We start from the raw sequence: 57,671 nt of genomic DNA, 5'->3' as shown, positions 1-57,671 counted from the left end.
ATATGTCTTATACTGAGGTAGTAAATATTATTACAGAACGTTTAAATTCAAGTGGGATATCTAAACTTAAATTCTCATTTAGTATGATATGATATTGAATTCTAAAATATGCTAGAAAAATCAAACTTATAAGTATTCAGCTATAGCATTCGTTCATACATTTTTAATTTCTCCATTTGCTTGAGGAATAGGAGTTAATATAATATTACTTTCATAATTAGGGTTATATTCTTTAATTGATTCTAATATATATTCTGGTTCATTTTCTACATAACATTGATTTAAGTTATTTAAAGAAAAACTTTCCCAATTTTCTCTTTCTTCTGTATTATTGTCTTCTGGTAGAATCGGAATAATAAATACTTTTGTTCCTTCTGGAATAGATACAGAATCGAGTAATTCTATTTTCCCATCTTTAACAATTGCTAAATATCCTGATGTCATTATTTTTATCTCCTTTCAATTTATATTAGGTATATGTTGAAAAAATCAAACTTGTTTTTCCCAAAAATTCCCAAATTTACTTATCAACCTCAAAGCCCAGACACAGATATAAACGCTGATATTTATTTCTTTCAAAAATGGCGACAATTATCATTAAAACAACGCATAGCAAGATTCATTAGCCATGAACGAGGAGTTAAAAAACTATGTCTGATAGGAATTAAATCTCGACATCGGAATTTAAGTATACAAGAAATTCGTGATCTATTTATCCGTGCTGTATTAGGAGAAAAATTTACTCCTGATTTTCAACCAAAAGGTATTAATGAAAATATGTGGATTCAAGATTCAATTTCTTTAGCAGGAGAACTGCATCAACTTTTTGAATCAATTAATATTGATTACTATGTTAATCGAGGTGTTGCTAGTTCTATTCATGGAGAACCACGTTCTACTCGTGATTTAGATTTGGTGATAGAAGTTAAACCAAATCAAATAGATTTGCTGGTAAAAAATTTAGAAGCATCTGGATATTATTGTCCAGCAAGTGCGGTAGAAGATTTGCAACGTGACTGTGGAAATATGTTAAATATTACCCATACAGAAACTATTGCGAATGCTGATATATATATCACGGATAATTCACCTTATAGTATATCACAAATGAATCGGAGAATATTAATTAATGTAGATGGAATTCCTGTTTTTTGGATAGCTTCAGCAGAAGATATTATTTTACAAAAACTGCGCTGGGGAAAGGGAAGTAAATCAGAAAAACAATGGCGTGATGTTTTGGGGATAATTAAGTTACAAGCAGAAAATTTAGATTATAGTTATTTAACGGAATGGGCAGAAAATTTAGATTTAGTTGCTGATTTAAGTGAAGTATTAACTCAAGCTGGGATATGAAATAAACTAAATTCCCAATAATCTCTTCACAGAAATAGCAAGATCAGGAAAAGCTAAAGAACGAATTTCACCATGTTGTAAAATGGTTTTAGATTGATAAACCGTATCAATCAGAACTCGAAATATAATTAATTCCATAGTCTGTAAATTAATTACCCAATATTCAGGAATACCTGCGGCTGCATAAACTTTAGTTTTAACTTCCAAATCTTTAGTTAAACTAGAATTAGAATATTCAATTACCCAAAATATATTTTCAGGATAAGGATGATGTTTCTGATAATCTATTCCTAACCGTTGAACAATAGCAATATCTGGTTCTGGTTCTGAACTAGTTTGGGGTATGGTAATTGGTTTAGCTTGGCGAACTTTTGCCTTGTCTCCAAGTAAATAAATTAGATATTCTCCCGCTTCATCACTACAGTAAGCATGATATTCTCCCTCTGGAGGCATTTCTAATATTTCTCCATTAATTAATTCAACTTTTCGCTCTGTTAAGATGCCAGTAGCAATTATTTGATGATAGTCTTCAATAGTCCATTTAGCAGTAGTTATAGTCATAGCAGTTCTCCATCTGCTTTATCTTTATAATAAGCTAATTTACGATAATCTCTCATACTCAGATCCTCAATTTCTCTAAGAAATCAAGAATCTTATGTTGATCATCCCCATAATTTGCTAAACTTCAAAAATTGGCAAAGCAAACAAAAATCTGAGTATCCGGTATTGGGGGAGGTTCGCAGAGTGGTGGAAAGTGAAGACATAGGAGAAATTCATCCCCAAGATTTTTTATGGCGGTTTTGGCCTGTTGTGCCAATTTACCCTTATGGTAAACGTCGCACTATCCGTAAAGAAGTTCTTAAAGATACAATCTGGACTTTTGATCAATTACAGGGAATTTTCTATGTAATTGTGCCAATTCGCATGACTGTGATTAAGTTAGAAAAAGGCGGTTTGCTGGTTTATGCACCTGTCGCACCGACTGGAGAATGTGTTCGTTTGGTAAATGAGTTGGTAGCAGAACACGGTGATATTAAGTATATTATTTTGCCAACAATATCGGGAATAGAACATAAAGTATTTGTTGGTCCCTTTGCGCGATGCTTTCCCAATGCACAGATATTTGTTGCCCCTGAACAATGGAGTTTTCCGCTAAATCTGCCTTTGAGTTGGTTGGGTTTACCAGGTAAACGCACTCGGATATTGCCTGAGAATAGCCAGGAAGCCCCTTTTGCTGAGGATTTTGATTATGCAATCCTGGGATCTATTGATTTAGGTTTGGGTAAGTTTGCAGAGGTGGCTTTTTTCCACAAGCGATCGCATACTCTCTTACTTACAGATACCATAGTTTCAGTACCAGCAGACCCACCAGCGATCGTTCAACTTGACCCCTACCCCTTGCTGTACCACGCCAAAGACAAAGCCTCTAACATCGTTGCAGATACCCAAGCAAACCGCCGTAAAGGATGGCAACGGGTAACATTATTTGCCTTGTATTTTCAACCGAGTGTATTAAATGTACCCTCATGGAAAGATATATTTACAGATGCCCAGAAAGCCCCAGAACGTTCTAGAAAAGCTTATTTTGGGTTTTTTCCCTTCCAATGGCAAGAAAATTGGCAACGTTCCTTTGATATTTTGCAAGGAAATGGGCGTTTATTTGTTGCCCCAATTTTACAAAGTTTGATTTTAAATCGCGCACCGGGCGAAACAATAAATTGGGCTGATAAAGTTGCCAGTTGGGATTTTCAATGGATTATTCCCTGTCATTTCGATGCCCCAATTAAAGCCGAACCAAAACAATTTCGCCAAGCATTTTCGTTTTTAGAAAAACAGCCAATTAGGGGTTTAGTTAGTAGTAATAGTTATCCTTTACCGGAGGATGATTTTAAGTTATTGAGAGATATTGATACAGGATTAAATAAGTTTGGTATTGTGCCACCAGCTAGGGATAAGGTGTAAGTAGGTGAACGGAAAAAAACCAACATATATAACGAAAAGTAAAATCGCCTAAAACCTCTTATCTGTTCGCTGTTCCCTACCCTCACAGACAAATTTTATAGCTTCAGCTATCAGCAAGCCCTATGTAGATTTTTTACAACAACGCTATAATTTTTACTCAAAAACAATAAAAAAATCCCCTGAAAAGATTTAAAAACAATCCTTTCAGAGGAAATTCATCAAGAACTTACGCCGGGTAAATTCTTAATCGGCGATTGGGTTCTTCGCCAAAACTATCGGATTTGAGACGATAATGTTCCACCAACTCATGCTGCATTTTTCGCACTTGGGAAGAACGGGGTAGTAACTCCACAGGCTGACCTTTAGGGATCACAATTTGCTCTACAGCAAGTCGAGCTTCCTCCAAAGCGTCCATTTCATCATCACTACCGTTGTGTAATAACAGTTGTAATTCGCGGTCGTCGCCAAGTTCTGGATCATCAATATTCAGTAATCGGCGGAGACTGCGAGTAATTTGAGGGATTGTACTAGACTTGATCACATGAATAGGTACATGACGGGCTTTAGCCATCTGTCTTAACTTAGCGTGGTTCTTGACGTGCGATCGCAAAGCCAAAATAGCATCAGCACTATCTAAGTCTTTTGTCAAGATCACAGGCAAACTTAACACATTAATCACCTGTTCCAGTTGGTGACGACTCACCCCATAGGGGTAAATGTGCAATGGTAAATCTTCCCCATTTGGTCCTGCTTGTTTGCGGCTGGTAAAATCAATACTTTCTGAGTAATTGAAAGATTCATCTAACAACCGGTCAAATTCACTGCGTCCAGTTGGTCTTTCCCGATCTAAAGACAAAGGCGGTAAAGCCACCATTTGTCCAGAAGAACGCCAACCATTAGGTTTAGCAGCTAAAAACGATTCTTCCACATTAGCAAGATGTCCATTGCCACCATTGACCACAGCCAACTGTCTAACAATACCAACTTTGCCGTTTTCATCAACCGTCCTAGTTTGTGGATTAGCTTGACGACCCCGTAACAAAGTATCAACCGTATCCGCTACACATTCATGAACTACCCAGCGTTGCCGTTCCAGCATTTCCACAGCAATCTCAAAAGTCGGTGGAGCTTTGCGTTCTAAAACCGTCTTTTGCGAACCACGTCGTCTAGCTTCATCATCTCCTAGCGTCACAGCCTGAATACCACCTACCAAATCAGACAGAGTGGGATTTTTAATCAGGTTTTCAATCTGATTACCATGAGCAGTTCCTACCAATTGCACCCCCCTTTCGGCAATGGTACGAGCCGCTAAAGCTTCCAGTTCTGTCCCAATTTCATCAATGACTATGACTTCTGGCATATGGTTTTCCACAGCCTCAATCATGACTTGATGTTGTAATTCTGGTTTAGAAACTTGCATCCGTCTAGCACGACCAATGGCTGGGTGAGCAACATCACCATCTCCAGCTATTTCGTTAGATGTGTCAATAATTACCACTCGCTTATTTAAGTCATCCGCTAACACACGGGCAATTTCCCTTAAAGCCGTGGTTTTACCAACACCAGGACGACCTAGCATGAGAATTGATTTACCAGTTTCCACCAAATCGCGGATCATGCCAATAGTTCCGAATACCGCCCTGCCGACACGACAAGTTAAGCCAATAATCTTACCACTACGGTTGCGGATAGCACTAATCCGATGCAAAGTTTGCTCAATTCCGGCCCGATTATCCCCCCCAAAATTTCCAACTCGTTGAATGCAATCATCTATCTGGGCTTGAGTAACAGGTGTTTCGCTCAAATACTCCGCTGCATGGGGAAACCGAGCTTCTGGACGACGGCCTAAATCCAATACCACTTCAACTAAATTATCTCGTTTAGGATGATTCTCTAGTTTTTGTTGGAGGTCTTGGGGCAAAATGTCTAACAACTTTTGGAGATCTTCTGTAATCGTCATGCTTTCTATGGGTGACTGACGTTTTTAGAGATAAGGTTGGCGCGATTAGCGTTACCGCTGAGATTTAATCTGGGAAACGAGAGAATGGGCAAGTTTTACAGCTTCCCAGAGTAATTCCGGTTCTGTTTCCAAGCGGATGTTGTTTTTACTATCAGTGTTAATCACCTCCTTATTTTCCAACTGGTCAAGAATGGGTGACAGCAATACACGGGCGTAGCTACCATAGGCAACCCCGGAGATAAAAGCTGGGGACTCTTTCCCCTCTGCTCCCCTGCTCCCCTGCTCCCCTGCCTCTTGGAGAAGTCCCATCCCCTTCAATTTAGGGATGGTGTAACTATTAGTGCCGCCTGCTAACTGCACATATCCCGGTAGATTTGCTGCCAAAACTTTTTGTCCTAATTTCACTGTGGCGATAGTAGTACCATCACCAATATCACCACTCATAGAACGGCCATCAGTTTGCCAAATTAAAAACTGTGGACGGGGGACAATCAAATCATAAATTGCTTTGAGGTAATCAATTAGTCCTTCACCATCGTTACAACTAATGGCTACTAACTTTAATTTATCTGCCCAAGGTGTAATTGCCTGCCATAACTGTTGAAATTCTGGCAACCGCCCTATTTGAGTATGAATTTCTACGGCATCTATTCCCGTTGATGCGATACCTGTGGAGAGAGCGATCGCTCCCGGCTTTGACACATAAGATTTTGTATAAATTATCCCATAGGGACAGATGGGCAAGCAACGGCCACAGCCATAACATTTTTCAGAAATTACTCCGGAAATATCATCTTTGGTATTGTTAAATAAAATTGCTTGGGCTGGACAAATTTTCTCACATGGTCTAGGACAATCACTAGGACAGTCGTGAGCATTAAACTCAGCTTTTCTAAAATGGGAATCTTCTCCATCATTGAGGCTGACCATTAATAAAGGCAAATCACCTGTAAAGGCAAAGCCTCGCTCTTGGGCTTCCTTAGCCAAACTTTGGGCTACTAGTAAAGCTTCTTGAGTAGCGGCAATAACTGCCGAATCGGCTGCTACATCTATACAGTCAGCACCAGCCAAGGTGTAGGCTAATGTTAAACTTCTGACCGCAGGAAGATGTTGGTAACTAGCTCCGCAAATCAACTTGAACCAGTTACCTTGTTTTAGGGATTGTAAAGGGGCGAATAAATCAGTCACATTTCCATTATGCGTTTATTCCACTGGAAATTGCAGCCTGTCATCAGGAAAATTTAGATTTTTTTTGTTACTAATTTTTTATATAGGAATCCGGTTTGGTTTCTAAATTTACTCGTAGAGCTAGGGAACAGGGAACAGGGAACAGGGAACAGGGAACAGGGAACAGGGAACAATAAATCAAGGTATACGGAGTTTTATTCAAAAATCAAATAGGAGTCCTATTGTTAAATTTCAATCTTACTGCCTAGTGTAATCATTTTTCCCGCTTCTGTAACGGGAACTCTCGTATTTATACCCAATCTATAAAAGTGATTAAATTGGGCTGTATTTACCCATATTGGCATAGTTGCTTGGCGTTTTTGCCCAAATATTTTCTGAAAATTTGGATAAACTTCCCCTGAATAAGAATCCCTTGTAGGAACTACACAACGTTGACATGGGTTGATTCCCAAAAACTTCACGTCTCCCACAGTGAAGGCTACTGGTTCACTACCAGCAGCAAATAACCTATCTTCCCAAAAAGCGGGAACGCCATCTATTTCCAGATTGGCACGAATTCGCCGCCGCATTTCATCAACACTGATACCAGAGAACCAGGACGCAACTTCTGTTAAAGTCGCTGTACTAATGATGGTTGCTCCTGGTGAATCTGTATCATCAGGAAAACCCATAGCGGTATTTTGCTGTAATTGCACAGGAAAACCCAAAAAATCGCTGACAGTTGCGGCTATTGCTGAGTGTTCTTCATCTAAATGAAAAACCTGTTCTGAATTTTTCCCAGGAAACTTCAGCTTTACCAACCTTTGTTCTAGGAAAAACTCTGAACGTAACATCAGGATTTGCGGATAACGCTTACCGTTCACAAATCTATTTTGTGCGTCAACAAATGCAAACTCACGATCATGCCTAAGTGCGCTGCTGGAAAGAATAGTGGACTTTTCCACTTCTACACCATCCAATGACTTAATTGGATAGAGCAAAATTTTTGCTAAATATGCCATGAATTCATGGCTGTACAGGTGGGTGGACAGGGGATTTATCAAGAGCGCCAACTTTATTAAGTGGCCAGAAACGAACTACAGCCCGACCAATAATATTATTGCGGGGAACAACACCCCAGCAGCGTCCATCATAACTGCTGCCACGATTGTCGCCTAATACCAAATATGAATTTGGCGGAATGGTTTCTGCTTGAGCTAGAAAAGGAGGCTGGGGACCGGAGGTACAAACATTAACTAAGGTGCTTTCAGGAGAGGAAACATATTTGTCCTCTGCTAGTGGTTGATTATTGATGTAAACTTTACCCTCTTTAAGTTCTATTTTCTCGCCGGGTAAACCAACAATCCGCTTAATAAAGGCTTCGTTGTATTGTTCTTTTCGTAACTGCTCTGTAGGTGAAAATACAACTATATCTCCCCGTTGTGGGTTAGCAAATTTATACTTTAACTTATCAACAATAATCTTATCTGCTTCCCACTGGTTTTGTGTACCATGGAGGGTTGGTTCCATAGAACCGGTAGGAATCCAACGGGCTTCAGCTACGAAAGTCCGAATTCCAAAAGCCAGGAAGACGCTCAAAATAATGGTTTTACCTAGCTCTATGAACCAGGAATTATCGGGTTGTTGGCTAGAGTTGTTATCAGACACTTGATTTTGCATGAAATTACTGAAGTAATTGTAAGAGATTAGTACGCAACGGAGTCAGTCAACCAACCATTAAAAATTTGTAAAAGGCTTGTGTAGTCTGCTTTGTAAATTTTTAATTATTAATTTTTAATTCCACCCTGTTGTACTAGTTTAGACTTAAACAAAAAGACTTGATATCATTAAACACGAGAGTTCTTGGTTTGCTTGACCATAACCCTTTTTTAACACAAAACCAAAATTGATGATTTTTTTGTGCAATTTAAGTTTACCTTGATGCAGAATTTATCTATCAACCATCAAGAGTTCCTTTATACTTACAACTTTTAAATCCATGTCAACTCCACAAAGTTTACTGATTCGCCATGCTGAAATTATTTTACCTAATGGTGAGTTAATGGTTGGGGATGTATTAACATCTAATGGCCAAATAGTCAAAGTTGGCAGTGAAATTGATTCTGCTGGAGTTACTCAAGAAATTGACGCGCAAGGATTAACTTTGTTGCCTGGTGTCATTGACCCCCAAGTACATTTCCGTGAACCTGGTCTAGAACATAAGGAAGACCTGTTTACGGCTAGTTGTGCCTGTGCTAAGGGTGGAGTCACTTCCTTTCTAGAAATGCCCAATACAAGACCTTTAACCATTAGCCAGTCAGCTTTAGATGACAAGTTACAACGGGCTGCCAATAAGTGTTTAGTTAATTATGGCTTTTTTATTGGAGCTACGGCCGATAATTTACCAGATTTACTTTCCGCCCAGCCCACACCGGGAATTAAGATTTTTATGGGGTCAATGCACGGACAGTTGTTGGTGAACCAGGAAGAGGCATTAGAGGCGATTTTTGCTCAGGGAAACCGTTTAATTGCTGTTCATGCAGAAGACCAAGCCAGAATTAATCAACGAAAACAGGAGTTTGCGGGTATTGAAGATATTGCTATTCATTCCCAAATTCAAGATAACCAAGCTGCATTGTTAGCCACCCAATTGGCATTAAAGCTTTCTAAAAAATATCAAAGACGGTTACATATTTTACATATGTCAACGGCAGAGGAAGCGGAGTTGCTGCGTCAGGATAAACCTAGTTGGGTGACAGCGGAGGTGACACCACAGCATTTACTTTTGAATACTAGTGCGTATGAAACAATTGGTACTTTAGCACAGATGAATCCACCATTGCGATCGCCCCATGATAATGAAGTTCTCTGGCAAGCTTTACGTGATGGTATCATTGATTTTATTGCTACTGACCACGCCCCCCACACCTTAGCAGAAAAAGCCCAAACTTACCCGAACACTCCTTCCGGAATGCCCGGTGTAGAAACTTCTTTACCTTTAATGTTAACCGCTGCTATGGATGGAAAATGTACTGTTGCCCAAGTTGTGCAATGGATGTCTAAGGCAGTAGCTGTAGCTTATGGTATTGCTAACAAGGGAGAAATTACTCCTGGTTATGATGCTGATTTAGTCTTGGTAGATTTAAAAAATTACCGTGAAGTTAAACGGGAAGAAGTTTTAAGTAAGTGCGGTTGGAGTTCCTTTGAAGGTTGGAATTTAACAGGTTGGCCTGTGACAACAATTGTCGGCGGTGAAATTGTTTATGATCAAGGACAGCTAAATACCCAAATTCGCGGACAAGCTTTAACTTTTTCAAAATCGTAGTCAGTTGTCAATTATCAATTATCAATTGTCAATTGTTCGTTGTTACAGCGGTAATTTCGGCTTGGCGATCGCCATCTTCACCATAGTTTAAACATATCTTTAAATAACTATCTGGTAAATATGGCATTCGTTGGGCCCATTCAATAGCAACAATTCCTGGTGCTACTTCTATCCCTTCCCAGTAACTTTCTAAATTCAAACCTGTAACTTCTTGAGGTTCTAAGCGGTATAAATCCAAGTGATAAAGGGGGATACGTCCTTCTGTATACTCATTAATGAGAGTAAAAGTAGGACTAACAATAGAGTCAATTATCCCCAAACCTTTACCAATGCCTTGCACCAAGGTAGTTTTACCAGCCCCTAAATCACCTTCTAGTAAAATCACACTACCAGCAGCCAAAGTTTCCCCAAGGGTAACTCCTAATTGCTGTGTTGCTTCTATGTCTGGAAGGAAAATTTTAGTCATTGGTCAGTTGTTAGTTGTCAATTATCAATTGTCAATTGTCAATTATTCTTACTTTCCGTGATGCGCCCCACTGTACCATTTTAATAAAACCTTAGCTAGTTTTTGCGGATCATGGCGAACAGCACCATTATCATCTTCATATAAAATATTAGCAGGAACTAATCGCCGTCCTAATTGGGTAACAGCTTCTCTATCCAAGAAAACTGGATGGGCATTTTGTTGAGCATAACGGATCAGGGCTTGGGCTGAGGGTGTTTTTTTATGAACTAATACGGCATCAAATAACCTTCTGTCACCACAAGCATGATCTATGGCTTGAATATGTTCAGCAACACTATATCCATCAGTTTCTCCTGGTTGAGTCATGATATTGCAGATATAAATGCGGGGTACACTGACCGCAGCGATCGCATCAGCAATTTCTTGAACTAACAAATTAGGAATTAAGCTAGTGTAAAGACTACCTGGACCAATAATAATGTAATCAGCTTCTTTAATTGCCTTAATAGCTGCGGGCAATGCAGGGGGATTTTCAGGAATGCAGCCAATTTTGACAATTTTTCCCCCAGCTTTAGGAATATTAGACTCACCCTCAATGCGGCGGCCATCTGTCAATTCTGCCCAGAGACGGACATCACTAAGCGTAGCGGGTAAAACCTGTCCTCTCACTGCCAATACCTTAGAACTAGCAGCAACAGCCTGTTCCAAATCGCCAGTAATATCAGTCATGGCAGTTAAAAACAAATTACCAAAACTGTGACCTGTTAAACCATCCCCCGCCCGAAAGCGATATTGAAATAATTCTGTCAGTAATTTTTCTTCATCTGCTAGTGCTGCTAAACAGTTGCGGATATCTCCAGGTGGTAAAACGCCAAATTCTTCGCGCAGTCTGCCAGAAGAACCACCATCATCTGCTACGGTGACAATAGCGGTAATATTAGCACTGTAGGTTTTTAAGCCTCTGAGTAAAGTTGAAAGTCCAGTCCCACCACCAATGACCACGATTTTTGGTCCCCGGTATAAACGACGATGGGTTAAGAGAACATCTATCAAATCCTCCTCATTAACTCCTGGTCTTAACACTTCGGTAATTGAACCGACAGTGCGGGATTGCCCCCACAGCACTAATAGGACACCACAGAGCAGGAGTAAGGGACCGCTGATATAGTTGGGTAAAATATTGGCGAAGAATCCGAGAAGACCTCTAAGTAACTCTATCATCCAGAAAATTGGAGTTAGCTTCACCCAAATAGCTAAACCCAAACTGGCCAACACAACACCCCCAACAGTTATAAACAACCAGCGTTTCACAAACAACCCAGGGGATAACCATTTGAACCATTGGTTAACCCGATGAGAAGTACGACTGTGCGACTGTAGTTGTAGCGAATGAATGGCTTGTTTCAGAAAACCGATGAACATACCTAATAGGGAACGTTGGTACAAACAATATCTAACAGAAACTTTACATCACTGGCTTTCAAGACTAGAGGAGAAACTATAAGAATTATTAATTCCTTTATAATTTCGGGAATTAAAAGCATATTTATCTTTATTTTTGCCTGTTGCCTTTTACCCGGTTATTTTACAGAGAATTTCATGAAAAAACGCATTTTAGGAATAGATCCAGGATTGGCAACTATCGGATTTGGGGCGATTAATTGGCAACAAAGTCAAACTAAAGGACAAGAGACAACGGTGCAGATGGTAGATTTTGGGGTAATTCGCACTTCTGCCAATATGGAAATGACTCAACGACTGTGTACTTTATTTGACGATTTACACACAGTGATGGAGGAGTTGCAGCCGGATTTGGTGGCAATTGAAAAATTATTTTTCTATCGGATGGCCAATACTATTGTTGTTGCCCAAGCCAGGGGTGTACTGATGTTAGTTCTAGGACAGCGTAAGCTTCCTTATGTGGAGTTTGCCCCTCCCCAAATCAAACAAGCTTTAACAAACTATGGTAAGGCGGATAAAGCAGAAGTACAAGAAGCGGTAATGCGGGAGTTGGATTTAGATGAAATTCCCAAGCCAGATGATGCTGCGGATGCTTTAGCAGTGGCTTTAACTGCTTCGTTTCAGTTGTAAGATGACCAATTATAGCAGGGGAGCAGGGGAGCAGGAAAAACTTCTTAACAACTGACAACTGACAACTGACAACTGACAAATCACCAATTACCATCTTGCTGATTTACAACTAATCGCAAGATTGATAATCCTAAAATGATGAGAAATAGTACCAAACCAATTGTACAAGCATAGCTAATTTCTAAATTACTGAATGCTTGTTCATATAAATAATAAACTATGGTTTTAGAACTGTTGAGTGGTCCGCCTTGAGTCATGATATAAACTTCATCAAAAACTTTAGTAGCAGCAATTGCGGAAATTACAGCTACTAAAGCTAAATAAGGTTTCATTAAGGGAATGGTAATATCCCAATGTTTACGAATATTGTCTGAACCATCAATAGCTGCTGCTTCGTAGATGTCAGCAGGAATGGATTGTAATCCCGCTAAATAAATAACCATGTAGTAGCCTAAGCCTTTCCAAATCGTTACAGCCATAATACTGGCTAAAGAAATGGGGATAATTCCTAATACTTTATCTGGACTTGTTAGCCAAGGTATGCCTTCGGGAAAAATCCCTAAAGTTTTGAGGATTTGGTTGAGTAATCCATTTTCTGCATATAACCATTTCCAGGCTATTCCTGCTACTACCATAGAAATTACGACAGGGGTATAGTATGCTGTTCTAAACCAATTCATACCCCGCAGTTTTTGATTGACTAAAATTGCTAAAACTAAGGGTAAAAATACTAAAATTGGGACAACGCCCACAAGATAAAGGAATGTGTTTTCTAGAGTTTGCCAAAAAACCTGATCTTTCCATAAACGCAGAAAGTTTTTTAAGCCAATCCATTGGGGAGGATCTCCGATACTTTCATAGTTAGTAAAACTGAGATAAAAGGCTTGTATGGCTGGCCAAAAAACAGTTAAGGTTAAAATAATTAAGGCGGGTAATAAAAATAAATATGGAGTTATTTTTTGTTGAATTAAAATCCATTGTTTTGATGTTAATTGCGGCATATCATTAAAAATGAGGTTCTAGTAATTAGGGGATGTTTTTCTAGAGTTTTTATTAAGACTTACGCAAGATTGAACTCAAAACCTTATTCTTGCGTAGGGGTAATTCATGAATTACCCCTACTTCCTCTCTGTGACTGGAGCGCCTCTGCGTGTTCGCGCAGCGTGCCGTAGGCATAACAAAATCATACTCTTAATCAGCAACGCCTTTTGCGTAAGTCCTATTTATCTTGAATAAACTATAATAATGATAACTTTTTGGTCAAAATTCATACTTGGCGAAAAAGTGGGGGAGATCACCAAAATGTGTGTAGAAAAGTAAAATTGCCCAAAACTGCCTTATTACTGTTCTTTTTTCTTGTACAGACATTCCGCCAAAACCTGTTTATTTCTGAATTCTGCTATATATTTCCTCAGCTTTATGAATAATGATTTAAATTACCATATCAAAAATAACACTAATGAACTAACTTCCCAAGCAAGACAAGAAAAACTTTTGTTGGATATGGTGCTGCGTATCCGAGCATCCCAAGACTTGGAAACAATTCTTAATACTGCGGTGCAAGAAATTCGGCAGTTATTGGCAGCAGATCGAGTGATTATCTACAGATTAGAGCCAAATTGGAGTGGTGAAGTTTTGTTTGAGGCTGTTACTGAATTAGAGCAACCAATTCTACATCAGACAATTTGGGATGAGTGTTTTGAGCAAAGTTGGCTGGAATCTATTGGGCAAAGTTTAATGCCGAAGATGATGCCTAAAGCGATCGCTAATATTTATCATACTGGCTTCAGTGACTTTGATCTCAATGCTCTAGACAAGTTTCAAATCAAAGCTAATTTAGTTGTTCCTATTTATGTAAATCATCAAATCTGGGGATTTTTAATTACTCATCATTCCCAAAGTTCCTGGAATTGGCAACCATCAGAGATCCGGTTTCTAGAGCAATTGTCAGTTAATATAGCGATCGCTATTCAACAAGCTACTCTTTTAGAAAAAGTCCGCCAAAATAATCAAGAGTTAGAACTCCAAATTAACCAAAGAACTACACTGTTAGAAAATACCAATTTCCAATTATTAGCGGAATTAGTTGAAAGGAAAAAAGTTGAAACTGAGTTAAAGGCAACCCAGACTAAATTAGCTGGTATTTTAGATGTAGCTGACGATGCCATTATTTGCATAGACACAGCCCAGAAAATTACCCTATTTAATCAGGGGGCAACAAGAATTTTTGGTTTTACTGCTTCAGAAATTATTGGCAAATCTTTAGATGTTCTCATACCAAAACGATTTGTTACTGTCCATTGTCAGCATATTCAACGTTTTATTTCTTGTGCCGATGTTGCTCGACCCATGGGTTATCGGAATCGTGATTTGTTTGCTTTACGTAAGGATGGAACAGAATTTCCTGCTGATGCTTCCATATCTAAATGGAATACAGGTAATGAAGTTATTCTTACTATTATTCTCCGAGATATTACTAAAAGCAAACAGGTGGAAATAGAACTCCGAAAAAGTCAACGTTTATTAGCAAAAGCCCAAAAAGTAGCCAAGATAGGTAGTTGGGATTTTGATTTAATTACTCAAAAAATGACTTGGACAGAAGAATTATTTCAGATTTTAAACCGTGATTTAGCATTGCCAGAACCTAATTATGAGGAGAATTTGCAGATATATCATATTGATGATCGGCAAAAATTACACGCAGCCTGGCAAAGGGCAATGATACTAGGTGAATCTTATCATTTAGTTCTCAGAATTCCTTTATTTGATAGTAAAATCAACTACATAGAAGCCATTGGTCATGCAGAAATTAGAGATAGCAAAGTGGTGCGATTATATGGAACTTGCCAAGATATTACCGAGCGAATTCAAGCAGATATAACTTTGCAAAAAGAATTGAATAAAGCATTACTATTAAAAAATTTGACAGATCAAATCCGGGAAACATTAAACCCTGATGAAATTTTACAAACAGCAGTACAACAAATTAGCCAAGCATTTGGGGTGAATCGTTGTTTAATTCACTCTTATATGACTGAACCAGTGGTAAATGTGCCATTAGTGGCAGAATATATATCTGGTAACTATGAATCTATCTTTAAACTGCACGTCACCATTCCAGCTATTGGCAATCCTCATATAGAACAGTTATTAAAACAAGAAACAGCGATCGCTTCTGATAATGTTTATGCAGATCCATTATTAGAAAGTGCTGAATCAATTTGTCGGCAAATAAATTTAAAATCAATGTTGTCCGTTGCTACCTTTTATCAAGGGAAACCCAATGGTTTAATTGGTTTGCACCAGTGCGATCGCTATCGGCATTGGACAGAAGAAGAAGTTGAAATGATGGAAGCAGTAGCCGCTCAATTAGGGATAGCGATCGTCCAAGCTCAACTATTAGAACAAGAAAAAACCCGTCGTCAAGAACTATCTAATCAAAATGCGGATCTCGTTCATGCGAAACAGGAAGCAGAAGCAGCAAATAAAGCCAAAGGTGAGTTTCTTGCTAACATGAGTCATGAAATTCGTACACCCATGAATGCCGTATTAGGCTTTACTGAACTATTAGCTTCTACCATCACCGATAATCCAGCTAAAGAATATATAGAAGCGATCTCATCCAGTGGTAAAATTTTACTAGCCTTAATTAACGATATTCTGGATCTTTCCAAAATCGAAGCTGGTAAACTACAAATTCACTTTGAACCTGTAGATTTGCGTTTATTATTGCAAGATATTAAAATAGTCTTTTCCCAAACAGCTAATAGCAAAGGCATAAAATTAGAAACCGAAATTGATCATCATCTCCCCACAATTATCCAAATTGATGAAGTGCGACTCCGACAAATTCTGCTCAATATTGTTGGTAATGCTATTAAATTTACTGATCAAGGATATGTGAAAATCATAGTTAATCTATGCAATCAAAACATTTATGATAGAGAAACAACCTGTTTAGAAATTACAGTTGAAGATACGGGAATTGGTATTGCTCCTAGTGATCAAGAAAAGATTTTTAGAGCTTTTACTCAAAGCAATAGTCAAAGTAATCGTAAGTATGGTGGTACAGGATTAGGACTGACAATTACACAAAGACTAGTGCAGATGATGGCAGGAACAATTGAATTACAAAGTCAACTGGGAAAAGGCAGTAAATTTATATTACGCTTTTCCCAATTAGCAATATCAAATCCTCTGACAATTACTAAATCAACTATCCGAGAAGATGAAAATCTAGATCAATTTCCCTCATTAATTATCCTCGTCGCTGACGATGTGCAATCAAATCTCGACCTCATTGGCAGCTATTTTGCTGATACATCCCATCAACTTATTTTTGCCCACGACGGATATCAGGCTATTCAACTCGCTCAAATATATAATCCTGACCTGATTTTACTAGATTTGCGAATGCCAAAAATGGATGGTAGAGAAACATCTCAATTTCTCAAAAATAATCAACAACTGCAAAATATACCCATCATTGTGCTAACTGCTTCACCTCAACAAAGTGACAAAATAGAACTACAAGCATTATGTCAAGGTTTTCTCCGTAAGCCAGTTTCCCGTCGTGAGTTAGTAACAGCACTGAAAAAAGTGTTAAAATGGGATTCTTATGTTACAGAGAATCAAGAAAATCTCACAGAAAAATCAAGTCCCCATCATCTCACACCTTATTTCCAACCAGAGGAGATAGTCATGGTGTCAGACTTGTTCATCAAAATCTCTCAAGAGGCCAACACTAACTGGAATAAATTACGAAAAACCTTAACTATCCGCGACTTAGAACTATTTATTGAACGTCTCAACAATTGGGGCCAAGAGCATCAGTGTCAATTATTGATAGACTATGCCAATACCATTAGCAAGCATCTTGATAACTTTGATTGGGATCAGATACCTGCTTCCGTTGAACAGTTTGCAGTCGTCCAAGCTGAAATTAAGCATTATTTGGCAGAATAGATCATGGTGCAACAGTCAATTAATCCAGAAGATTTTTTTATTCTAGTAGTAGATGATGTAGCTCTCAACCTCAAAGTTTTACGGGCTATCTTAGAACCTATTGGGTATGAAGTTAGTTTTGCTACAGGTGGAAAACAAGCACTAGCACGAATTGCCTCTGCTAAACCAGATATTATTCTTCTGGATTTGATGATGCCAGAAATGGATGGTTTAGAAGTTTGTCAAGTCATCAAAAATGATTCAGCATTAGCGGAAATTCCCATTATCTTTCTCTCTGCTAGTCAGGAAAAAGAACATTTACTTCAGGCTTTTGAAATGGGTGCTGTTGATTATGTAACTAAACCTTTTAACAAGTTAGAATTATTAGCTAGAATCAATACTCATTTAACCCTTAAACATTATCAAGATTGTTTACAAAAGCAAACTGAACAAGAAAGACTGAGAAATAAAATTATTTATAGTATTCGTCGTTCCTTGAATTTAGATTATATTTTAAAAACTGCTGTTTCCGAAATTTGCTACTTCTTAAAAGTAGATAAAGTCACAATTTTCAAGCTCACAGATTCATACCAAGGAAAAATTTTAGCAGAATCTACTTCGACAATTTGCCAGATTGCAGTTGCAGAAAATACCTATGATTTAAGTTGGATGGAACAGAGTTTCCATTTCTTGGCATCTTCTAGAATTCACGTCATAGATAATATTAATGATTCTAGTCTTTCTCCACTTCATTTAGATTTTCTGATAGCTGGAAACGTCAAAGCAGAATTGATAGTTCCTATATATCAGCAAGATTATCTTTGGGGAACTTTAATTGCCCATCATTGCCAAAATTCTCATACTTGGTCAACAGATGAAATTAAGTTATTATCGGAAATAGCCGCAGAATTGGAAGTAGCTATCCAACAATCTCAACTTTATCAAAAACTAGATACAGCTTATCAAGAATTACAATATTTAGCTCACACGGACAGTCTTACACAACTTGCCAATCGTCGTCAATTTGATCAATATATTACCCAGGAATGGTGGCGACTAAAACGTGAACAAAAATATTTATCTTTGATAATGTGTGATATAGACTATTTTAAACCATATAATGACTGCTATGGCCATCCATCTGGTGATGTTTGTCTGCAAAAAGTTGCCAAAATCCTATCTGAAGGAATTAAACGCCCCGCAGATTTAGTTGCTCGATACGGAGGAGAAGAGTTTGCTGTTATTCTACCTGATACTAATTTAGAAGGAGCAATAAATGTTGCTCAACAGATTCAACAAGCTATTACTAGCTTTAAAATACCTCATATCCAATCGCCAATAGAACAGTATATTACTTTAAGTATGGGTGTTACTAGTGTCATTCCTAATGACAATATTACATCTGATGACCTAATTACAGCAGCAGATAAAGCACTATATACTGCTAAATCTAATGGCAGAAATCAATATTTTCATAGCGTTTTATAAGGAAAATGCCGAAAACCCTTGAAGATGTGGCTGACTCAGGAAGCCATATCCGTGCTTTAGACAAGGGATGAAGGCTAGTCACAGGATTTATCCTGCATTGACGTTAATCGCGCTGCTGTTCCATATATTTCTTAACCGTTTCCGTGCAAATATTTCCAGCGGTACTAACAAAATAAATTGGTGTCCATAACGTAGGTATTTTTAAAAGTTCGGGGAATTCTTTTCACCAGATGATGAGAAGCTCTGCCTTTAATTTTCCTCATGATACTAGATGGATCATCGGTTGGCTTCACATTTAAAAACAGATGGACATGATCCGGCATAATCTCCATAGCATTTGTATATAGCTATTATATAATCAAATAAAGGAAACAACAACAAAAGGGACTTATATTTGCTAACAACTTATGTATACAAGTTACGCCCTAATGTCACCCAGTCCAATAAAATGGATAACTGGCTAGATATGCTCCGGTCTACTTACAACTGGAGCTTGGCTGACAGAATAGCTCAATACAACCAGCAATTTATTCAAGGCGATTATTGCGATATTAGGACTAGAGCAGAAGCTTGTCCACTAACCTGTTTTGTCAGTAAAAATGGAGCAAGTGGAGAACCGTGGAAAGATGCTAAAACTGACAAGAATGGCAACTTCAAAAACCCTCGACGCAGTGCTGGTGATATTCAAATAACGGCATTACCATATCTAAAAAAATCTAGACCTTGGTTTGCTGAAGTTGACTCTACAGTTCTACAGCAAAACGTCAAACGCCTTGACACTGCCTACAAAAATTTCTTTGAAGGGAGAGGTTTTCCTAAGTTTAAAAACCGTAGCAACTTTACCTCTTTTACTTACCAGATGGGTGTGAAAATTCAAGGAAATAAAATCTATCTTCCTAAGTTGGGATGGATGCGGTTTTTCAATTCTCGCTTAATACCAACAGGATTTGCCATCAAAGCTGCCACATTAAGAAAGCGTCAAGATGGTTGGTATATCTCAATTAGAATTGAAGATAAAACCATACCCGACTATGTAAAAAAACCGCTAGACGAAGTTAATTCTATTCTTGGTTGTGACTTAGGAATAACTAAACTTGTCCACTTCTCCGACAGACATCAAATTGATAATCCTAGATTCTCAACTAATAAAAAAGCTAGACGCACTTTAAAAATCAGACAGCGACGGATTAATCGTAAAGTCAAAGGCAGCAAGAATCGTAAAAAAGCAGCTAATAATGTAGGACGTTTTCACAAAAAGATTACAGATAAACGAACAGCTTATCAATGGGATGTTGCTAATACAATAGTTTCTAGAAAGGTTGATGCTATTGCCTTAGAAGATTTAAATGTCTCCGCTATGTTGAGGCGTTGCCAAGTTAAAACCGATGAAAAAACTGGAAGATTTTTAAATAATGGGCAATCTAGAAAAAAAGGATTAAACCGTTCTATTTCTGATGCAAGTTGGAGTGATTTAATTTTAAAAATTGAGTATCTCGCTGTCAAGCAAGGAAAAGTTGTAATTAAGATTAATCCTCAATACTCCAGTCAAGAATGTAGGAATTGTGGGCATACTGATAAGTCAAACCGTGATGGCGAGAAATTCATTTGTACTGAATGTGGGTATCACGAACACGCCGATATTGGTGCTGCAAAGACTATCAGAGATAGAGGTTTGGAAATAGTACGTGGGGACTCCGCGAAACTTGCTGTTTAACAGCTAAACGCCCAGAAAATATCAGCACGCACTTTTGTGCAAACGTACTGAGTCTGGGAACCTGTGTGAGCAGGATATTAGGATTGTAAAATCTTAATAATCCCCGTCTCTTTAGAGCGGGGAGTGTCAACGTCATAGCAGAAATAGAGAATGGTGAAATCCACAGTCTTTGGTAGCAGGACTTACGCAAAATCATGAAGAAACGAACCGCAGAGGACGCAGAGGACACGGAGAAATAAGAGTTTCAGAGAGTTATTGCGTAAGTACAAGGTTGGGTTAAGTGACAGCGCAACCCAACAAATGCTGATAAATGTTGGGTTTCCTTGCATCAACCCTAGATATGTTTATTTTTTAAATCCAATTATAAAACCCAATACCAATTTTATTGGTAAAAATATGATAATCTTGGTAAAACTATACTGAGTGTCAATTCCATGAGTAAAAATTTCTCTAAGTCTAGTTTGCCCATAAACAGAAGACAGATTCTAGTCTTAATTGCTACAGTATTTACTACCTTATTGCTGGCAATTAATTTACCAACTATTACTCCTTCCCCTGTCGTAGCAAAATCAAATACCAACTTACTCATATCTGCCGCAGCTAGTTTAAAAGACGTACTTGAAGAAATTAAACCTCTCTACCAACAAAGTAAATCAAACGTCAATATTAGTTATAACTTTGGATCTTCCGGTGCATTACAGCAACAAATTGAACAAGGTGCGCCGGCGGATATGTTTATATCTGCGGCTAAAAGACAAGTAGATGCTTTAGAACAAAAAGGACTTTTGGTAGCGGGTACTCGTAATATCATTGCCAAAAACCGTCTAGTTTTGATAGTCCCTAAAAATGTTGTTGGTGTATCTAGTTTCTACAATCTCAGAGACGCAAAAATCAAAAAAATTGTTATTGGTGAACCTAGAAGCGTACCCGCTGGACAATACGCAAAACAGGTATTAGAAAAGTTGAAAATTTGGGAAAATGTGAAACCCAAATTGGTTTTTGCTAATAATGTGCGTCAAGTTTTAGCATCTGTAGAAACTGGTAATGCTGATGCAGGTTTAGTGTATATAACTGATGCCAAAATCTCTAATCAAGTAAAAATTGTAGTTGCAGCAGATGAAAAATACCACTCTCCGATTATTTATCCATTAGCAGTTGTGAAGCGCAGCAAAAATATTGATGCAGCTAAGAATTTTTCCCAATTCTTATCTAGTGAACAAGCTAAGAAAGTATTCAAAAAATACGGATTTGTCCTACCTTAATCATGTGATTTTCTCATTAAGCAGATTGGGAATAGGTAAGAAGATTATTTTACCTATTACCCAAAATACAGTAAGTAGGTGGGCGTTAAAAATTGTCGTTGGGGCAAGGGAACAGGGAACAGGGAACAGGAAGAGAGTTTTGGGCGATTTTACTTTTCTTCACATACCTTTAAATTTTTCTGTTCACCTACTTAGATTGTAGGTAAATGAGGAACAAAAGAGACGGCTCTAAAAATTAAATATGCGTTTTCCAGAACCTTTGTAGAGATGTTCCATGGAACGTCTCTAATGTCATTATGATTCTGGTTCTATAGCTTCTTGGTGAGTAGTTTTTACCTGCTCTAATAAGCGAGACATCCAAGGTAAAGCCAGAAAGATTCCTGCTAAAACTAATAGAAATACAGAAAGTCCGAAAATTTGGTCGCGGGGAATTTCTAATACACCACGTAAAATTACCTCTCGCAAAGCTGAAACAATAGTAATTTCTACTGCTGCACCTACAGATATACTCCGTTCTTGTAGGTAATCAACTAACAAGCGAAACAGTTCTACTAATATCAAAATAAACAAAATATCAGATGTTACTTGCCGTAGATCTAATGGATGTAAAAATGATAAAAACATATCTCCTAATCGGATCAGCATTACACAAAATAAACTTACACAAAGAGAGATAACAATAATATCCTGAAAAAATTCTAAGTTACGGACAATTCTATCTCGCTTAAACCAACTATTTACTTCTATAAATATCCGCTTTGGCATGGTATTTTCAGAAAAGTTATATTTCTCTATTTATATGATAATCAAGAATATAGGGTTTTTCAGATCGGTGAATTACAGTTATTAATTACAAATCATGTAGCGGGGAAGGATCTACTTTTGTCAAGTTTCATATAGGAGAGAAAAGGGCATGAGAAAGTTTAAAAAGTTTTCCATCACAGTGTATCTAGTGCTTCTCCTTCAGCGTCTTTTGGCTTTTTGGTAGCATTTGTTAGTTTTGCTGTGCGATCGCTTGCAGAACTTCACAACTGGGGATTCTTCCAAATTAATTGGTAAAGAGTAGTAAACAATACAGTTTTTTTCAGAAAATTCGGTTTTGATGATTTCTATAACGCACCGTTAACAATGAGGAGTTTTCAGGTGCAAGTGAAAAGATTTTCAACAATTAATGATTTTTGGAACTAGAAAAGTTCTTTATCCTGGTTGCAATATTATGCACCAGCAAGGGAGAGAATTATGATTACTGAAGAAAAATTAGCGGATAACTTTAACACTATTATCGAAGAAATGCACCCGCGAGTATGGGAATTGCTACGTCATTGTTATGTGAAAGTAATAACTCCTTGTTTAATGCGTTCTTGTATTGCCCCTGTTTCGTATATTGGGATTTACTGTCCTCAGGAAATTTTTGCATCTATAGTAACTGAGAAGAATTTACTCAGAGAAGTAGCAAAATATTTAGGACTAGCTGAAGTTGTTTGCTTAAATGCTACCAAATTACTCCGCGATCCTTTATCAAGGGTGAAAAAAGATTATCCGCATTTGTGGTTAGAACTTATTTGGATGACTACTCAAGAACAATAATGTAGTTTTTAAGTCTATTAGCAATAACTACAAAACCTGATGTAGTTCTGTATTTTAATTGCTAAGTAAAATTGATGTCCAGGACATACGAATTATATAAACATTCGTATGAGAGTGAACAGTTTCACCTTGAAATGTCTTAACATCTGACGTGATTTATTAGTTGATTATGCTAAATTATTCAAATTACGTCAGTCTCTAGTTCTTTTGAACAAGGACGAAATTCTATGACTAAACCATATCTATCTCCAGATGATTTGCCTTCTTATAAGACTACGAAAATCAGTGAACTATTGTTAATTCAATTAGAAGAAATAACTAAGAAGAGGTTTTTCTTTGCTTGTAATAATGTCGTCAGAATTTTATTGTCTAGTTGCCACTGGTATTTTAAGATCAATAGTGGTATTTTAATGTTAATCTTAATTTGTTATGATATCGAAAGTTACCAGAATATCATGACTACTGTTCCCTACTTAGCTGACATACTAAAACGGTTTGCAAACCAAGCTAAAATTAGTATTAGTTCACCAGTTAATAATGGTATTCCCTGGCTAATAAATATAGATGATGTCTTCCTAGAAGATGACTTTTCCGATAGCTGAAAAGACTTTTATTGATAACTGATCTGGTATTTCCATCAATTTGAAAAAATCAATGTGTATCTCCTAAAATCTTTGTAGAGACGTTATATATAACGTCTCTACATTATTGTATTTTTCCGACTGCTTTAGTCAATAGCAATTATTACAAAATTATTGGTGGTATGGTACTGAATTATCTTTACTTCAAGGTATAATACCAACTAAGTTGATTTAAATCAATCAACTTTAATATATAGTCAAACTTTGACTTAATCCAAATTCTCTCCAAAAAACCATGCCACAAGACTTATCACCTCTTTGGATATCTCTCAAAACTGCTTTACTGGCAACATTTATCACGTTTTTTTTGGGCATATCTGCTGCTTATTGGATGTTAGGATATCGCGGTAAAGGTAAATCTTTAATTGAAGGTATATTTGTTGCACCGTTGATTCTACCACCTACCGTTGTCGGATTTTTACTATTGATGTTTTTTGGAAAAAATGGACCAGTTGGTAAACTTTTAGAACCATTTAATACCACAATTGTTTTTACTTGGTATGGTGCGGCGATCGCTGCTACAGTAGTTTCATTCCCATTGATGTATAAAACTGCGTTGGGAGCTTTTAGCCAAATTGATGCCAATCTTCTACGAGTAGCTAGAACTCTGGGCGCTAAAGAGTTAACAATTTTTTGGCGCATTAGTTTACCCCTAGCCTTTCCTGGTATTCTCGCTGGAACAACCTTAGCTTTTGCCCGTGCTTTGGGTGAGTTTGGTGCAACTTTAATGTTAGCAGGTAACATTCCTGGACAAACGCAAACAATCCCTATGGCAATATATTTTGCTGTAGAAGCTGGTGCAATGAATGAAGCTTGGTTTTGGTCAATTGCAATTATGATTATTTCCCTTTCCGGAATTATTATTACTAATTTTTGGCAAGAATTTAACTACAAATCCCAACCTCCAAAAATCACAACCAAGCCAATAGAATTAGAAAATAAATCTCAATCCTTATTATTTAATTCTTACACATCTGGATTATTTTTAGATATTGAAAAAAGACTAGCTAATTTTCATCTGCAAGTTGCCTTTAATACTGATGATCAACCATTGGGTTTACTGGGAACTTCCGGCGCAGGAAAAAGTATGATTTTACGTTGTATTGCAGGGATAGAAACCCCAAATAAAGGGCGAATTATTTTAAATGATCGGGTATTATTTGACTCGGAAAAGAAAATTAATATTCCTATTTATCAACGGCGAATTGGTTTTTTATTCCAAAACTATGCGCTATTTCCCCATATTACTGTAGCGGAAAATATCGCTTTTGGTATACCCAAATCTGTAAATGTTAAACAAGAGGTAGAAAAGCAACTAATAGCTATGCACTTACAGGGATTTGGCGATCGCTATCCGCACCAACTTTCCGGGGGACAACAGCAGCGGGTAGCCTTAGCTAGGGCGTTAGCAAGCAAGCCAGAAGCATTACTTTTAGATGAACCATTTTCTGCCCTTGATACACATCTCCGCAGTCAATTAGAACAACAAGTTACAGAAATCCTTGACAATTATTCTGGAGTAACTTTATTCGTTACTCATAATATGGAAGAAGCTTATCGTCTCTGTCCCAATCTATTAGTATTAGAACATGGAAAAGAAGCTCATCATGGTTCTAAATATGAGATATTTCAACATCCTGCTAGTGTGAATGTTGCTCAACTTACTGGTTGTAAAAACTTTTCCCGCGCTAATGCTTTATCTGGACAACAAATAGAAGCCATTGATTGGGATTGTACTCTCCAGGTTCAAGAACCAATTCCTTCCAAATTATCTCATGTTGGTATTCGCGCTCATCATTTAATTTTTACAAAAGATCCTCATCAAGTAAATACATTTCCCTGTTATTTAGTCCGCACCAGTGAAACACCCCATAGAATGACGGTATTTCTCAAACTACATTCTGTTGGTAATCATCCCCAGGATTACCATTTACAAGGAGAAATTTATAAAGAAAAATGGGCTAGTATTCAAGATCAATCTTTTCCTTGGTATGTACATTTAGATCCTTTGCGGTTACTATTAATGGAGTAAACAATAAGCCTTATTTAGGTAAATCCATGAAAAGTAATAATGTCAAAGTTTTACAGAAACTTGCAGAACTAACAAGAGATTTAGAATTTCCTTGGAGTGATTCAGATTATCCTATCAATCCTTTTGTTTGGGAAGTGCAAACTCAAGGAGAATTTACCATGGAAAACTTATTCAGATCAGAAATTTCTAATTTTTCATCTTACGAAAATCCTGGAAAGATAATGAAAAGTGCAAATTTAGATGATTATTTAGAGAGTGTTTGGCAAAAAACCGAAAACTATCAAATAGCAATAGAATTAGTTAAAAAAAATACTTCATTTTTAGAAGTTGCAGAAATTAGAACATTACATGACACAGCAGATACCTTTAAAATAATTTTCGGAACAACAAAATCGGGGGAATGGATTGGTATTGCACCTCAAATCCCCGCAGATTTTGAAGAATATACCCGCAACGGTGAAATGGTTATAGGAGAACCATTACTTCCAGTTTATCAACCACAAATAGCCACAAATCTTGAATTATTTACTCAACTAGAACCTCTATTAACAGATTTAGATTTTTATGAACCAAATATGTTAGGAGGTTTCACAGGTACAGGCTTTGTTGTGAGATTGGGAGAAACCAGAAAATCAATGTTTAATAATTTGTTAGACGCAATTGGATTTGCTAGAATTTTTCCATTTCAAGAATTTACTCCAGAAACTGATTCTGACGACGATTTTGAAGAGGAATACATCGAAGCTACTCAAGCCTTAGATACTTTCCTGCAATCAAATTTAAACAATGTACACACCTATTTATTTGGGATGAGTTGTTGCTACAATATTTACGCCATTGGTGAAACTGAAGATGGCGATTTTGCTGGGGTAGTAAGTATGGCTGTATGGTCCTAAATAACCAAAACTATTAAACACTAAAAAGAAAATATTGGGGATATTGTTTCATCACAAATGATGATAAGTAAAGGACAATTCCTAAACCTAAAGTTCCCCAAGCCCAGCTTGATTTGTTCCAAGGTAATTCCCAATATTTTTCAATCAAATACAGAAAAAAGAATGTTCCCCCAATTCCATTAAGTTGGGAAATCTGCCAAACTGAACCAACAAATATAGCCAACACTCCAGAAATTACTGTCAAACATTGCAGCCATAAATAATGGGAAATATCATTATGTCTATATAATTTAGAAGAGAGAATTAATAAGCCAATAAAGTAAACGAATGCACCTAAAAATAACGCCCCAGGTGAAAAAATATTCAAGTAAACAAGGTCAGTATTTGATAATTTCACACCTACGTAAAATACCAACAGAAAAAATGATGCTGCTGTAGTTACAGGAACTAATTTTCTTTCTCGAAAACCGATATAATAACAAAGGGGGACAACTAATACAGAAAAACCTAACAATGTTTCTAAAGCCAGAATAGCCAAAAATGCAATGATTACACTTTGATAAATAATTGCTACTCCCGTCCAAATTACAAATAGAATAGAGGCATGGAGAGTAATAATATCAACTTGATTTTTTTCATAAAAAGCAGAAAGCGACTCTTTATGTAAATAATTAGTCAAAAACAAAGCCCCAATTAAACCTAAACAACCAGGTAAAGCAATAAATTCGCCAATTCCTTCTGCAAAAATTTGTCCGCCGATAATTGAGAAAAGACAAGCTAAATAAACCAGAAATTCATAGAATGTTGCAGGTATAGCTAAAAGAATTGGTAATATATAAATTGACATTAACCAACCAATAGAAATTATCAAGATAATTGTAGAAATTATCCAAATAATATTTACAAAATTGAAAAATCCGGTTAATCTCTGCCAAGATGTTGTAATTGGATTTGTTGAACTACAGTTATATTTATCTACTAAATTAGTGATTTCTGTTGGTGTTAGTGGTGAATTAACAAGAGTTTCTGCTTGCTGTAGATAATATTTTTCTTGTGATTTAACAATATCATTATTAATCACACCACGAGATTCTAAATCATTGAGAGTATGCAGACTATAGTTAATTTCTGAAAGTTGTTGAATTTGATTAGTAGTTAATTGCTGAGAATTAGTTACAGCAAAAGCAGGTAATGTTAATTGACTTGATAAAAAGATTAGTAAAGCAGAGAAGATAACTAGAACTTTTCGCATAAAAAGCTACCCCATTTTTATGACATTGATTAATTGTATACATACTAACACTTAATTGATTTAACCCAATACGACGAAGCTCATGGATAACTCTATAGTTATTCTTATAAAACTCTATGAGAATATTTGTATCACATAAAATCATTTAACATTTTTTCGCCATGCTTGTTGACGAATTGACTCAGTATTAACATTCCCATATCCCTACAAAAGATTTGACAAAAATTGACAATATTTGCCATAATCAAAGAATCAGAAATATAAAAACTTATTAGCTATGACTACAGTAAATATTTCTCTTCCCGATTCTATGCGGGATTTTATCAATGAACAGGTTGCAAAAGGTGGCTATAGTACCACAAGCGAATACATTCGACATTTGATTCGTCAAGACTTAGAAAAGGTAGCACAAACACGACTAGAAACATTACTATTAGAAGGCTTAGATAGCGGTGAAGCGATTGAGATTACGGATGAGTGGTGGGAACAAAAACGCACTCAGCTTCTTGAGAGACTCCGCAAATAATAGCAATGACTAGACGCATTGTAATTAGACCAAAGGCTAGTGTTGACCTTGATGAACAGTTTGCTTATATTGCCCAGAGTAATTTTGATGCAGCATTAAGTTTTTTTGATGCTACCAGGCAGACTTTTTCACAATTAGCACAACTACCTGGTATTGGTAGTGTTTATAATGTTAATAATCCGCGTTTAGTTGGTTTGCGGAAGTGGGGAGTTAGAGGATTTGAAAAGCATCTAATTTTTTATTTAGAAGGGGATGAGTATATTGAAATTGTGAGGTTAATTCATGCTGCACGGGATATTTCACAGATTTTAGTAGAAGAAGAATAGTTATAGTTATTAGCTATTTGCGCGATCGCTCTTCCACATCTCAGTAGAAAGGCGATCGCTCTTGATTATTAAAAATTCCTCTTGCTGTATTTTTGACACAGAAATCTTAGTTACAAATCATCTTCCACTAATTCAGCTATCTTCATTATTGATTTCAAAGTGCCAAGCTTTAAATCTTGATTTCTATGTACAGGAATAGAGATAATTTTACTATCATTGGGCTTTTCGTAAATATGGTGACTGCCCGTAATTTTTTTGAGAATCCAGCCTTTTTTCTCAACAATTTTACATAGTTTCTTCCCCGAAATTGATTTCATACTGCAATTTCAATAACTTGTGAGATAGGATCTGGTTGTTGAATTTCATTCGCTACTTCTAACCAGCCTTGTATGGCATCTTGAAGGTTATTAATTAACTCCTCCATTGTATCTCCTTCTGTTATACAGCCTGGGAGAGCAGGTACTTCAGCCCAATAACCACCTTCTTGGGCAGGATAAATAACGGCTTTGATTTTCATTGCTTTTACATTTGCAGTTGTTTACCTGAAGAAATTTTAACAGATTAACTTCCAAAAATTTCCCCATTGAGAGCGATCGCACATTTTCCACATTCCCAAAAGATATCGCATCCCATCATACCCAAACAAGCGATCGCTCTCCCATAACCCCTACAACAGCGATCGCACTACCACATTCTCAAACAGCGATCGCTCTCTAATATTCTTAGAAAAGCGATCGCATCTCCCCACACAACAGGCGATCGCACCCCATCATCCCCCACAACAGCGATCGCACCTCCTCACATTCCCAAAAAGGCGATCGCTCCCCCCACATCCTCCAAATAGCGATCGCTTTATCAATTATTCAAAGAAAAGCTAAAGAAAAATTAGAGTAATTTGGATAGATCATGATTACCTATATATCTAATTTTACTACTAGCATCAGGAGCGCGATCAGCAGCAATTTTAATTGCATTCCAGTCAAACAGTTCGCCTGGATCAGTTTTGCCACTTTTTTTATCACTCACTTCTTCAACATCCTGATGCCCTGTCAAAAACCTTATACTTGGATATTTTTTGAGAAGGTGGAGCGTTAGAAGTTGTAAAGAGCGGTACTGCTCCTTGTGGTATGGATGTTCATTGCCATTGGCATTGACAATCTCAATGCCAATCGATCTACTATTAAACCCAATATTATTGTATGTTCCACCTGCATGATAAGCTTTATCATCAGGATTTACTATTTCATAGATAATGCCTTCATTACCAACTATATAATGAGCCGATAAACCATTGTTAATCAAGGGAATAGGACTTGTAAACCTATCAATAGCTATATTAGCTTCAAAACCTGTATGATGGTAAACAATCATATCTATCTTGACATCTGACGGTCTTGGTTCATAATTCTGGCTTTTATAACTTTTATCAATTGATAATTGGAAGTTTGACCAGTCCTTAACTACATCTAGATCAGTACCCGGTCCTACATAAGAATAGTCAGTGATTAATTGTGCTTTTGATGGTTCATCATAATAACCATTACCATAGCCATTATTACCATCATTCCAATCTTTAACAGCACCATCTACCCAACGCATATCATCAAAAGATAATTTTTTGCCACTTTCCCCTGAAGCTTTAAGTACAACTGTAACCTTATCTCCTTTATTTACAAAGAAACTATCAAGATCAACCCATTTACCTACATTTTGTGCTTGATTAACAATTGTTATTTGTCTCAACTTACCTTCAGCATCATATATTTCATATTTCGCTTTCTCAGCTGTACTGCCTGTAGGTATAAAAACTTGGATAGCTGCAATGGAAGCGTTATCATTTTGAACTACTAAATCCCAAGAGCCTTTAGCATTGCTGTCTGCTTTTGCCCATCTATACTGACCTGTTTGACCAGAGGAGACTCCCCAAGCACTAGCACTACCTTCGTAATTGATATACATGGAGTATTTGTAGTCAACTACACCAGGTTTAGCAATTTCCTGAGATGAATGTCCCAAACCTGTGTTGTTAAACTTAATATAACTGTCTGGCTGATTGTTAGGTGCTGTAGGTTGGGTGACAACAGGATTATCAGTACCTACAATATCCACATAACCAGCAGCTACATAACCACGCTTACCGTTATACTCAATTTCATACCAGTCGTTGCGACTTCCATTATTATAAAATTCACCATCAACCTTCTGGATAATTGTGAATTTTGTATTAAAGGGAAGTGCGCCCAGCTTATTATCCCCAGATTCAGAAGGCTGACTTCTAAAATTCAGACCGATTGTGTTATTAACTTGACCTGTTTGTATTGGTTGAGTGCTAGGAGTTGAAACTGGAGTACCTGTAATGGGAGGGGGACCATCATAACCATAAACAGCCCCATCGTGTATTACCAGAGAACCATTCTCGAAATACTGAGTAGAAAAGTTATTTTTAGGATCAACTACTACTTCACTGACAGGATAACCAAAACGTCCCACACCACCATTATTTAAGTAGTAATTGAGAGCATCACCACCGAGTAGGAAGGCACGACTAGCCCCATCTTCTAACATCAAGTAATACTTACCAAAACCATCTAGCCCTTGCATTTCTTGAATGTATCCATTACCTGCACGGTAAACAGAGCTAGTTGGTACGCCATAAACACCGTAGTAATCATTGGCGGTAGTAAAGGCTGAATACTGATTACCACTTGCATCCGTACCGAATAAGATAGAACCAGTTCCCCCACCACCACTATTAACAACTGATGCAGTTGAGAGAGTGTAGCTACCCATTGAGTCTGGATTAGAGCTAGTAACTTGAATTTGATAATTTGAGCTAGATGGAACTGTAAACTCTATAACCGCACTGTTTTGAGTCGCATCAATCTGTTGGTGGTTGATAATCAAGATCAATATTATAGAATTTACCAGCTTCTAAAAAAATAGAACCACTGTATTCTCTGGTACTTTGATCTTGCCATTTATCAATTAGTAATTGATCATTTATTCGCAGTCTGACACCATCATCAGATTGAGTATAGAAATTGTATGTTTCACTATATAATGGTTGTACTAAACCTGTCCAATCTACCCTAAAATTGTCTTTCCCAATAATTGCATCTGGTGAACCATTACCCCAGTTAAAATCTACTGTTGCATCAGTACGAATTAACCCTAAATCATTGTAATTATTATAGTATCTGCCAGTTAATCCATGAACAGCACCAACAGGTAAAGATGAAGAAAGATTACTAGAACTGCCTGTTTGCTCTCCCCCAATTTTTGGTAGTAGTGTAGGATCAGTAATTTGATTTACAGCAAAACCTTGATTTAATGGATTAGTTGCATTAGATAATGGAAATTCTGAACTACTCATGATATTAACCCTGAAAAATTGTTAGATGAATTTTTAATCAAGAAAATCTCCAAAAATATGAAGATTTAGCTTTTGTGTAAATACTCACGTGAAAAGACACTAAGATGATTTATTAGCAACATAAAGTTTTATTTACATCCCTATAACCTGATCAAGAAAAGAAATTGCCTTTTCTATCTCTTGTTTATCAATAGGAATTTAGGGGTATTTATCACTTTTGGAAATATCCTCTAAAAGTAAATAAAATTAAGCTTTTCACCTAAGTATCCTCAATTTTACTGATAGTGATATTACGATTCAAGATCAGTTATAAAACTTAAAACATGATCTTGACAAAAAACAAGATTTAGGGTAAAGGCATCTATGACACTCAAAGCATCTGAACAGGGTAAACAAATTATCAAAACCAGAAGAGAAACACTCGGTTGGACTTACAATGATCCTCAATGGTTAAAAGCTGCAAGTCAAATTCTTGATCCTGACTGGCCAGAAGATTTATTTTTTGATGGAAAATATCCTAATGGTATTTCTGAGGGAACATTAAAACGGTTTCAAGGTGGTAAAAAACCAATTGATAGTCAAGTCTTTAAAATTTATTGTCACGTTTTAAATTTACCCTGGGAAGATATCGCTGAAAGTTGTTTTGTTGGACGTAATAAAATAGTTAACGAATTACTTAATAACTTACAAACAACCCATAAATTACTTTTATTAACTGGTATTACTGGTACTGGTAAAACTGCTTTAGCAAATAAGTTAATGTCTAAATTTCCAAAGGAATATCAACAATTAACTTTTTCCTTTGAAACTAGTGAACAAGAACCTAATTTTGCTAGTGTGGCTACACAAATAATCGCTAATTTACAAAAAGCTATTTTACCATCACAAACTAATCAGCCAGAAAATATCATAATTTGGTTAGTTGATTATATCTCTAATCATGAATGTGTGTTATTAATTGATTCTTTGGAATTTGCTTTACAAGGTGATCAACATACTGGTTGGAGTAATTTTAAAGATATATGGTGGGAAAAGTTTTTTCTCGCTTTTATGGCTGCTCCTAATTGTCAAGGTAAAATAATTATTACTTCCCAAGAAATGCCTATTCCATTAGAAGATATTTTAATAAGTTATAATTCTTTATGTGAGCATCAACTACTTCAGGGTTTTACAGATGTGGAAATATATGAATTTTTCCATAAACAAGAAATAGGATTTACAGAAAATTCAGAAATAGGCAATTATTTGTTACGTATTGGTAAAGCTTATGAAGGACATCCATTAGCTTTAAAAACTATTGCAGGAGAAATACTTAATACTCCTTTTTCTGGAGATGTGAATAAATATTGGTGTGAATATAAAAATGAAATTGCAGCTATAGAACAGGCTTACAAAGAAATTGAATTAGAATCAATTAACGATAATCTAAAATTAGATTGTTATAGTAAAAGACTCAGAGAGATTGTTAAACAGAGAATTGAAAACACATTTCAACGGTTAGAAAAATATGTTCCTAATGCTTACAAACTGCTCTGTTTTGGTTCAATATATCGTCGTGCTGTACCCAAACGATTTTGGTTTAAAAATTTATCGCTGAGATATGGGTTAAATATTCAAGATCAAGAAATTGCTCTTGATGCTTTAATAGATCGTTATTTGGTAGAAAATATCAATAATGATTTACGACAACATAATCTAATTCGCAGTACAGCTTTAGAACATTTAAGAACTTATATTTAGAGATAAAAATATGGAATTTGAAAATTTGAAAATTCATCAAACAGCACTTGATAGTTTAGATTTTACTACAGCAGGAGAACTTACTATTTCGACTTTAGAAATTAGTCTCACTTCATCTCAATTATCTACCCTTTCTGCATGGGAATTTACCCATTGGGTAGCTATTGATAATTGGTTGACTGATTATTTTCCTGATGATAATGCCACAAATTTAGATAAAGTACGTGGTTATTTAGAAGCGTTTCATCATCTTTGTGAACTTGCAGAGTGGGAAAAGGCATTTAAAATACTATTTATTGATACTAGTTATTTTGGTGGTAATAAAGTATTGCATGAACAATTATTTATTTGGGGTTATTATCAAGAACAAGTTAATTTTTATAAAAGGTTATTAAATAAATTCGGTTTAAAATGTGATTGTTTTCTATTTCATGGATTAGGTAAAGCCTATGATTATTTAGGAAAAGTTGAAGAAGCAATTTATTATTATCAACAACAATTAGTTATTGCTGATCAAGTTAATGATGATTTATCAAAGGCTCAAGCACATGGAGGTTTAGGGAGAATTTATGAATGGCAATTAGAACAATATCAAGAATCAATTTTTCATTATCAACAACAGTTAGAAATATCTCAAAAAATTAATGATAATAAACAAGAAGCATCAGCTATATTTGGCATTGCTACAGCATATTTAGGATGTTTAGAGTACCATAAAGCCATAAAATTTGCTACTCAAGCTTTATCAATTGTGCAGATACTGAACGATGTTGAAATGGAAACCAATATTTTAGGATTCATTGGTGTAGTTTATGCACAACTAGGATTACCAGATAAAGGGTTAAATTTTATTGAACAACAACTCAAACTAAGTTTAGAACAGGGAAACAAATATCAGGAATGTATGGCTTTATCCAGATTAGGTCTATATTACACAAATTTAGAAGAATATGATATTAGTCTTGAGTATTATCACAAAGCCTTAAAAATAATAGATTTTTGCGGAGAACCACGTCAAAAATCAAGACTGTTATTAAATTTAGGATTTATTTATTCTCAAATAAAACAGTATTCTTTAGCAATAGAATATTTAAAATTAGCTTTACAAATTAGTATTTTAATGACAGGTAAATATCAAGAGGTTTATGTAAGAATCAATTTAGCATACTGTTATATTTGCTTAAAACAGCCAGAAGGATTTGAACATCTGCAAATAGCATTAAATATTGCCACAAATCTAAAATCATCAGAACTATTAGGTATAGTATTTGCAGGATTGGCAAATTATTACTGGCATCAAGGTAATTATATTTATGGATTGATGTTAATAATAAAAAGCCTTTGGATACATCCTCCTTGGAAAAGTACTAATGCACAAACAACGTTTAAAATAGCTATGCAAATAATTGGTAATTCTCTGATTTTTTGGCGAAAAAAATAATATTTTTAACAAGTTATAATATTAGCAGATATCTTACCTGTCACCAATAGACATCTCCAAAAAAGAATGTAGAGACGTTCCATGGAACTTCTCTACAAGGGTTGTGGATAACGCATATTTAATTTCTGGAGATATCTCATGTATCTCACTTGCATACAATCTGCTATATCTCGATTTTTAAGCCTCCCTAAAATTAAGTAGGTAGATGCTAATCAACCCAACTATGTAACGAACTGTAAATTACCCAAAACTCTTGGGATTGCTGCGTTCCACTCCGTTCCACTCGCAATGACATAGTTATAAGTTTTGCCACCTACCTACTTAAGTCAATTCCAATAAACCTTGATAACCTGTAACAATGCGATTGCCGTCTTTGAGAATATGGACTTCAATTTGATCACTAGCCCAAGTGATTTTATCTGCAAATTCTGGGTTAAAGATATTTACTTTTTGATTACTAGAAGAAACGGGAGAATCAGGAGAATTAATTGCTAGAGATTTAACAAAAGGACCATCAATCAAAATATCTAATTCTGCTAACAATTCTTTTGCGCCAGGAGGTGCAGAATCAGATTGTAATTGCTGGAGTGTGAAACCAGTAAAAGACATGATATTTAAACCCGCTGCTTTTAACTTTTTTGCTAAAATTGTTAATGCAGGTGCTTGCCAAAATGGTTCACCACCGGAAAAAGTTACACCTGTGTTATTGGGGTTTTTGAGAATACTTTCAGCAAGGGTATCAATAGCAACTAAATCATTAATCTCAAATGCCCAGGAGTCAGGATTAAAGCAACCAGGACATTCACGGTTACAACCTTGTACCCAAACAACAGCCCGACAACCGGGACCATTCACTTCTGATTGGTCAACATAACCCATAATGTTAAGGTAGCCGGGGGGGATATCCGCGAGTCCTAGTGATGGGTTCATGGGCTTAGTTTCCATCTCTTTTCAACTCCTTTTCAACTTTTGCTATTAACTTTTAATATAGCTAGTCTATGGAAAGGTGTGAAGAAAGAAAATATAAGCTTTTTTAAAGTTTGACTATTTTGTGTAATTAACCTGAGATCATTTTGTACTTAGTAAACCCAAATACGTTTATTAAGTATAATCTTAACCTGAATAAGAAATATTATGAAGATGTCGTTCCGCACCTTCACCTAAAATCCAGCGAATAGTTGTAAAAAACCGAGGCCAATTATCTGTACCATAACCAAAGTATTCTGCTGCAATTTTCTCTTCTAAATCATTTATATCAATAGTTTCATCATCAAGTTCTTTATTCATTTCGTCAATTACAGCTATTCGTTGATCCTTCAATCTTTGAACATTAAGTTCAAGTGTATCAATAGTAAATTGAACATTTTCTATAGGAATACCAGCCTTTAAACAAGTGATTTTATCAGGTCTAATTTCACCATCCTTACTACTGAATTTAAATAAACGTAATGTTGGTAAATTGAGAGGATTTAATAACCTGCTATCAGGGATATCACCATCCTTCTTTTTGCCACAACATGGTGAATTATGAGGTAGGTTTGAGTTTTGCAAATCATCGTCTTTTACACCACCTGGAGGAAGACAGATAGCAAGCATATTTTGCCAATCTAGATCATGATTATTTTCTTTTGTTGATTGGTTACGAGGAATAAAGTGTTCCACCGAACGATTTTTTGCATGAATAGACATTTCGCAATAAGCACAAAGTCCTTTTTGATCAGATGCTAATTCATCACGAATTGCATTTAAAGTTTCTTTATTCTTTTTTAAATCATTCCATCGTTTAAACTGAGAAGAAAATCGGTTTTTATAGTTTTTAATTTCCTCTGGTTCTGGGGATTTAAGAACATTTTTCATACTGCATTCCTCCGTTCTAAGCGGCGGATTTGCATATCTGCTCTAGTCATATCTGGATCAAAAGATTCCCAGTGTTGTAATTCTTTTTTAAGGCGTTTTGCTTCTTCTAATTGACCATTATCAATTGCTTCAAAAAGCTGTGTCAGTGTTCTTGATTCTTCCGTATCTGGTCTTAAATCACTTAACCCTAAAACATATCTGACAATATCTGAACTTTTCATCCCCCTGGTAGGTGATGGACATTCCTTTATTTGATAATCTTCTAATATCTTCACCTGATTTTGTTGAACTGTTGTTACAACTTCGGGACTGTGAGTAGTGGCGATAATTTGAGTGTTGGGAAATACCTTTTTTAAATCAGGAATAATCTTTTGTTGCCACGTTGGATGTAAATGCAAATCTAACTCATCAATCATCAAAATAGCTTCTGCTGCTAACGGGTTTTCCATGTCTGGATTTGCTTGAGCTAAACGTCGCGCAAAGTCCATTACCAACGCTAACATATTGCGATAACCTGCACTTAATTGGCTTAGTAAAAGTTCTCTTTTTTCTCCTGTTTCCATTGTCCACTCAACCATCAGTTTTGCAGATGTTGCACCTGAAAAATAAACGCGAGCATTAGGAGCGATAATAGTAGAAATAGCTTTTCGTATTTGCTTTAAATCAGGAAGTTCAAAGTTAATATCTCGGCGATTTTTACCCTCTCTTAATTCTTCGTACTCTCGCACAAAAAACCAGTTAGCTGAATCTGTGAAGTTAGCTGTTGCATTAAAAGCTTTTGTGAAAGCATCAAATCTATCTAAATATTGATTAGAATAACTGTTTATATCAACAATATTATTTAGGTTACGATTACCTTGATAATACGCTATTACTGAAATTTCAGATTTTTGATTATTTTTTATAGCTTTACATTGATTTTCTAATTTAAGATATAGTTGTTGAGTCCCTGCTTGTAATGCTTCTGAACTTTCCAATAAAAGGTGGGGAGGTAATCTTATTATTCTTTTATTATCATCTTCATGACCATTTTTAATAGGCGGATCTTTGTAGATAATTTTCCAATCTGGTAAACTCGTAGCTGATACAATAAATTCTGATTGATTTATTTTTTTACTGCCATTTTTTTTAACTGGTAAATCTTGTTGAAAAATAGGGAATACTTCTGTTACATTATCTACAATTCTTTGAATTTCAGTAACATAAGGATACATTGCCGCAGCAATGCCATCCAATAACGCACTCTTACCTGATCCATTATTGCCAACAAAAATATTGATGTCGGGATCTAAATTAACTTCCAAATGCTCAAAGCAGCGAAAGTTTTTGATAATGACTTTTTGAATGTGCATTGATTTATTTTCCTTACTTAATCACTTTCCAAAATCGTCCCTTTTAGATTTGCTCCCTGAAGATTTGCACCCCTAAGATTTGCACCTTGTAAATTTGCTCCTGCTAAATTCGCACCTTTCAAATTAGCCCAACTTAAATCAGCTTCCGTTAAATTGGCTTGAGTTAAATTGGCTTTAGATAAAAAGGCACTTCCTAAATGAGCTTTCGTTAAATTAGCTTTATGTAGGTTAGCTTGATAAAGTTGAGCAGTCATTAATTCGGCTTCATATAAATTCGCTTCACTTAAATTAGCGGTAATTAAATTTGCTGCAATTAAATTTGCAAAACCTAGATTACTGCGAATAAGTTGGGCTGCTGCTAAATCAGCATCTTTTAAATTAGCATTTTGTAAATCTGTACCAATTAAATTGGCATCAGTAATTACAGCATTTTGTAAATTTGCTGCACTCAAATCAGCACCAATAAAATTACCATAACTTAAATCTGCTTGTATCAAGATTGCACCACTCAAATTAGCAATACTCAAGTTAGCTTTACTCAAGTTAGCTTCAATTAATTTAGCTTGGTAAAAAATAGCATTACTGAGATTAGCATAACTAAAATTAGTTCTTACTAATAACGCGTGAGCTAAGTTGACTTTGTTTAAGTTTACCCCTTGGAGATTTGCGCCCCGGAGGTTTTCTCCTAGTAGATTGGCGCTGCTAAGATCAATTTCAATTTGGGGATTTTTGTTTCTCCATTCTATCCAAGTAACTGCACCTGCTCGCAGTAAATTGAGATGTTGTTGATTTGCCATTTTTTGCTCCTTTAGGACTTACGCAAGTTTCACACTTAATATTTCTTGTAAGGTGCGTCAAATTCGATAATTTGATAAGAATAAACAGATTTTTAACATCTGACGCACCCTATTAATATGTTAGTTGCGTCAATCTTGTTTCTTACTCGTTCCGCTTACCTTGAGGATTTTCTCTTCCAGGTGAATTTTCAATTGCTGCTAAAGCTCCGGCTGCTCCTGCTAAAATATCCTGTTCTGAGCCACCTAAATAAAGTCTGCCAAAACTACCTACAGCTTGAACTTCGAGAATATTAATTTGCGCTGCTTTTTCCGCTTCGTTGGCTGCTAATGCTGCATAAGCTGCTGGTTCAACTTCTAATACATATAGAGTTTGTCCTGCTAGTAAAAGTTGTCCCCGACGACTACGGTTAATAAGTTGGGTTTGGTAAGCGTCAATGTTGCGGATAATCTGGCTAGAAATTACACGGGGTTTGAGACATTCTTCTTTTTTTACTCCCAAAAATGCCAAAATTGCATCTCCAGCGGCTCGTGTTTCCCCTTGAGAGCCAGAATGTACTTCTAAAAGTCCGTATAACCGTTCTACTACTTGCACTCCAGGACGAACAGAAGCGGATTTGAGGGCTACGTCCGTAATCTTGTTGATTTCGATACCAGGGGAAATTTCAATCCATAAGGATGTGTCCCCTGGTAATGGTAAGAAACCCTGGGCTACTGTTCCCATGTATGCGGCGTGTTGAGGTTGCAGGTTGTCTAGAAATACGAAGCTGCGTAGTTCTATTCCCAAGGTCTTAATTCTCCAGTCATAAAGGTAAACGTCTTGTGTTGCAATATACAGCACGTTGCAGATCAATGAGTACGGGCGAAGCATTCGGGCAATCAATTCTCCATTTTTGTTCAAGGCTATTTTCCGAATGCTTTGCCCCTACAATTTCTGACTCCTGCTGTATGAGTTTACCGTTAAAGTGGACTGATTTGGTAATTAGTAATTGATGATTACAAATTCGGAATTCCGAATTATTATATTGAAGGGATTTTAATTTATTCCCATCAAAATCAATATTTCAAACTTAGTCATTTGAATGACTAGGCTATCTGGTGTATTTCTTTAGTTAAAAAATACGCCTAAAAATTGTATTTATTGTTACAACTTTAATTTGTCGAAATATACGTTTCATTACAGCTTTAAAAAAGAATAATAGCGAGAATGGGGGCAGAAGAAATGATTGTTTATTTGCTCTGGTGAAATAATGGTAGCTATTTCCGAGAACATTCAGAACCGATTAACTATACAAACTGTAGAAATTGCGCCTAATACCACTGCGATTCGTTCTCTTGATTGGGATCGCGATCGCTTTGATATTGAATTTGGTTTACAAAATGGTACAACCTATAATTCATATTTAATTAGGGGTGAACAAACAGTTTTAATTGATACTTCTCACCAGAAGTTTCGTGATCTGTATTTAGATACTCTCAAGGGTTTAGTTAATCCTAAAACTATTGATTATATAATTGTTAGCCATACTGAACCGGATCATAGTGGTTTGGTGGAAGATGTTTTACAGTTAGCTCCTAGAGCGACTGTTCTAGCTTCTAAAGTAGCTTTGCAATTTTTGGAAGGTTTGGTACATGAACCTTTTTCTAAGCGAATTGTTAAAAGTGGCGATCGCGTAGATATTGGTAAAGGACATGAAATAGAATTCGTCAGTGCGCCAAATTTACATTGGCCAGATACTATTTTTAGTTTTGATCGCAAAACCCAAATTCTCTACACTTGTGATGCCTTCGGAATGCACTTTTGTGATAGTCGCACTTTTGATGAGGACTTAGAAGCAATTGAAGCTGATTTTCGTTTTTATTATGATTGCTTGATGGGTCCAAATGCTCGTTCTTTGTTGAATGCAATGAAGAGAATGGGTGAACTAGGTAAAATTAATATTATTGCCAACGGACACGGACCATTACTACATCATAATTTAGACCTTCTCACTGAATGTTATCATAATTGGAGTCAAAAACAAGCAAAAACGGAAACTACTGTCGGCTTGTTTTATGTCTTTGGTTATGGATATAGCGATCGCTTGGGACACGCTATTGCTGATGGTTTGCAAAAAGCTGGTATCGGTGTAGAAGTATTGGATCTCAACACCGCAGACAGTCAAGAAATTCAAGAATTAGCAGGGAGAGCATCTGGTTTAATTGTCGGGATGCCTTCTACCAATGCAGTTAAAGCTCAAGCGGCAATTAGTTCATTATTAGCAGTTGCTAAACATAAACAAGTTGTTGGTTTATTTGAATCTTATGGTGGGAATGATGAACCCATTGATACCCTCCGGCGGAAATTTATTGATTTGGGTGTCAAGGAAGCTTTCCCCGCTATTCGGATTAAGGAAACACCAGGAGATTCTACCTATAAACTATGTGGAGAAGTGGGTGTTGCTTTAGGACAATTGTTAGTCAGAGAACGCAATATTAAACAAATTAAATCTCTCGACGTGAACATGGAAAAAGCGTTGGGAAGAATTAGCAATGGTTTATATATTGTCACTGCGAAAAAAGAAAATGTGAGCGGGGCAATGATTGCTTCTTGGGTAACACAAGCTAGTTTACAGCCTTTAGGTTTTACCATTGCTGTAGCTAAAGATCGCGCTTTGGATACTTTATTGCAAATAGGCGATCGCTTTGTTCTCAATGTCTTGGAAGAAGGCAATTATCAAGATTTGAAAAAGCATTTTCTCAAACGTTTACATCCCGGTGCTGATAGATTTGCAGATGTAAAAATCCAAACTGCTAAAAATGGTTCACCCATTCTTACCGAAGCACTCGCATACATGGAATGTGAAGTAGTCAACAGCATGGAATGTAGTGATCACTGGATTCTATACTGCACCGTTGAAGATGGAAAAGTTTCCAAACCTGATGGTATTACCGCAGTTCGTCATCGCAAAGTAGGAAATTACTATTAATTGGTAATTGGTGAAAAAAGATAACAGGGTTTCATTTTTTAATCCTCTCCCTTAACGGGAGGGGTAATTATCAATTGTCAATTGTCAATTATCAATTATTTACCCATCTTTCATAATTATTATGACACTTCCAGATTCATTTTCTAACGCTGTTGAATCCGCTAAAAATTGGGTTTCTCAGGTTTTTTCTCCACAACAAACTTCCATGAGTGATTCCAAGCCAAGAGACGTACAAATTCTCCCTATTGCTACAAATACAAAAGTTCTCAGATCACGGAGTAAATCACGTCTCAGGTTTGAAATTGAATATGCACTGGAACGTGGTACTACTTCCAATTGCTATTTAATAGAAGCCGATAAAACTGCATTAACAGATCCACCAGCCGAAACCTTTACAGAAATTTATCTAGAAGCATTACAGAAGACAATCAATCTGCAAAAGTTGGATTATGTCATCTTGGGACATTTTAACCCCAATCGTGTCCCAACTTTAAAAGCAATTTTAGCGATCGCACCACAAATTACTTTTGTTTGTTCTCTTCCTGCTGCTAATAACTTACGTGCGGCTTTCACAGATCAAGATATCAAAGTTTTAGTCATGCGGGGGAAAGAAACCCTCGATTTAGGTAAAGGTCATATTTTGAAATTTTTACCTAATCCTAGTCCCCGTTGGCCAGAAGCACTTTGTACTTATGATCAACAAACCCAAATTCTGTTTACAGATAAGCTTTTTGGCGCTCATATCTGTGGTGATGAAATATTTGATGATCATTGGGAAAACTTTAAAGAAGATCAACGTTATTACTTTAATTGTCTCATGGCTCCTCATGCGACCCATGTGGAAGCAGCTTTGGAGAAAATCTCTGATTTACAAGTGCGAATGTATGCTGTTGGTCATGGTCCCTTGGTACGGACTAGTTTAATTGACCTCACAAAATCCTATAGTGAGTGGAGTCGCGCTCAAAAAGATCGAGAAATATCCGTTGCACTACTTTATGCTTCAGCCTATGGCAACACTGCTACATTAGCACAGGCGATGGCATTAGGATTAACTAAAGGTGGCGTTGCGGTTAAATCTGTTAACTGTGAATTTGCTGGTGCTGACGAAATCCGTACCACCTTAGAACAAGCAGATGGTTTTATTATTGGGACTCCTACCATTGGTGGTCACGCACCTACGCCTATTCATACCGCTTTAGGGATTGTCCTCTCTACCGGTGATAATACTAAACCAGCGGGAGTATTTGGTTCTTACGGTTGGAGTGGTGAAGCTTTAGACTTGGTAGAAGGTAAACTCCGGGACGCTGGTTATCGTTTTGGTTTTGATACTTTGAAAGTCAAGTTTAAACCGGATGAAGTTACACTCAAATATTGTGAAGAAGTCGGTACAGACTTTGCTCAAAGTTTACGCAAAGCCAAAAAAGTTCGTGTTCCCCAACAAGCTGCAACCCCCACAGAACAAGCTGTAGGTCGCATTATTGGTTCTGTATGTGTGATTACAGCCAAACAGGGAGAATTTTCTACAGGGATGATGGGTGCTTGGGTATCTCAAGCTACATTTAATCCACCGGGAATTACGATGGCGATCGCTAAAGATCGAGCAGTTGAATCTCTATTATATCCTGGTGGTAAATTTGCTCTGAATATTCTTCCTGAAGGTGTTCATGTCGAATACATGAAACATTTCCGCAAGAGTTTTGAACCTGGAGAAAATAGATTCGCTAACTTCCCCATAGCTGAAGCAGATAATGGTTGTACAGTTTTGACAGAAGCTTGTGCATATCTAGAATGTTCCGTTCAGCAGCGTCTAGAATGTGGTGATCATTGGGTAATATATGCAACCGTAGATAACGGTAAATTACTCAAACCTGATGCTATGACTGCTATTAACCACCGGAAAACAGGCTCACACTATTGAATAAGTAGTCGGACAAAATTAAAGTAAATAATACAACCGTCTTGGCACATTACCACCCAAGGCGGTTTTTTGGCGCTTGAGATATAAATTAAGTTAAAAATGGGTAATCTCAATTTAAGGGAACAAAGAACAGGGAAAAGGTGACAGGTGACAGGAGTAATGACTCATTACTAATTATCCATTAATTTTTAAAAGCCATGAAACCAGAAGATTTTCAAAAAATTATAGGTTACTTTGTTGAAGAAGCAAAAGAACATTTAAATACAATATATCAAGGTTTCTTCAAACTGCAAAATACAATTGATGATCGTTATGAATTAGAATCTATATTCCGTGCCACCTATAGCCTCAAGGGTGGTGCAGCAATGCTAGGGTTTACGAGTATGCAAAGAATTGTACATGGGTTAGAAAATTGTCTCAAGTTACTGCGTTATCCTATCATCGCTGATGAACCTTTACAGTTATTATTCTTAGATGTATATCATACACTCAGAAAATTAATTTACCAACTAGAGACAACGGAAGGTTTAACATTAGATAAATTAGTTGATATCACTTTGAATATTGATGCTATTTTTACCCTGTTGAATTCCCATCTGTTATTCTTAATAGATAAATCAAACTATAAAAATAAAATTGCTAACTTAGATTCTTGTCAAACATGGAGTTATGAAATTCCCCTAAAATTAATCTTATTAGACTCTAAAGCTTTTTTATGTAGAACCTTTGCTGACTACTTTGCCAATTTACCCAATGTAGAAATAGTTAATGGTACTATTGAAGAATTACCTTTTTTCGATTGTGTAGTTACGGCGGCTAGTTCTTTAGTTTCTGCTCATAGTGTGGATGCCTCAACTCTCAGCTTTTTTGGCGAAGATGTAGAAAAATTATTACAAAAACGGATTCAAGAAGTGTATTTAGGAGAACAACCTCTAGGAACATCTTTTATTTTAGAAACCAATCATGCCCTACACCCATTTATTGCTCACACACCTACCCTGAGAATGCAGGTATCTATGGCTGGAAAGGATCATGTGTACCAGGCTATATGGTCAACACTTTTGGCTATTCGTCAACATAATAAATTGTATTGCAATAGTTTACAACATCAGATTAATATAGTTGCTATTCCTGGTTTGGGAACAAGTTTTGGTAGTGTTCCAGTTGATGAAGTAGCTAGACAAATGTCTATGGCATATCAAAATTTTCTTTTTAGTGTTCAGCCATTGTCGTCTACCTCTCATAGACAAGCTCAGAATCCACTCCCCCTGCCTGAAAACCTGCAAAAGTAAAATTTTTTAAACTTCCGCAATTCCCAGCAAGACAATTACGAAATCTTGGTTTAATCTTAGATTATGAAAGTATTAGTAGTTGCATTTTATTCAATATATTACCAACTACTGTCAAAGCAATTTTATAGTATCTTCTTCTTCCCATGAATCCTAAGCACACAAAAATTAAGTTTCCTCTTTGGCAATATTTAAACCAGCCATTATTTAGGCATGATCATCAACTAGTCTGGAATCCCCAACGCTTCGCTATTCTCTGGCGCATCCAACTTTTGGAACGGTGTTGGGGAAAAAAATGCGACGCTCAAGGTAAACAACAATCTTAGAGGATTGGTGATTGGTGATTGGTGATTGGTGATTGGTGATTGGTGATTGGGAAGAGGCAAAGAACAGAGAGAACATTTTTCACCAATTACCCATTGTCAATTATCAATTGTCAATTATCAATTGTTAATCCTATTGAGTTAGAAATAAAAATCCTACTTGAAATAAACCCACAAAAAAACCTAAAAAACCACCTAAAGTTACAATTGCTTGTAATTCATTTCTGACAATTCCTTCAATTGCATTTTCTAATTCAGCCGGAGAGGTAGCTTTTACTCGTTCTACAATTACTTGATCTATAGATAAAATAGGAATTGCTTGAGCGACAATAATTTCTAAATCTCTCTCTAAATACTTCTCTAAAATTAATGCTAAATCCCGCGAAACTACTTCCAAAGAGGTATTGACAACTGGTGAACTACTTAACCGATTTAACAAAACAATAGAAATTCTTTCCCAGTCGGCTGATTCCGTTAATTCTTTGAGCAAATCGCTACCACTATTTTGCAGATATTGACGAACACTATCCCTAATAGTTTTTCTTAATTGACGGACAGTACCAACTGGTAAATTTTGTAAAGATAAATTTTGTAACAATCCCTTGATGCGATCGCGCATTTTTAAATCTTTAATTAATTCTTGCAACCGTTTATTAGTTGCTTCTTTTTCATCTAAACAAAATGTCCGCAATCGAGTGAGAGTATTCTTTAAACCAAACAAATTTGCCACTACCCAATAAGTTCCGCTGGTTTTTTCTCGAAAACTTTCATCAATAGTTTGAATTGTCCGATCTGTTAAAAAATCAACTATAATTTGTCGTAATATATCCGGAGGTAAAACCACCTCTAATAACCAATCAGCTAATCTAATAGATTGTTCTTCAGTAAGTTGAAATTCTAGTAATACTTTATCAAATATTTGATTAATTTGTGTTTCTAAAAATGTTTCTTGTCTCGCTAAAACCTTTAAAAGACGTGGTAGAGATTCACCCAACAAATCACGTAAAATTCCTGCTAAAATTTTCGTGCTACGGGGATTTTTATCTCCTTTAATTTGGTCAATTATCAGCCGTAATAACCAGAAAATTCCGCCTTGGATTCGTTCCGGTTGCAAAAGTCTCCGCGCTAGATTTTGCAGTTCTTGTGGAGTTAGTAGCGATTTCATAATCGCATTAGCAATATTTTGTCCTAGTCGTTCTTGATTACTAGGAATTAAACCAGGTGTAAAAGGTAATTTTTTTCCAAAAATATAAACTGCTCTATAGGGACGAAATAACATTTTTATGGCTATATCGTTTGTATAATAGCCAATTACTGCACCCAGTACGGGGGGTGATATATATAATAAAATTCGAGACAAATCCACCTAATTCTTCTTCCTCCTAATTCTTCTTCCTCCTGACTCCTTTACGGGCGAAGTATTCAGGCGATAAATTATCGGTTTTTTCCAAGTAGGGGCGTATCCCTGACGGGACTGGAAGCATCAGCATTCGGACGATAAATTATCGGTTTTTTCCCAAGTTTATTTTCCGAATGCTTCGCCCCTACGACTTCTAACTACTAGCCCTTCAGAGTTTGCTAGAATTTTTAATTGCTGACTACTAATACTCCCATCATACCGTTAGCTATAGGATAGTGTGTAACATCCCTAAAACTAGCTTGAAGTGCTAATTTTATTTGCTCTTTACCAATGGGGAAGCGGTCTAAACTGGGGCTGATATAGGCATATTCTTCTTTTAAGCCCAGATTAGTGGCGATGGGGACGACACAGTTCTTTAAGTACCATTGTTGTACAGCGCGGAACTGTTCATTAGTTGGGCGATGAAAGTCTAAAATGGCTGCTTTTGCACCTGGTTTCAGAACACGGCGGATTTCTTGGAGACTGCGGGGAATATCTTTAACATTCCTTAATCCATAACCCATAGTAGCCGCATCAAAATAATTATTTTCAAAAGGTAATTCTAATACATCTGCTTCTACCCAAGTGATAGAAGGTTGGGGATAGTAATTTTTAGAGCGTTCTTTAGCCGTATTTAATAAGTTTGTAGAAAAATCTACACCATAAACTTGGCCTGTGATCCCTACATGACGCGCTAGGCGAAAAGTTAAATCACCGCTACCGCAACATAAGTCTAAGCTTGTATTACTAGGTTTAGCACCACTCCATTTTACTGTCATTTCTTTCCAAATACGGTGTTGTCCTAAGCTTAACCAATCGTTAAGTTGGTCATATACGGGAGCAATCCGGTTAAATATAGTGCGAACTTCGTTACTCATTTTTTAGGGAACAAGGGGGAGGAAAAGTCATTTTGATGGGAGTGAAATTGTGTAGTTTATGCTTTTAAAGAGCAGCAACTACTAGCTAGAGCGATCGCTACTAATTCCGCTGATAAGTGAATCAGCTTGAGTTCATCTTCTCGTAAACTGCATGGTTGTTGCCACTGGATTGATAAAACGCCTACAATTTCACTGCGGTAGCTAATGGGAATTACCAAATGTGCTTTGACATTATTATTTTCATAGTGATTTATACTATTTAAATTACTATCTTTAGGGATATTCAAGGAAAGTTGCAGTTGATTTGTCGCGATCGCTTCACTAGTTAATGGATCTTGTTCTAACCAATTTTTTATAGTCCCAGTCTCACTGTAAACTCCTTGGGTCTTAGACAGGGTATTGTCTTCTATAAGCTGTAAAATGCAGCCATCAGCCGCTAAAGTCTCTGCAAAGGCTTGAGCAATTGGTTTTAGGGTATCTTCTAGGTTAGATCCTGCTTGAGTTACTTCTACCAAAACAGTCAATAAATCCATTTGAGCATGAGCGCGACGTAACTCTTCTGTCCGTTGTTTCAGCAAATCATAGGTTTCTGCGGCTCTTTGCACTACCGCTTTTAATTCGCCAGGGTCCCAAGGTTTCGTGATATATTTATACACCTGTCCAGCATTAATAGCTTCTACCAAGTCTTCAATATCGGTAAACCCAGTTAAAATAATTCTCACCGTATCGGGAAACTGTGGTACAGTTCGACTCAGGAATTCAGTCCCTTTCATTTCCGGCATCCGTTGATCAGAAATAATTACCGCAACTTCCCCTTCAGTCTCCAACAATTGCAAAGCACTCACACCACTATCAGCCTTTAGCACCTGAAAATCACGCCTAAATGTCCGATAAAGCAGATCCAAATTATCTGGTTCATCATCAACAACCAGAATTTTAAGTTTTTTGGGACGTTCAAGAGTCATAAGTGGACGGCGTACTTTTTCAGGTTCAAGATTTGGATTATCCATAGATATTTGTTATATTTTCTACTTATATAGTAATCCTATATGATGTTAAGAATAACACTAGATTAACCAGGACGGTATAAACAGGAGTCGGGAGAAAGGCACAAAAAAAGATGCCTATGTTGTCCCTATTCGTTTTCTCTTACCATAACTGAGATTTTCTAGCATACTTTAACTGGTATTGAACGGTAACAGGTAACAATTCTTAATTTTCAGGATGTATTTGCATTTTTCTAATTTTATCAATCTAAAATTAGTGAAAAGATGGCTAAGTATGGAGCAGATAGAATCATGAGAGTTTGGTTGGTATGCTTTTTTGTCCTGTTTGCTTTAGCGGAGTTTTTTAAATGGTTACAAGCGTTTTCGATACCATTACCAATATATATTTTAGGAGGAGCATTTTTAGCTGTTGCCTCTAACTATGATAAAATTTTTGGTTATTCTTTAAGTAATGTCTCTTTAATCACAGCCTTGGAACTACCCAAGTTAGCATCAGCAGCGGATTCAACGGCGATTTCTTTGCCAATATCCCGTTCTATATCGGTATCGGTTCAAGAATCTTCAGAAGAATGAACTAAATTGCTAAACTATGGCAAAATAAGAACATTATCCTAAAAAAACTGTGGGTGTAACCATGCAGAGTCGAACTACCAACACCAGCAAAACCAGCCAAAATAACACCTCTGCCCCACAGTCAAACCCCTTCCAAACCAGGCCATTTGAAAGCGATACCCTCAAAAAATCACAACCTCCAAGTACAGACATAGACCTAGAAACAGAAAACGAACCAAGGGAAATCCTATGGACTGGACTTGAAAAATGTTCCCATATTCCCACCCGAACCACCAACCCAACCAAATATACAACCTAAATTAACCATAGGGCAACCCAACGATAAATATGAACAAGAAGCAGAAAACGTGGCCACAGAAGTAGTTAATCACATCAACACACCACCCTCTACATCAAACATAGATCACCCTATTCAAACACAAAGAAAAAGAAATCCCACCCATCAAACATTTGATAGAGAAGTAGTAGGAATAAGTGTAAAGAGAAAAGTAAGTACACCTACATTTCAAAAAAATCAAAATCTCCCTGATATAGGACAACAGAATATTCAAACCAAAAGAAATCCTACTCATCAAACATTCGATAGAGAAGTAGTAGGGATGAGGGTAGATAGAAGAGTAAATAAACCCACATTTCAAGAAAATCAAAATCTTCCTGATATAGGACAACAGAATATTCAAACAAAAAGAAATCCTACTCATCAAACATTCGATAGAGAAGTAGTAGGGATAAGAGTAGATAGAAAAGTAAATAAACCTACATTTCAAGAAAATAAAAATATTCCTGATATAGAACAACAGAATATCCAACGCGAATCAGAAAATACGCAAACATCAAATAATCACAATATAGAAGATAGTATTCAAAGTAAAAAAGGCAGTGGACAAGAAATAGCGGCTGATGTCAGAGAGCCTATGGAACAGGCATTTGGGGCTAATTTTACTAGTGTGAGAGTGCATACAGATGGTGAATCAGATCAGTTAAATCAATCATTGAATGCCAAGGCATTTGCTACAGGACAAGATGTATTTTTTAGACAAGGGGCGTATAATCCTACAAGTAGAGATGGACAACATTTGTTAGCTCATGAATTGACTCATGTAGTGCAACAGAATGGGAATACAGTTCAACCAAAATCATTAACTAAAATTGCCAGAAAAGAGAATAAAGACAACAATAATAACTCCCAGAAAATAGCAGAAACAGAAAATAAACAGTCAGCAGAAATTACCCCAAAAACTGCTAAAAGCTCACCTGTAAATACACCTCAACAACCTGCTACTCAACCTAATAATTCACCAGCACCAGAAACTGCTAAGAATCAAAATCAACAAGTAGGTATTCAAGAAAAAGAAAACAAACCTCAAAACAATCAAAAACAAGTAACATCAGCAGCAGGAACAACTGGAAATACAGGAAATAGTAGTGGTGCAAACAGTGGGAATAGTAATAGTAACACAACCACTAATACAGGAGAAAAAGCACCCACATCACCACAACAAGATCCTGCTTTCCAAGAAGTAGTAAATAAAGCCAAAGGTGTAGGAACAAAATCAAAAGAACACGAACCAGCAGCCACAAAATCAAAAGAAGCTCAAGATGCTGCTCAATCTCCAGAAGCAGAACTAAAAGGAAAAGCACAAGATCAAAAAGTTGCAGAATTGGAGGGACAACAACCAGGAACATTTAACGCTACAGCATTCAAAAATCAACTTTTGAATAAAATTAAAGAGATTACCCCAAAAACAGAAGACGAAGCTAAAGAATTTAAAAATAATAATAAAATTGATCAAGTTAAAAATGAAGTTTCTTCTCAAGTTAAAGATGAAAAAGAAAATGCTGCTAACCCCATAGAAGATAAAGTTAAAGAACAACCAGATACTAGTAGTGTTACACCAAAAGAAGTTAAGCCTTTAGCAGCACCACAACCAGGACAACCAACTACAGATATTGGTAGTAAAAATGCTGCTCCCAAACCAAAAACTAATTCAGAAGTTTCTGCACCATTGCAACAAAATAGTCAAGAAATTGACCAAAAAATGGCAGAAGCAAAAATTACCGATGAACAATTAGCAAAATCTAATGAACCGCAATTTTTAACCACGCTAGAAGCTAAAAAAGAGGCGAAAACCCATTCAGCAACAGCACCACAAGAATATCGTCAAAAAGAACAAGGAGTTATTAATAAAGCTGAGGGAGAAGCACAGAATTTAAGTCAAACTGGACTTCAAGGAATGCACGGTGAGAAAGAAAATATTCTCACGCAAGTAATAGGAAAACAGGAAGAAACTAAAGGTCAAGATGAGGGTAAAAGAGGAGAAATTGGTACTCACATCAATGGTATTTATGAAAATACTAAAACTGAAGTTGATAAATGTTTATCTGACTTAGAAACAAATGTTAATAGTAAATTTGATAATGCGTCTAACGCTGCTAAAACCGCATTTGAGAACTATGTCGGGCAGAAAATGGATGCTTACAAACAAGAAAGATATGGTGAATGGTATGATGTAAGTGGGTGGGGTAATAGAGCATCTGATTTCTTCACAGGTTTACCACCAGAAGTAAATAAATTCTTTGAAGATGGCAGAGAATTATATATTAATGAAATGGATACGGCTTTAACAGAAATTGCTAATTTAGTAGCAGATAAACTGAATGAAGCCAAACAAAAAATTGCTGATGGAAAACAAAAAATTCAAGAATATGTAACTAGCTTACCGGAAAATTTACAAGAAATTGGTAAAGAAGCAGCAGAGAATATTCAAAGCAAATTTGATGAATTGGCACAATCTGTAGATAATAAACAAAATGAGTTAATTGATTCTTTGGCTAATAAATATCAAGAGAATCTCCAAGCAGTTGATGCAAAGATTCAGGAAATGAAAGAAGCAAATAAGGGATTCTTAACTAAAGCCAAAGAAGGCATTCAAGGAGTATGGGAAACTATTCAAAAAATTAAAGAAATGTTTATGACTACATTAGCTAAAGTTGCTAGTGTAATTGATAAAATTCTCTCAGATCCTATAGAATTCTTAGGTAATTTAATTAATGGGGTTAAACAAGGTTTTAATAATTTTACAACAAATATTGTTACTCACCTACAAACAGGTTTAATTACTTGGTTAACAGGTGCTTTAGGTGGAATGGGTCTGCAATTACCAGAAGATATCTTTAGTTTGCCAGGAATCTTAAGTTTAGTCATGCAAGTATTAGGACTAAATTGGGGTTACATTCGCGGTAAAGGGGTGAAATTATTAGGTGAACCCGTAGTTGGAGCAATGGAACAAGGTTCAGAGTTATTCCCCATGTTAATGAATGGTGATTATGTGGGAATGTGGGAACATCTAAAAGAAGATTTTAATGATTTAAAAGAATCAGTAATTGAGCAAATTAAAGAGATGGTAATTACTCAGGTAATTACTGCTGGTGTGAAGTGGATTATTGGATTATTAAATCCAGCATCGGCATTTGTGAAAGCAGCAATGGCAATTTATGATATTGTCATGTTCTTTATTAATCGTGGTAGTCAAATCATGGATTTGGTGAATGCGATTACAGATGCAATAGCGGCTATTGCTAATGGTGCAATTGATGGTGCTGCGAAGTTGGTAGAAAATGCTTTAGCTAAGTCTTTACCCGTGGTAATTGGGTTCTTAGCTTCCTTGTTAGGAATTGGGGATTTGGCGAAGAAGGTACAAGATATTATTGGTAAGATTCGCCAGAGAATTGATCAGGCTATTGATAAGTTGCTGCTGAAGGCCAAGAAATTATTCAAAGGAGCAGTTAAGAAAGGTAAAGAAAAAGTAGCTGCAATCACAGAATGGTGGAAAGCCAAAAAGAAATTTAAAGCTCAAGATGGTGAAAATCATACACTATTCTTCAATGGTGAAAATAATTCCGCTAAATTAATGATAGCCAGTACGCCTAAAGTGCTAGATAGCTATTTAGCTGATCTCAAAGCTAAAAATGCAAAAATATCTGATGATAATATTAAGAATGATAATAATAAGAAATTGCAATCAATAGAAGTAAGTGCAAGCAAAATTGATAAATTAAAATCTGATAAATCTATAGGGAAGGGAGTTGGAGAAGAAATATCAACAGAATTAGCCAGCATTGCGAGTAATCTTGCAAGTATTGAGTTATTAGATGAAGGAGTACCCCCATCTCAAATCAAATGGACAACGCAGGGTGAAGATGGTAAATCTATGATAGCTGAACCTCTAAGTTTAGATCCAGGTGGTTTTCAAGGTAGTGAGCCTTATGATGAGTCAGCTTTATGGAAAAAAGTTTCTGTAAGGAATAATAGTACAACTACTATATACATAAGAGGGCATCTTCTTAATCATCATGTACATGGACCTGGTAGTAAGCAGAACTTGACACCCATCACAGGTGCTTTAAATAGTAAAATGGAACGGGAAGTGGAAAGCACTGTGAAAAATAAAGTTTTAGGGGAGAAAAAAGTAGTTAGTTATCATGTTGAGGTTGATTATGGAGGACATTCAAGCAGGACAAATATACCGGATGAAGCTAAATTAGCTAAATCTATGAAATTTCAACTTCATGAGATGAAAGCAGAACCAGGAAAAGATCCTAAACAGCAATCGAGTTGGAAAAAAGCAAATCCAATCAGTATCACTCCATCAATGAATCATGACTTACCTCCTGACTTGTCTGTAGGTAAGTTACCTTCTGTAGATTTTGGTAATGCACCAGTAAGTGACGTTGTGAAAAATATCACAGCAATAGAAGGTATAGGTGAAAAACCAGCAAGGGCAATTGGCGATTTGATAGAAAATAACCGTAAACGTGGTAGAAATGATATTGAAGAAAAAGAACTTATGCATGTAGTTCCTGGTCTAGGAAAGACAAAACTGGATAAAATTAAAAAGCAGAAATTCACATAAAATGTGATAGTTTTATTGTAGGTATCAAAAAATAGATTTTAATTGGGAGAATAATTTATTATGAGTAATACAGAACAACAATCTAGTACAAACACAAGTGAAAATAAAGGCTTACAAGCACTAAAAACTTTAGGAAACTTTTTAGATATAGACGGATGGAATCCTCAATATCTTGAAGATAAACAGGCTTATAAAATCAATTTTGAGAGTGAACATGGTAGAGGACTAGCTTATGCTCAAATTTTCACAGATATAGAGCAATTCTTATTCTATGTCATGATGCCATTTAAAATTCCTGAAGAATCACGAAATACTATAGCTGAATTTATAACCAGGGCAAATTATGGGTTACGTGTAGGCAATTTTGAAATGGATTATGAAGATGGAGAAGTCCGTTACAAAACTTGCATAGATTTTGGTGGGGAAACTTTAACCAATGGCTATATCAAAAACACTATGTATCCAGGATTAAAAACAATGGAACGATATTTACCAGGATTTTTAAGTATAGTTTATGGTGGCAAAACTCCTGAAGAAGCAATCTCAGTATTAGAGGAATAATATTTATTAAATACATCCCATGAGCTTATACAATAAAAATGATTTAGTCTTAGAAGAGTTAATATTATTTACTACTTCTAACTCTTCTTTTACTATAAATCAAGTCAACTTAGCATTACTAAAACAAGACGATAAAATCATCGAATGTTGTCTTAAATTCCCCATCAATTATGAACTTTACCAACAAATAGAACAACAAAATCTCTTTAACCTCAAACCAGAAGTAAAAAGTCCCATCACAGGAGGAAAATTTCTCCCTGAAATAGAAATTAACCTAGAAATTACCCTCAAACCTGACATACTCCCACAATTACTAGAAACCACAAACAACCCTGAAGAAATTGCCAATTATTTAGTAAATCTCAGTCAACAACAATCAGAAAATAAAGACATTCATCCCCTATTACAAACAGAAAATTGGCTATGTTTATCTGTAAAACAAACTCAAAATAACAAAGAAATTGGCTATAATACATTTTGGTATTACGTCAATCCTAGCGTTATTAATAATCCTGATACTACCAGTGAACAAGTATCTGAAGGAATAGTTAATTTTGTCAAAGAATGGACACAAGTAAACTTAGCAACAGCTACCCAAAATTTCACCAATGATATCCTTACAGATATTGGTAACATCTTTCAAGATTTCAGTAACGAGATTTTTTTAGAACCAGGTAAACAAGATACTATTCAGAATAATCCAGAAACTCTTTTTGATAGCATCATTAACTTTTTTGATCAAGATGATTGGTCTTATGTCAAAATAGAAGATAATACTGCTTTAAGTTTAGCATTTGAAGGAGATACTGGGAGATGGAACTGCTACGCTAAAGCTAGAGAAGAACAAAAGCAATTTGTATTTTATTCAATTTGTCCTGTACAAATACCAGAAAATAAGAGATTAACCATTTCTGAATTTATCACTAGAGCAAATTATGGCATGATTAATGGTAATTTTGAATTAGATTTTAATGATGGAGAAATTCGCTACAAAACCAGCATAGATGTAGATGGAGATAAACTGAGTTTTGCCTTAATTAAAAATCTAGTTTATGCTAATGTCATCATGATGGATGAATACCTACCAGGAATTATCAATGTAATTGAAAGTGATATTTCTCCTGAGTTAGCTATTAATCAAATAGAACAAAATCAAGAAATTAATCAACCATCAGATGAAATTGAACAGTTACCATTAATTATAGCTGTTGATGAACAAAAAGAGGATCTTAAAACCCAAGAGAGAAATCCATATATACTAACAATATTAACACCAGAAGAAATTGCCCAATTTCATCACGCTTTACAAGTAATGCCTCCTTATCAACATAAACAAGCTAATGCTATATTGGAAAAACTAAAAAAAGAACTTATTTCCAGATTAGGGGAATTAGGAGAAACAATATTTATTCAAGCAAATATCTTTTTCAAAGAAATAACAATATCCGCAAAAAATATTAAATTGGTTCAAAGATATTCAGGAATAGCGGGAAGAATACAGTCACTCTTAGAAAAATTACAGAATTTGAGCCAAAAGGATGACGAACTGCCTATAAATGCTCCTGAGTTAAAAGCAATTTCCGATTTACAAACATTATTTAATAGTGTTGAACAACGGTTACAAGAATTACCAACTGATACACTAATTGGTAATAAAGAAGTAGAATTATTGGTAGAGATTGAAGACTTGAGAGCAAATTTAGTTCGCCGAGAGAAGTTGTTATAAGTAATATTAGCAAATCAATGGTGATGGATAGGATTACAGATTTTGTAACTGATAAATGCCATTATAGATTCAGTAACAGCGGCTTCCCTGTCCGTAGACATCGCTAGTGAAGCAGTAGGACAAGCAACTGAAGCCATAGAAAATGCCCAGGGATATATTTAATAAATTGAAAGAAATTAGCTTCCTCCAGACTCCGAGAAATACTGATGCAAAGATAGATTTTCGGGCGATCGCTACCATCACCGCAAGCATCACATTGCAGTTATACATAGTAATAAAATAGTCGAACTAGAATAAAAAAAGCAGATTTTTGCCCATTCTCAACATCTCTTACACCTTTACGAGCAAGAGTTTAGTTAAAATAATTTTCATAACAGAATACCCAAATTATTGCTAAACTATGGCAAAATAAGAACAATATCCTGAAAAAACTGTGGGTGTAATCATGCAGAGTCGAACTACCAACACCAGCAAAACCAGCCAAAATAATACCTCTGCACCACAGTCAAACCCCTTCCAAACCAGGCCATTTGAAAGCGATACCCTCAAAAAATCACAACCACCCA

The 57,671-nt window shown here is 36.2% G+C and carries 49 protein-coding genes and 1 pseudogene (1 of these 50 running past the window's edge); 26 read left to right on the top strand and 24 right to left on the bottom strand.

Features of this window, described 5'->3' with window-relative positions; genetic code table 11:
* Positions 1–92, top strand: the 3' end of a protein-coding gene (locus FJR04_RS19590; protein ID WP_168497865.1) for a GIY-YIG nuclease family protein. 1,492 nt of this gene lie to the left of the window's left edge; 92 of the gene's 1,584 nt are visible here — the last part of the coding sequence; its start codon lies off the left edge, out of view; its stop codon occupies positions 90–92.
* 61 nt (positions 93–153) lie between these two features.
* On the opposite strand, the gene FJR04_RS19585 is transcribed toward FJR04_RS19590, so the two are convergent.
* Positions 154–444 (bottom strand): glycosyl hydrolase family 31, encoded by a 291-nt coding sequence (locus FJR04_RS19585; RefSeq protein ID WP_168497863.1) that lies wholly within the window; start codon positions 442–444, stop codon positions 154–156.
* Positions 445–477: 33 nt separating this feature from the next.
* Between FJR04_RS19585 and FJR04_RS19580 the strand changes: the two genes are divergently transcribed.
* Entirely contained in the window at positions 478–1,353 is an 876-nt protein-coding gene (locus FJR04_RS19580; RefSeq protein WP_168497861.1) for a hypothetical protein, read from the top strand.
* A 6-nt stretch (positions 1,354–1,359) separates the two neighbouring features.
* Here the strand turns inward: FJR04_RS19580 and FJR04_RS19575 are convergent, their stop codons facing one another.
* Positions 1,360–1,914, bottom strand: a complete 555-nt coding sequence (locus tag FJR04_RS19575) for a Uma2 family endonuclease (protein ID WP_168497859.1) — start codon at positions 1,912–1,914, stop codon at positions 1,360–1,362.
* Positions 1,915–2,097: 183 nt separating this feature from the next.
* Here FJR04_RS19575 and FJR04_RS19570 point away from each other — a divergent pair, with 183 nt between their 5' ends.
* Complete coding sequence (locus FJR04_RS19570; RefSeq protein WP_168497856.1) at positions 2,098–3,315, top strand: DUF4336 domain-containing protein; 1,218 nt, start codon at positions 2,098–2,100, stop codon at positions 3,313–3,315.
* 226 nt (positions 3,316–3,541) lie between these two features.
* Here the strand turns inward: FJR04_RS19570 and FJR04_RS19565 are convergent, their stop codons facing one another.
* From FJR04_RS19565 to lepB, 4 genes are all read right to left on the bottom strand, one after another.
* The gene (locus FJR04_RS19565) at positions 3,542–5,275 is read right to left on the bottom strand and encodes a R3H domain-containing nucleic acid-binding protein (RefSeq protein WP_168497854.1); all 1,734 of its coding nucleotides are present in this window, start codon (positions 5,273–5,275) and stop codon (positions 3,542–3,544) included.
* Positions 5,276–5,326: 51 nt separating this feature from the next.
* The gene (ldpA, locus tag FJR04_RS19560; protein WP_168497852.1) at positions 5,327–6,463 is read right to left on the bottom strand and encodes a circadian clock protein LdpA; all 1,137 of its coding nucleotides are present in this window, start codon (positions 6,461–6,463) and stop codon (positions 5,327–5,329) included.
* Positions 6,464–6,687: 224 nt separating this feature from the next.
* On the bottom strand, positions 6,688–7,464 hold the full coding sequence (locus FJR04_RS19555) for an MOSC domain-containing protein (RefSeq protein ID WP_168497850.1): 777 nt from the start codon (positions 7,462–7,464) through the stop codon (positions 6,688–6,690).
* A gap of 4 nt (positions 7,465–7,468) precedes the next feature.
* Positions 7,469–8,122, bottom strand: a complete 654-nt coding sequence (gene lepB / locus FJR04_RS19550; RefSeq protein WP_168497848.1) for a signal peptidase I — start codon at positions 8,120–8,122, stop codon at positions 7,469–7,471.
* A 319-nt stretch (positions 8,123–8,441) separates the two neighbouring features.
* Between lepB and FJR04_RS19545 the strand changes: the two genes are divergently transcribed.
* Complete coding sequence (locus tag FJR04_RS19545) at positions 8,442–9,767, top strand: dihydroorotase (protein ID WP_168497846.1); 1,326 nt, start codon at positions 8,442–8,444, stop codon at positions 9,765–9,767.
* Between the two features lie 28 nt (positions 9,768–9,795).
* Here the strand turns inward: FJR04_RS19545 and tsaE are convergent, their stop codons facing one another.
* Together tsaE and yvcK are read right to left on the bottom strand one after the other, a co-directional pair.
* Positions 9,796–10,233, bottom strand: coding sequence for a tRNA (adenosine(37)-N6)-threonylcarbamoyltransferase complex ATPase subunit type 1 TsaE (gene tsaE, locus FJR04_RS19540; RefSeq protein WP_168497844.1), 438 nt, complete (start codon positions 10,231–10,233; stop codon positions 9,796–9,798).
* Positions 10,234–10,281: 48 nt separating this feature from the next.
* Positions 10,282–11,655, bottom strand: coding sequence for a gluconeogenesis factor YvcK family protein (yvcK, locus tag FJR04_RS19535; protein WP_168497842.1), 1,374 nt, complete (start codon positions 11,653–11,655; stop codon positions 10,282–10,284).
* Positions 11,656–11,832: 177 nt separating this feature from the next.
* Here yvcK and ruvC point away from each other — a divergent pair, with 177 nt between their 5' ends.
* The gene (gene ruvC, locus FJR04_RS19530; protein ID WP_168497839.1) at positions 11,833–12,324 is read left to right on the top strand and encodes a crossover junction endodeoxyribonuclease RuvC; all 492 of its coding nucleotides are present in this window, start codon (positions 11,833–11,835) and stop codon (positions 12,322–12,324) included.
* A gap of 80 nt (positions 12,325–12,404) precedes the next feature.
* Here ruvC and FJR04_RS19525 read toward each other — a convergent pair whose 3' ends face one another.
* A complete protein-coding gene (locus tag FJR04_RS19525) occupies positions 12,405–13,325 on the bottom strand; it encodes a carbohydrate ABC transporter permease (RefSeq protein WP_168497837.1) in 921 nt (306 codons plus the stop codon).
* Between the two features lie 418 nt (positions 13,326–13,743).
* Between FJR04_RS19525 and FJR04_RS19520 the strand changes: the two genes are divergently transcribed.
* Together FJR04_RS19520 and FJR04_RS19515 are read left to right on the top strand one after the other, a co-directional pair.
* On the top strand, positions 13,744–17,289 hold the full coding sequence (locus FJR04_RS19520; protein WP_168497835.1) for a GAF domain-containing protein: 3,546 nt from the start codon (positions 13,744–13,746) through the stop codon (positions 17,287–17,289).
* 3 nt (positions 17,290–17,292) lie between these two features.
* Positions 17,293–18,756 carry a diguanylate cyclase domain-containing protein gene (locus FJR04_RS19515; RefSeq protein ID WP_168497833.1) on the top strand — a complete coding sequence of 488 codons (1,464 nt, stop codon included), beginning with the start codon at positions 17,293–17,295 and terminating at the stop codon, positions 18,754–18,756.
* A gap of 103 nt (positions 18,757–18,859) precedes the next feature.
* On the opposite strand, the pseudogene tnpA reads toward FJR04_RS19515, so the two are convergent.
* Positions 18,860–19,091 (bottom strand): annotated as a pseudogene (tnpA, locus tag FJR04_RS19510) (IS200/IS605 family transposase); the annotation flags it as partial.
* A 59-nt stretch (positions 19,092–19,150) separates the two neighbouring features.
* Between tnpA and FJR04_RS19505 the strand changes: the two are divergent.
* The gene (locus tag FJR04_RS19505) at positions 19,151–20,470 is read left to right on the top strand and encodes an RNA-guided endonuclease TnpB family protein (RefSeq protein ID WP_168497831.1); all 1,320 of its coding nucleotides are present in this window, start codon (positions 19,151–19,153) and stop codon (positions 20,468–20,470) included.
* Positions 20,471–20,937: 467 nt separating this feature from the next.
* Entirely contained in the window at positions 20,938–21,732 is a 795-nt protein-coding gene (gene modA, locus FJR04_RS19500) for a molybdate ABC transporter substrate-binding protein (protein ID WP_371718442.1), read from the top strand.
* 294 nt (positions 21,733–22,026) lie between these two features.
* On the opposite strand, the gene FJR04_RS19495 is transcribed toward modA, so the two are convergent.
* Positions 22,027–22,497, bottom strand: coding sequence for a phosphate-starvation-inducible PsiE family protein (locus FJR04_RS19495; protein ID WP_168497827.1), 471 nt, complete (start codon positions 22,495–22,497; stop codon positions 22,027–22,029).
* A 474-nt stretch (positions 22,498–22,971) separates the two neighbouring features.
* On the opposite strand from FJR04_RS19495, the gene FJR04_RS19490 reads away from it, so the two are divergent.
* The 4 genes from FJR04_RS19490 (at position 22,972) to FJR04_RS19475 (ending at position 26,888) form a co-directional block, all read left to right on the top strand.
* Entirely contained in the window at positions 22,972–23,319 is a 348-nt protein-coding gene (locus FJR04_RS19490) for a hypothetical protein (RefSeq protein ID WP_168497825.1), read from the top strand.
* A 227-nt stretch (positions 23,320–23,546) separates the two neighbouring features.
* Positions 23,547–23,921 (top strand): hypothetical protein, encoded by a 375-nt coding sequence (locus FJR04_RS19485; protein ID WP_168497823.1) that lies wholly within the window; start codon positions 23,547–23,549, stop codon positions 23,919–23,921.
* A 274-nt stretch (positions 23,922–24,195) separates the two neighbouring features.
* Positions 24,196–25,992, top strand: coding sequence for a molybdate ABC transporter permease subunit (modB, locus tag FJR04_RS19480; RefSeq protein WP_168497821.1), 1,797 nt, complete (start codon positions 24,196–24,198; stop codon positions 25,990–25,992).
* A gap of 26 nt (positions 25,993–26,018) precedes the next feature.
* Positions 26,019–26,888, top strand: coding sequence for a nuclease A inhibitor family protein (locus FJR04_RS19475; protein ID WP_168497819.1), 870 nt, complete (start codon positions 26,019–26,021; stop codon positions 26,886–26,888).
* Positions 26,889–26,901: 13 nt separating this feature from the next.
* On the opposite strand, the gene FJR04_RS19470 is transcribed toward FJR04_RS19475, so the two are convergent.
* Positions 26,902–28,140, bottom strand: a complete 1,239-nt coding sequence (locus FJR04_RS19470; RefSeq protein WP_168497817.1) for a hypothetical protein — start codon at positions 28,138–28,140, stop codon at positions 26,902–26,904.
* 277 nt (positions 28,141–28,417) lie between these two features.
* On the opposite strand from FJR04_RS19470, the gene FJR04_RS19465 reads away from it, so the two are divergent.
* Together FJR04_RS19465 and FJR04_RS19460 are read left to right on the top strand one after the other, a co-directional pair.
* Positions 28,418–28,666, top strand: coding sequence for a type II toxin-antitoxin system ParD family antitoxin (locus tag FJR04_RS19465; RefSeq protein WP_168497815.1), 249 nt, complete (start codon positions 28,418–28,420; stop codon positions 28,664–28,666).
* A 5-nt stretch (positions 28,667–28,671) separates the two neighbouring features.
* The gene (locus FJR04_RS19460; RefSeq protein ID WP_168497813.1) at positions 28,672–28,992 is read left to right on the top strand and encodes a type II toxin-antitoxin system RelE/ParE family toxin; all 321 of its coding nucleotides are present in this window, start codon (positions 28,672–28,674) and stop codon (positions 28,990–28,992) included.
* 110 nt (positions 28,993–29,102) lie between these two features.
* Here the strand turns inward: FJR04_RS19460 and FJR04_RS19455 are convergent, their stop codons facing one another.
* From FJR04_RS19455 to FJR04_RS19440, 4 genes are all read right to left on the bottom strand, one after another.
* Positions 29,103–29,309, bottom strand: a complete 207-nt coding sequence (locus FJR04_RS19455) for a type II toxin-antitoxin system HicA family toxin (protein WP_168497811.1) — start codon at positions 29,307–29,309, stop codon at positions 29,103–29,105.
* Positions 29,306–29,509, bottom strand: a complete 204-nt coding sequence (locus tag FJR04_RS19450) for a type II toxin-antitoxin system HicB family antitoxin (RefSeq protein ID WP_168497810.1) — start codon at positions 29,507–29,509, stop codon at positions 29,306–29,308. The genes FJR04_RS19455 and FJR04_RS19450 overlap by 4 nt, the downstream gene beginning before the upstream one ends.
* 368 nt (positions 29,510–29,877) lie before the next feature.
* Positions 29,878–31,896 (bottom strand): N-acetylmuramoyl-L-alanine amidase, encoded by a 2,019-nt coding sequence (locus tag FJR04_RS19445; protein ID WP_168497808.1) that lies wholly within the window; start codon positions 31,894–31,896, stop codon positions 29,878–29,880.
* Positions 31,871–32,365 (bottom strand): PA14 domain-containing protein, encoded by a 495-nt coding sequence (locus FJR04_RS19440; RefSeq protein WP_168497806.1) that lies wholly within the window; start codon positions 32,363–32,365, stop codon positions 31,871–31,873. The genes FJR04_RS19445 and FJR04_RS19440 overlap by 26 nt, the downstream gene beginning before the upstream one ends.
* Before the next feature lie 363 nt (positions 32,366–32,728).
* Here FJR04_RS19440 and FJR04_RS19435 point away from each other — a divergent pair, with 363 nt between their 5' ends.
* The gene (locus FJR04_RS19435; protein ID WP_168497804.1) at positions 32,729–34,105 is read left to right on the top strand and encodes an ATP-binding protein; all 1,377 of its coding nucleotides are present in this window, start codon (positions 32,729–32,731) and stop codon (positions 34,103–34,105) included.
* Between the two features lie 10 nt (positions 34,106–34,115).
* Complete coding sequence (locus FJR04_RS19430) at positions 34,116–35,546, top strand: tetratricopeptide repeat protein (protein ID WP_168497802.1); 1,431 nt, start codon at positions 34,116–34,118, stop codon at positions 35,544–35,546.
* Positions 35,547–35,867: 321 nt separating this feature from the next.
* On the opposite strand, the gene FJR04_RS19425 is transcribed toward FJR04_RS19430, so the two are convergent.
* The 5 genes from FJR04_RS19425 to FJR04_RS19405 form a co-directional block, all read right to left on the bottom strand.
* A complete protein-coding gene (locus FJR04_RS19425) occupies positions 35,868–36,491 on the bottom strand; it encodes a 4Fe-4S single cluster domain-containing protein (RefSeq protein WP_168497800.1) in 624 nt (207 codons plus the stop codon).
* A gap of 168 nt (positions 36,492–36,659) precedes the next feature.
* The gene (locus FJR04_RS19420) at positions 36,660–37,403 is read right to left on the bottom strand and encodes a retron system putative HNH endonuclease (protein ID WP_168497798.1); all 744 of its coding nucleotides are present in this window, start codon (positions 37,401–37,403) and stop codon (positions 36,660–36,662) included.
* Complete coding sequence (locus FJR04_RS19415) at positions 37,400–38,755, bottom strand: AAA family ATPase (RefSeq protein ID WP_168497796.1); 1,356 nt, start codon at positions 38,753–38,755, stop codon at positions 37,400–37,402. Before FJR04_RS19415 ends, FJR04_RS19420 begins: the two co-directional genes overlap by 4 nt.
* A gap of 17 nt (positions 38,756–38,772) precedes the next feature.
* Positions 38,773–39,552, bottom strand: coding sequence for a pentapeptide repeat-containing protein (locus tag FJR04_RS19410; RefSeq protein ID WP_168497794.1), 780 nt, complete (start codon positions 39,550–39,552; stop codon positions 38,773–38,775).
* Between the two features lie 142 nt (positions 39,553–39,694).
* Positions 39,695–40,336 carry a hypothetical protein gene (locus FJR04_RS19405; RefSeq protein ID WP_168497879.1) on the bottom strand — a complete coding sequence of 214 codons (642 nt, stop codon included), beginning with the start codon at positions 40,334–40,336 and terminating at the stop codon, positions 39,695–39,697.
* Positions 40,337–40,799: 463 nt separating this feature from the next.
* Between FJR04_RS19405 and FJR04_RS19400 the strand changes: the two genes are divergently transcribed.
* From FJR04_RS19400 to FJR04_RS19385, 4 genes are all read left to right on the top strand, one after another.
* Positions 40,800–42,518, top strand: a complete 1,719-nt coding sequence (locus FJR04_RS19400; RefSeq protein ID WP_168497792.1) for a diflavin flavoprotein — start codon at positions 40,800–40,802, stop codon at positions 42,516–42,518.
* A 205-nt stretch (positions 42,519–42,723) separates the two neighbouring features.
* A complete protein-coding gene (locus FJR04_RS19395; RefSeq protein WP_168497877.1) occupies positions 42,724–44,436 on the top strand; it encodes a diflavin flavoprotein in 1,713 nt (570 codons plus the stop codon).
* A 197-nt stretch (positions 44,437–44,633) separates the two neighbouring features.
* Complete coding sequence (locus FJR04_RS19390; protein WP_168497790.1) at positions 44,634–45,728, top strand: Hpt domain-containing protein; 1,095 nt, start codon at positions 44,634–44,636, stop codon at positions 45,726–45,728.
* 143 nt (positions 45,729–45,871) lie between these two features.
* Positions 45,872–46,051 (top strand): hypothetical protein, encoded by a 180-nt coding sequence (locus FJR04_RS19385; protein WP_168497788.1) that lies wholly within the window; start codon positions 45,872–45,874, stop codon positions 46,049–46,051.
* Positions 46,052–46,181: 130 nt separating this feature from the next.
* Here the strand turns inward: FJR04_RS19385 and FJR04_RS19380 are convergent, their stop codons facing one another.
* The 3 genes from FJR04_RS19380 to FJR04_RS19370 form a co-directional block, all read right to left on the bottom strand.
* Positions 46,182–47,414: a DUF445 family protein gene (locus FJR04_RS19380; protein ID WP_168497786.1), complete on the bottom strand. Its 1,233-nt coding sequence runs from the start codon at positions 47,412–47,414 to the stop codon at positions 46,182–46,184.
* 221 nt (positions 47,415–47,635) lie between these two features.
* Entirely contained in the window at positions 47,636–48,325 is a 690-nt protein-coding gene (gene ubiE / locus FJR04_RS19375; protein ID WP_168497784.1) for a bifunctional demethylmenaquinone methyltransferase/2-methoxy-6-polyprenyl-1,4-benzoquinol methylase UbiE, read from the bottom strand.
* Between the two features lie 56 nt (positions 48,326–48,381).
* Positions 48,382–49,335, bottom strand: coding sequence for a response regulator (locus FJR04_RS19370; protein ID WP_168497782.1), 954 nt, complete (start codon positions 49,333–49,335; stop codon positions 48,382–48,384).
* Between the two features lie 288 nt (positions 49,336–49,623).
* Here FJR04_RS19370 and FJR04_RS19365 point away from each other — a divergent pair, with 288 nt between their 5' ends.
* The 5 genes from FJR04_RS19365 (at position 49,624) to FJR04_RS19345 (ending at position 57,105) form a co-directional block, all read left to right on the top strand.
* Positions 49,624–49,905, top strand: a complete 282-nt coding sequence (locus FJR04_RS19365) for a hypothetical protein (RefSeq protein WP_168497875.1) — start codon at positions 49,624–49,626, stop codon at positions 49,903–49,905.
* Positions 49,906–49,966: 61 nt separating this feature from the next.
* Positions 49,967–50,203 (top strand): hypothetical protein, encoded by a 237-nt coding sequence (locus FJR04_RS19360; RefSeq protein WP_168497780.1) that lies wholly within the window; start codon positions 49,967–49,969, stop codon positions 50,201–50,203.
* Positions 50,145–54,818, top strand: coding sequence for a DUF4157 domain-containing protein (locus FJR04_RS19355; RefSeq protein WP_168497778.1), 4,674 nt, complete (start codon positions 50,145–50,147; stop codon positions 54,816–54,818). The genes FJR04_RS19360 and FJR04_RS19355 overlap by 59 nt, the downstream gene beginning before the upstream one ends.
* A gap of 60 nt (positions 54,819–54,878) precedes the next feature.
* On the top strand, positions 54,879–55,379 hold the full coding sequence (locus FJR04_RS19350; RefSeq protein WP_168497776.1) for a YbjN domain-containing protein: 501 nt from the start codon (positions 54,879–54,881) through the stop codon (positions 55,377–55,379).
* 19 nt (positions 55,380–55,398) lie between these two features.
* Positions 55,399–57,105 (top strand): YbjN domain-containing protein, encoded by a 1,707-nt coding sequence (locus FJR04_RS19345; protein WP_168497774.1) that lies wholly within the window; start codon positions 55,399–55,401, stop codon positions 57,103–57,105.
* Positions 57,106–57,671: the final 566 nt, after the last annotated feature.

The sequence above is a fragment of the Anabaena sp. UHCC 0204 genome, from assembly GCF_009711975.1.
Classification (GTDB): domain Bacteria; phylum Cyanobacteriota; class Cyanobacteriia; order Cyanobacteriales; family Nostocaceae; genus Dolichospermum.
The sequence above is the reverse complement of the archived record's forward strand: the minus strand, read 5'-3'. Positions and strand labels throughout refer to the sequence as shown.

Coding starts and splice junctions, on each gene's coding strand:
- FJR04_RS19585 (WP_168497863.1), bottom strand. CDS start 444: ATGACATCAGGATATTTAGCAATTGTTAAAGATGGGAAAATAGAATTA.
- FJR04_RS19580 (WP_168497861.1), top strand. CDS start 478: ATGTTGAAAAAATCAAACTTGTTTTTCCCAAAAATTCCCAAATTTACT.
- FJR04_RS19575 (WP_168497859.1), bottom strand. CDS start 1,914: ATGACTATAACTACTGCTAAATGGACTATTGAAGACTATCATCAAATA.
- FJR04_RS19565 (WP_168497854.1), bottom strand. CDS start 5,275: ATGACGATTACAGAAGATCTCCAAAAGTTGTTAGACATTTTGCCCCAA.
- FJR04_RS19555 (WP_168497850.1), bottom strand. CDS start 7,464: ATGGCATATTTAGCAAAAATTTTGCTCTATCCAATTAAGTCATTGGAT.
- lepB (WP_168497848.1), bottom strand. CDS start 8,122: ATGCAAAATCAAGTGTCTGATAACAACTCTAGCCAACAACCCGATAAT.
- FJR04_RS19545 (WP_168497846.1), top strand. CDS start 8,442: ATGTCAACTCCACAAAGTTTACTGATTCGCCATGCTGAAATTATTTTA.
- tsaE (WP_168497844.1), bottom strand. CDS start 10,233: ATGACTAAAATTTTCCTTCCAGACATAGAAGCAACACAGCAATTAGGA.
- yvcK (WP_168497842.1), bottom strand. CDS start 11,655: ATGTTCATCGGTTTTCTGAAACAAGCCATTCATTCGCTACAACTACAG.
- ruvC (WP_168497839.1), top strand. CDS start 11,833: ATGAAAAAACGCATTTTAGGAATAGATCCAGGATTGGCAACTATCGGA.
- FJR04_RS19525 (WP_168497837.1), bottom strand. CDS start 13,325: ATGCCGCAATTAACATCAAAACAATGGATTTTAATTCAACAAAAAATA.
- FJR04_RS19520 (WP_168497835.1), top strand. CDS start 13,744: ATGAATAATGATTTAAATTACCATATCAAAAATAACACTAATGAACTA.
- FJR04_RS19515 (WP_168497833.1), top strand. CDS start 17,293: ATGGTGCAACAGTCAATTAATCCAGAAGATTTTTTTATTCTAGTAGTA.
- FJR04_RS19495 (WP_168497827.1), bottom strand. CDS start 22,497: ATGCCAAAGCGGATATTTATAGAAGTAAATAGTTGGTTTAAGCGAGAT.
- FJR04_RS19490 (WP_168497825.1), top strand. CDS start 22,972: ATGATTACTGAAGAAAAATTAGCGGATAACTTTAACACTATTATCGAA.
- FJR04_RS19485 (WP_168497823.1), top strand. CDS start 23,547: ATGACTAAACCATATCTATCTCCAGATGATTTGCCTTCTTATAAGACT.
- modB (WP_168497821.1), top strand. CDS start 24,196: ATGCCACAAGACTTATCACCTCTTTGGATATCTCTCAAAACTGCTTTA.
- FJR04_RS19475 (WP_168497819.1), top strand. CDS start 26,019: ATGAAAAGTAATAATGTCAAAGTTTTACAGAAACTTGCAGAACTAACA.
- FJR04_RS19470 (WP_168497817.1), bottom strand. CDS start 28,140: ATGCGAAAAGTTCTAGTTATCTTCTCTGCTTTACTAATCTTTTTATCA.
- FJR04_RS19465 (WP_168497815.1), top strand. CDS start 28,418: ATGACTACAGTAAATATTTCTCTTCCCGATTCTATGCGGGATTTTATC.
- FJR04_RS19460 (WP_168497813.1), top strand. CDS start 28,672: ATGACTAGACGCATTGTAATTAGACCAAAGGCTAGTGTTGACCTTGAT.
- FJR04_RS19455 (WP_168497811.1), bottom strand. CDS start 29,309: ATGAAATCAATTTCGGGGAAGAAACTATGTAAAATTGTTGAGAAAAAA.
- FJR04_RS19450 (WP_168497810.1), bottom strand. CDS start 29,509: ATGAAAATCAAAGCCGTTATTTATCCTGCCCAAGAAGGTGGTTATTGG.
- FJR04_RS19440 (WP_168497806.1), bottom strand. CDS start 32,365: ATGAGTAGTTCAGAATTTCCATTATCTAATGCAACTAATCCATTAAAT.
- FJR04_RS19435 (WP_168497804.1), top strand. CDS start 32,729: ATGACACTCAAAGCATCTGAACAGGGTAAACAAATTATCAAAACCAGA.
- FJR04_RS19430 (WP_168497802.1), top strand. CDS start 34,116: ATGGAATTTGAAAATTTGAAAATTCATCAAACAGCACTTGATAGTTTA.
- FJR04_RS19425 (WP_168497800.1), bottom strand. CDS start 36,491: ATGGAAACTAAGCCCATGAACCCATCACTAGGACTCGCGGATATCCCC.
- FJR04_RS19420 (WP_168497798.1), bottom strand. CDS start 37,403: ATGAAAAATGTTCTTAAATCCCCAGAACCAGAGGAAATTAAAAACTAT.
- FJR04_RS19415 (WP_168497796.1), bottom strand. CDS start 38,755: ATGCACATTCAAAAAGTCATTATCAAAAACTTTCGCTGCTTTGAGCAT.
- FJR04_RS19410 (WP_168497794.1), bottom strand. CDS start 39,552: ATGGCAAATCAACAACATCTCAATTTACTGCGAGCAGGTGCAGTTACT.
- FJR04_RS19400 (WP_168497792.1), top strand. CDS start 40,800: ATGGTAGCTATTTCCGAGAACATTCAGAACCGATTAACTATACAAACT.
- FJR04_RS19395 (WP_168497877.1), top strand. CDS start 42,724: ATGAGTGATTCCAAGCCAAGAGACGTACAAATTCTCCCTATTGCTACA.
- FJR04_RS19390 (WP_168497790.1), top strand. CDS start 44,634: ATGAAACCAGAAGATTTTCAAAAAATTATAGGTTACTTTGTTGAAGAA.
- FJR04_RS19385 (WP_168497788.1), top strand. CDS start 45,872: ATGAATCCTAAGCACACAAAAATTAAGTTTCCTCTTTGGCAATATTTA.
- ubiE (WP_168497784.1), bottom strand. CDS start 48,325: ATGAGTAACGAAGTTCGCACTATATTTAACCGGATTGCTCCCGTATAT.
- FJR04_RS19370 (WP_168497782.1), bottom strand. CDS start 49,335: ATGGATAATCCAAATCTTGAACCTGAAAAAGTACGCCGTCCACTTATG.
- FJR04_RS19365 (WP_168497875.1), top strand. CDS start 49,624: ATGAGAGTTTGGTTGGTATGCTTTTTTGTCCTGTTTGCTTTAGCGGAG.
- FJR04_RS19360 (WP_168497780.1), top strand. CDS start 49,967: ATGCAGAGTCGAACTACCAACACCAGCAAAACCAGCCAAAATAACACC.
- FJR04_RS19350 (WP_168497776.1), top strand. CDS start 54,879: ATGAGTAATACAGAACAACAATCTAGTACAAACACAAGTGAAAATAAA.
- FJR04_RS19345 (WP_168497774.1), top strand. CDS start 55,399: ATGAGCTTATACAATAAAAATGATTTAGTCTTAGAAGAGTTAATATTA.